General features: G+C 52.8%; 44 protein-coding genes and 1 pseudogene (2 of these 45 only partly in view). 32 read left to right on the top strand and 13 right to left on the bottom strand.

The features are described from left to right. On the bottom strand, nucleotides 1–170 hold the 5' portion of the coding sequence (locus tag HACJB3_RS17510; protein WP_148258282.1) for an ABC transporter substrate-binding protein. 1,012 nt of this gene lie to the left of the window's left edge; the window shows 170 of its 1,182 coding nt (coding positions 1–170); it begins with the start codon at nucleotides 168–170; its stop codon lies beyond the left edge, outside the window. 255 nt (nucleotides 171–425) lie between these two features. Between HACJB3_RS17510 and HACJB3_RS17515 the strand changes: the two genes are divergently transcribed. From HACJB3_RS17515 to HACJB3_RS17530, 4 genes are all read left to right on the top strand, one after another. Further along, a complete protein-coding gene (locus tag HACJB3_RS17515; protein ID WP_081461380.1) occupies nucleotides 426–1,538 on the top strand; it encodes an ABC transporter ATP-binding protein in 1,113 nt (370 codons plus the stop codon). A gap of 1 nt (nucleotide 1,539) precedes the next feature. After that, nucleotides 1,540–2,445: an ABC transporter permease gene (locus tag HACJB3_RS17520; RefSeq protein ID WP_238532924.1), complete on the top strand. Its 906-nt coding sequence runs from the start codon at nucleotides 1,540–1,542 to the stop codon at nucleotides 2,443–2,445. Between the two features lie 65 nt (nucleotides 2,446–2,510). Next, nucleotides 2,511–3,269, top strand: a complete 759-nt coding sequence (locus tag HACJB3_RS17525) for an ABC transporter permease (protein ID WP_238532925.1) — start codon at nucleotides 2,511–2,513, stop codon at nucleotides 3,267–3,269. Nucleotides 3,270–3,335: 66 nt separating this feature from the next. Further along, complete coding sequence (locus HACJB3_RS17530; protein WP_008415367.1) at nucleotides 3,336–4,637, top strand: ArgE/DapE family deacylase; 1,302 nt, start codon at nucleotides 3,336–3,338, stop codon at nucleotides 4,635–4,637. A 53-nt stretch (nucleotides 4,638–4,690) separates the two neighbouring features. Here HACJB3_RS17530 and HACJB3_RS19300 read toward each other — a convergent pair whose 3' ends face one another. Next, the gene (locus HACJB3_RS19300; protein WP_008415365.1) at nucleotides 4,691–6,046 is read right to left on the bottom strand and encodes an aspartate aminotransferase family protein; all 1,356 of its coding nucleotides are present in this window, start codon (nucleotides 6,044–6,046) and stop codon (nucleotides 4,691–4,693) included. Nucleotides 6,047–6,356: 310 nt separating this feature from the next. Here HACJB3_RS19300 and HACJB3_RS17545 point away from each other — a divergent pair, with 310 nt between their 5' ends. From HACJB3_RS17545 to HACJB3_RS21285, 4 genes are all read left to right on the top strand, one after another. Further along, a complete protein-coding gene (locus HACJB3_RS17545; RefSeq protein WP_008415364.1) occupies nucleotides 6,357–7,646 on the top strand; it encodes an ArgE/DapE family deacylase in 1,290 nt (429 codons plus the stop codon). Between the two features lie 190 nt (nucleotides 7,647–7,836). Further along, nucleotides 7,837–8,964 carry a histone deacetylase gene (locus HACJB3_RS17550; RefSeq protein WP_008415362.1) on the top strand — a complete coding sequence of 376 codons (1,128 nt, stop codon included), beginning with the start codon at nucleotides 7,837–7,839 and terminating at the stop codon, nucleotides 8,962–8,964. A gap of 314 nt (nucleotides 8,965–9,278) precedes the next feature. Beyond that, the gene (locus HACJB3_RS17555) at nucleotides 9,279–9,854 is read left to right on the top strand and encodes a pyridoxamine 5'-phosphate oxidase family protein (RefSeq protein ID WP_008415360.1); all 576 of its coding nucleotides are present in this window, start codon (nucleotides 9,279–9,281) and stop codon (nucleotides 9,852–9,854) included. Between the two features lie 109 nt (nucleotides 9,855–9,963). Beyond that, complete coding sequence (locus HACJB3_RS21285; RefSeq protein ID WP_081461381.1) at nucleotides 9,964–10,221, top strand: CocE/NonD family hydrolase C-terminal non-catalytic domain-containing protein; 258 nt, start codon at nucleotides 9,964–9,966, stop codon at nucleotides 10,219–10,221. 40 nt (nucleotides 10,222–10,261) lie between these two features. Here the strand turns inward: HACJB3_RS21285 and HACJB3_RS17560 are convergent, their stop codons facing one another. The 3 genes from HACJB3_RS17560 to HACJB3_RS17570 all read right to left on the bottom strand — a co-directional run bounded on the left by HACJB3_RS17560 (nucleotide 10,262) and on the right by HACJB3_RS17570 (nucleotide 14,951). Next, nucleotides 10,262–11,083, bottom strand: a complete 822-nt coding sequence (locus tag HACJB3_RS17560) for a creatininase family protein (protein WP_008415358.1) — start codon at nucleotides 11,081–11,083, stop codon at nucleotides 10,262–10,264. A gap of 371 nt (nucleotides 11,084–11,454) precedes the next feature. Next, nucleotides 11,455–12,777: a M20 family metallopeptidase gene (locus tag HACJB3_RS17565; RefSeq protein ID WP_238532926.1), complete on the bottom strand. Its 1,323-nt coding sequence runs from the start codon at nucleotides 12,775–12,777 to the stop codon at nucleotides 11,455–11,457. 134 nt (nucleotides 12,778–12,911) lie between these two features. Then, nucleotides 12,912–14,951, bottom strand: a complete 2,040-nt coding sequence (locus HACJB3_RS17570) for a primary-amine oxidase (RefSeq protein ID WP_013199664.1) — start codon at nucleotides 14,949–14,951, stop codon at nucleotides 12,912–12,914. A 655-nt stretch (nucleotides 14,952–15,606) separates the two neighbouring features. Between HACJB3_RS17570 and HACJB3_RS19995 the strand changes: the two genes are divergently transcribed. Genes HACJB3_RS19995 through HACJB3_RS17580 form a run of 3 tightly spaced genes read left to right on the top strand, consistent with a single transcriptional unit; the run spans nucleotide 15,607 to nucleotide 19,615 of the window. Continuing rightward, entirely contained in the window at nucleotides 15,607–15,756 is a 150-nt protein-coding gene (locus HACJB3_RS19995; RefSeq protein ID WP_158306598.1) for a hypothetical protein, read from the top strand. Beyond that, nucleotides 15,753–17,810, top strand: a complete 2,058-nt coding sequence (locus HACJB3_RS17575) for a hydantoinase/oxoprolinase family protein (protein ID WP_008415350.1) — start codon at nucleotides 15,753–15,755, stop codon at nucleotides 17,808–17,810. Before HACJB3_RS19995 ends, HACJB3_RS17575 begins: the two co-directional genes overlap by 4 nt. Next, entirely contained in the window at nucleotides 17,807–19,615 is a 1,809-nt protein-coding gene (locus HACJB3_RS17580) for a hydantoinase B/oxoprolinase family protein (protein WP_008415349.1), read from the top strand. The genes HACJB3_RS17575 and HACJB3_RS17580 overlap by 4 nt, the downstream gene beginning before the upstream one ends. Nucleotides 19,616–19,740: 125 nt before the next feature. Here HACJB3_RS17580 and HACJB3_RS19310 read toward each other — a convergent pair whose 3' ends face one another. The 3 genes from HACJB3_RS19310 to HACJB3_RS19315 all read right to left on the bottom strand — a co-directional run bounded on the left by HACJB3_RS19310 (nucleotide 19,741) and on the right by HACJB3_RS19315 (nucleotide 23,579). Beyond that, nucleotides 19,741–21,096 (bottom strand): polysaccharide deacetylase family protein, encoded by a 1,356-nt coding sequence (locus tag HACJB3_RS19310; protein ID WP_081461382.1) that lies wholly within the window; start codon nucleotides 21,094–21,096, stop codon nucleotides 19,741–19,743. A 642-nt stretch (nucleotides 21,097–21,738) separates the two neighbouring features. Then, the gene (locus HACJB3_RS17595) at nucleotides 21,739–22,356 is read right to left on the bottom strand and encodes an amidase family protein (protein ID WP_081461383.1); all 618 of its coding nucleotides are present in this window, start codon (nucleotides 22,354–22,356) and stop codon (nucleotides 21,739–21,741) included. 14 nt (nucleotides 22,357–22,370) lie between these two features. Then, on the bottom strand, nucleotides 22,371–23,579 hold the full coding sequence (locus HACJB3_RS19315; protein WP_081461384.1) for an AlbA family DNA-binding domain-containing protein: 1,209 nt from the start codon (nucleotides 23,577–23,579) through the stop codon (nucleotides 22,371–22,373). 515 nt (nucleotides 23,580–24,094) lie between these two features. Between HACJB3_RS19315 and HACJB3_RS19850 the strand changes: the two genes are divergently transcribed. The 8 genes and pseudogenes from HACJB3_RS19850 (at nucleotide 24,095) to HACJB3_RS17635 (ending at nucleotide 34,682) form a co-directional block, all read left to right on the top strand. Beyond that, the gene (locus HACJB3_RS19850) at nucleotides 24,095–24,301 is read left to right on the top strand and encodes a hypothetical protein (RefSeq protein ID WP_148258283.1); all 207 of its coding nucleotides are present in this window, start codon (nucleotides 24,095–24,097) and stop codon (nucleotides 24,299–24,301) included. Beyond that, the gene (locus tag HACJB3_RS17605) at nucleotides 24,295–25,050 is read left to right on the top strand and encodes a hypothetical protein (protein WP_008415343.1); all 756 of its coding nucleotides are present in this window, start codon (nucleotides 24,295–24,297) and stop codon (nucleotides 25,048–25,050) included. Before HACJB3_RS19850 ends, HACJB3_RS17605 begins: the two co-directional genes overlap by 7 nt. Nucleotides 25,051–25,226: 176 nt before the next feature. Continuing rightward, nucleotides 25,227–25,934 (top strand): hypothetical protein, encoded by a 708-nt coding sequence (locus HACJB3_RS19325; protein ID WP_013199665.1) that lies wholly within the window; start codon nucleotides 25,227–25,229, stop codon nucleotides 25,932–25,934. A gap of 1,736 nt (nucleotides 25,935–27,670) precedes the next feature. Then, nucleotides 27,671–27,898: a hypothetical protein gene (locus HACJB3_RS17615; RefSeq protein ID WP_008415340.1), complete on the top strand. Its 228-nt coding sequence runs from the start codon at nucleotides 27,671–27,673 to the stop codon at nucleotides 27,896–27,898. 229 nt (nucleotides 27,899–28,127) lie between these two features. Further along, nucleotides 28,128–30,719: a penicillin acylase family protein gene (locus HACJB3_RS17620; RefSeq protein WP_238532927.1), complete on the top strand. Its 2,592-nt coding sequence runs from the start codon at nucleotides 28,128–28,130 to the stop codon at nucleotides 30,717–30,719. Nucleotides 30,720–30,810: 91 nt separating this feature from the next. Then, nucleotides 30,811–32,029: pseudogene (locus HACJB3_RS17625) on the top strand (RNA-guided endonuclease TnpB family protein). Nucleotides 32,030–32,937: 908 nt separating this feature from the next. Beyond that, nucleotides 32,938–33,264, top strand: coding sequence for a hypothetical protein (locus HACJB3_RS17630; protein ID WP_008413767.1), 327 nt, complete (start codon nucleotides 32,938–32,940; stop codon nucleotides 33,262–33,264). Nucleotides 33,265–33,962: 698 nt separating this feature from the next. Next, nucleotides 33,963–34,682, top strand: a complete 720-nt coding sequence (locus tag HACJB3_RS17635; protein ID WP_008413766.1) for an SDR family NAD(P)-dependent oxidoreductase — start codon at nucleotides 33,963–33,965, stop codon at nucleotides 34,680–34,682. 46 nt (nucleotides 34,683–34,728) lie between these two features. On the opposite strand, the gene HACJB3_RS17640 is transcribed toward HACJB3_RS17635, so the two are convergent. The 3 genes from HACJB3_RS17640 to HACJB3_RS17650 all read right to left on the bottom strand — a co-directional run bounded on the left by HACJB3_RS17640 (nucleotide 34,729) and on the right by HACJB3_RS17650 (nucleotide 38,787). Next, nucleotides 34,729–36,114, bottom strand: coding sequence for an aldehyde dehydrogenase family protein (locus HACJB3_RS17640; protein WP_013199667.1), 1,386 nt, complete (start codon nucleotides 36,112–36,114; stop codon nucleotides 34,729–34,731). Between the two features lie 142 nt (nucleotides 36,115–36,256). Then, nucleotides 36,257–37,345, bottom strand: a complete 1,089-nt coding sequence (locus tag HACJB3_RS17645; protein WP_013199668.1) for a hypothetical protein — start codon at nucleotides 37,343–37,345, stop codon at nucleotides 36,257–36,259. A gap of 2 nt (nucleotides 37,346–37,347) precedes the next feature. Then, nucleotides 37,348–38,787, bottom strand: a complete 1,440-nt coding sequence (locus tag HACJB3_RS17650; RefSeq protein WP_008413757.1) for a sodium:solute symporter family protein — start codon at nucleotides 38,785–38,787, stop codon at nucleotides 37,348–37,350. Nucleotides 38,788–39,380: 593 nt separating this feature from the next. Between HACJB3_RS17650 and HACJB3_RS17660 the strand changes: the two genes are divergently transcribed. The 3 genes from HACJB3_RS17660 to HACJB3_RS17665 all read left to right on the top strand — a co-directional run bounded on the left by HACJB3_RS17660 (nucleotide 39,381) and on the right by HACJB3_RS17665 (nucleotide 42,344). Beyond that, nucleotides 39,381–40,463: an RNA-guided endonuclease InsQ/TnpB family protein gene (locus HACJB3_RS17660; protein ID WP_238532961.1), complete on the top strand. Its 1,083-nt coding sequence runs from the start codon at nucleotides 39,381–39,383 to the stop codon at nucleotides 40,461–40,463. Nucleotides 40,464–40,622: 159 nt separating this feature from the next. Then, nucleotides 40,623–41,390, top strand: a complete 768-nt coding sequence (locus HACJB3_RS19335) for an IclR family transcriptional regulator (RefSeq protein ID WP_008413754.1) — start codon at nucleotides 40,623–40,625, stop codon at nucleotides 41,388–41,390. A gap of 240 nt (nucleotides 41,391–41,630) precedes the next feature. Next, nucleotides 41,631–42,344: a haloacid dehalogenase type II gene (locus HACJB3_RS17665; RefSeq protein ID WP_008413753.1), complete on the top strand. Its 714-nt coding sequence runs from the start codon at nucleotides 41,631–41,633 to the stop codon at nucleotides 42,342–42,344. A 498-nt stretch (nucleotides 42,345–42,842) separates the two neighbouring features. Here the strand turns inward: HACJB3_RS17665 and HACJB3_RS17670 are convergent, their stop codons facing one another. Next, nucleotides 42,843–44,825 (bottom strand): primary-amine oxidase, encoded by a 1,983-nt coding sequence (locus tag HACJB3_RS17670; RefSeq protein WP_008413752.1) that lies wholly within the window; start codon nucleotides 44,823–44,825, stop codon nucleotides 42,843–42,845. Nucleotides 44,826–45,089: 264 nt separating this feature from the next. Between HACJB3_RS17670 and HACJB3_RS17675 the strand changes: the two genes are divergently transcribed. The 6 genes from HACJB3_RS17675 to HACJB3_RS17700 all read left to right on the top strand — a co-directional run bounded on the left by HACJB3_RS17675 (nucleotide 45,090) and on the right by HACJB3_RS17700 (nucleotide 50,503). Further along, complete coding sequence (locus HACJB3_RS17675; protein WP_238532928.1) at nucleotides 45,090–45,632, top strand: inner-membrane translocator; 543 nt, start codon at nucleotides 45,090–45,092, stop codon at nucleotides 45,630–45,632. An 18-nt stretch (nucleotides 45,633–45,650) separates the two neighbouring features. Then, nucleotides 45,651–47,963 carry a N,N-dimethylformamidase beta subunit family domain-containing protein gene (locus HACJB3_RS17680; RefSeq protein WP_238532929.1) on the top strand — a complete coding sequence of 771 codons (2,313 nt, stop codon included), beginning with the start codon at nucleotides 45,651–45,653 and terminating at the stop codon, nucleotides 47,961–47,963. A 60-nt stretch (nucleotides 47,964–48,023) separates the two neighbouring features. Further along, nucleotides 48,024–48,620, top strand: a complete 597-nt coding sequence (locus HACJB3_RS21290) for a DUF5134 domain-containing protein (RefSeq protein WP_368087137.1) — start codon at nucleotides 48,024–48,026, stop codon at nucleotides 48,618–48,620. Between the two features lie 116 nt (nucleotides 48,621–48,736). After that, nucleotides 48,737–49,243: a hypothetical protein gene (locus HACJB3_RS19860; protein WP_008413746.1), complete on the top strand. Its 507-nt coding sequence runs from the start codon at nucleotides 48,737–48,739 to the stop codon at nucleotides 49,241–49,243. 142 nt (nucleotides 49,244–49,385) lie between these two features. Further along, the gene (locus HACJB3_RS17695; protein ID WP_013199671.1) at nucleotides 49,386–49,970 is read left to right on the top strand and encodes a DUF7437 domain-containing protein; all 585 of its coding nucleotides are present in this window, start codon (nucleotides 49,386–49,388) and stop codon (nucleotides 49,968–49,970) included. A gap of 14 nt (nucleotides 49,971–49,984) precedes the next feature. After that, nucleotides 49,985–50,503 (top strand): hypothetical protein, encoded by a 519-nt coding sequence (locus HACJB3_RS17700; RefSeq protein WP_008413742.1) that lies wholly within the window; start codon nucleotides 49,985–49,987, stop codon nucleotides 50,501–50,503. Between the two features lie 662 nt (nucleotides 50,504–51,165). Here HACJB3_RS17700 and HACJB3_RS17710 read toward each other — a convergent pair. Beyond that, nucleotides 51,166–51,969: an alpha/beta fold hydrolase gene (locus tag HACJB3_RS17710; protein ID WP_008413740.1), complete on the bottom strand. Its 804-nt coding sequence runs from the start codon at nucleotides 51,967–51,969 to the stop codon at nucleotides 51,166–51,168. Between the two features lie 305 nt (nucleotides 51,970–52,274). On the opposite strand from HACJB3_RS17710, the gene HACJB3_RS19345 reads away from it, so the two are divergent. The 4 genes from HACJB3_RS19345 to HACJB3_RS17730 form a co-directional block, all read left to right on the top strand. Beyond that, nucleotides 52,275–52,979: a hypothetical protein gene (locus tag HACJB3_RS19345; RefSeq protein ID WP_013199673.1), complete on the top strand. Its 705-nt coding sequence runs from the start codon at nucleotides 52,275–52,277 to the stop codon at nucleotides 52,977–52,979. A gap of 266 nt (nucleotides 52,980–53,245) precedes the next feature. After that, on the top strand, nucleotides 53,246–55,624 hold the full coding sequence (locus HACJB3_RS17720; protein WP_008413738.1) for a xanthine dehydrogenase family protein molybdopterin-binding subunit: 2,379 nt from the start codon (nucleotides 53,246–53,248) through the stop codon (nucleotides 55,622–55,624). A 179-nt stretch (nucleotides 55,625–55,803) separates the two neighbouring features. Next, a complete protein-coding gene (locus HACJB3_RS17725; RefSeq protein WP_008413737.1) occupies nucleotides 55,804–56,037 on the top strand; it encodes a hypothetical protein in 234 nt (77 codons plus the stop codon). 888 nt (nucleotides 56,038–56,925) lie between these two features. Continuing rightward, nucleotides 56,926–57,671, top strand: partial view of an amidase gene (locus HACJB3_RS17730; RefSeq protein ID WP_238532930.1) — the 5' portion only. The gene runs 859 nt beyond the window's last position; only the first 746 of its 1,605 coding nucleotides appear in the window; it begins with the start codon at nucleotides 56,926–56,928; the stop codon falls past the right edge of the window.

Genomic DNA, 57,671 nt, shown 5'->3' on the forward strand with positions numbered 1-57,671 from the left:
TCGGTAGGAATTTCTTCAACATCCATGAGAACTGTTGATCCCTCTCCATTATTGTTTTCAGTTGGATCTCCGCCTAAGCAGCCCGCAAGAACGGTTACAGATCCGATACCGCCTGCTTTGAGAACAGATCGCCGATCAAAAGCAGTGCGGTTCGTGTTATCTTGACTCACATCATCTATCCTCTGTTACGCCTACTTATGCCTATTGGTATCTACAACATTACTAATCAAGAAGATTTCTCCCAAAACTCTTCAATTGCTATTATACTTGGATAATCAGACTACCGAGAGGACATCACATGATGTATGATATCTTGTCACAAATCGTCACCCTTATCACGAGCGATGCAGTCAGCCCGATTATGGACTGTACAACTAATCAATTACTTCGGATTGATGTTGGTAAACACAAGGGAGTGAGCGTAAATGTCCAGTGAGACATCAGTAGCAGTTGAAAATCTCCGAAAAGAGTACGGAGATTTGACTGCAGTTAAGGATGCGAATTTCGAGCTTGCGACAGGGGAATTCGTTTCGATTCTTGGACCAAGCGGGTCTGGAAAATCAACCATTCTTCGTATGATTGCTGGTTTTGAATCAGCGACGTCTGGAACAGTCACGGTTGCCGGATTTGATATTACCAATGATCCACCTTTTGAGCGGAATACTAATATGGTGTTTCAAGATCTTGCGCTATTCCCTCATCTCACTGTCGGTGAAAATATTGAATACGGACTCAAGCAACAAGGAATCAAAAAAGACGAACGAAAGCAATCAATTAAAGAGATGCTGACGATGGTACAGCTTGAAGGGTACGCAGATCGCGATATCAGCGAACTCAGTGGTGGTGAGCAACAGCGAGTCGCGCTTGCCCGGTCAATTGTCAACGAACCAGAGGTCGTCCTCTTCGACGAGCCACTCGCATCACTTGACCGGAAGCTTCGCCAACATATGCAGTTTGAATTGCAGCGAATCCAAGAAGAGACTGGGATTACATTTCTCTATGTAACTCATGATCAGGAAATCGCACTCTCAATCTCTGATAGAATGGTCATTCTAAACGATGGGCACATTGAACAGGTCGGGTCAGTTGAAGAACTCTATGAGACGCCTGCTACCCAATTCGTCGCCGACTTCCTTGGAGATATTAATGCGATTCAGGTTCATGTAACACAACTCTCTGACAACACTGTGACGTTTACTGCAGACAATCTTACACTCACGTGTGACCAAGGGGATGTGACATTGCCTGGAAACACAAACCTACAGGAAGGAGATCATGGGACGGTCGCAATCCGTCCGCATAATGTCCGTCTCTCGGCGGATCCATCAGAGGGGCTTATCTCTGGTAGAGTGCAAAACCGGATGTATCGCGGAAACGAAACCGCCTATATCGTTGCGACAGACTGGGACGAATTCCTCGTTATCGATGATACGCTCGGTACAACACTCGATATTGGTACAACTGTGTCCTTGGGGTGGGATATGAATGATGTATTCGTGTTTGTTACTTCAGAGGAAGTATCTAAGGAGGCCCGCTAGTATGCCACTCTCGACTGGATCTGAAACTGCATCAGGTATGCGAGGTGTCTACCTCCAACTTCGCAAGTATCGGTGGTTCCGCCTGCTGATTCTAATCGGACTGCCGATGTTTGTCTTGGCTGCGTTTTTTGTTGTTCCGCTATTCTTCATGGTTGGGCTCTCATTTCTCGATGGTCTCCCACCCGGAGCGGGCATAACACTTGACAACTATCTCGGGGTCGTTGATAGCGTTTATCTGAGTGTCCTTTGGCGAACATTTGTTTTGACAGCACAGACGACACTATTAGTGAGTGTGCTCGGCTATACGCTTGCCTATAGTATGGTTCGGTTCAGTAAGCATACAACTTTCTTCCTTCTCTTAGTCGTTCTGCCGTTCTGGACGAATTATATTGTCCGAATGTACGCATTGATTACAGTCTTTCAGAATGGTGGTGCATTGAGTTGGCTAATGAACGCTGTTGGTCTTGCTAACGGCGATTTCGGAATCTTGTATACAAACCATGCCGTGTTCCTCGGTTTATCCTATGTTTGGCTCCCACTTGCAACGCTGCCATTCTATGCGTCACTGACAAACCTTGATACGGATCTAATCGACGCTGCAAAAGATCTTGGAGCCGGACCAATCAAAGCGTTTGTCACTGTCACCCTCCCGATGACGTATACTGGAATTATGGCAGGTGTCGTGCTTGTTGCGATTCCAGCCTTTGGTTCGTTCGTGACGCCGGAGCTTCTCGGTGGGACTAATCAAGTGATGATCGGGAATATTATTGACCAACAGTTCAACCAAGCGTTTAACTGGCCCTTTGGCTCAGCACTCGGAATTATTGTTTCTGCGTTTATGGTATTAATCTTGGCAGTAAGTGCACTAGGTGGGAATAGTATATCGAGAACGGGTGATGTAGAATGAATCGTATCAGTGCTCCTATTGAACGGTTCATTCACAGCTACGGTAGTATTCTTGGGAGAGTAACGATGGTGCTCGTACTGATCGGTCTATGGGCACCTATCGCCCTTGTCGCATTTATGTCATTTGCTGAAGGTGGAGTCCTCACATTCCCTCCAGATGGTCTCACTACACACTGGTACCGTGATTTCCTTGGGAATGGTTCTGCGATTCAGTCAATCATTACGACCTTGCAAGTTAGTCTTATCGTGACACCGATAACGGTCTCACTTGCAACAGTATTCTCATACGGTATCAGTCGGTATGAGTTCCGTGGGAAGGGACTTACTCAAATAGCGATTTCCTTGCCACTAATCGTTCCTCTCGTCGTAACGGGGATCGCACTAACGCTATTCTTTGGCTTTCTTAATCTCGGTAGTGGTTACTTCGCTGTTGTCGTCTCACATGTTGTCCGAACGCTTCCATTCGCAGCGCTCATTATCCTTCCTACATTCCTGACGTTTGATACACGTCTCGAAGAAGCCTCGCAGGATCTTGGTGCGACTGAAATAGAGACATTTTTTAAAGTTACACTTCCTAACACATTCCCAGGACTTGTTGCCGGTGGTCTGCTTGCGTTTACAATCTCCTTCAACGAATTCGTCTATACCTACTTTGTTGCGGGAACTGGGACAGAGACCATGCCGCTGTATCTCTGGAACCAGATCCAGTTCTCAGCAACACCAGAGGTCAACGTTCTAAGTGTGATATTTCTGCTCGTTGCGATCGCGACTGTACTGATTGCCGTCCTCTTTACCAACGTCGAACGCATTACAACGCAGACCTGACCAACGGATTCAGCATCTTCCGCAACCCGCATCTTTACCAAGGGATGGTATGACTACACATACGAAATGAGCGAGTTAGATAAGACAATAATTGCACATATCCAAGAACGGGAAGATGAACTCCTTGACCTCGTCACCAACCTCGTTAGAGCGCGCAGCGACAAAGGGAACGAAAAAGGTGCCCAAGAGGTCGTCATTGATGAACTCGAGACTCTAGGAATAGAGCCGGATGTATGGGTGCCTGATGTTGAGCAGCTCCGCGACCACCCCGCATACTTTGATACCGCAACTTACGAAGACTACGGCTATGATGATCGACCAAACGTCGCCGGAACAATCGATGGGGAAGGGGACGGGCGCTCGCTTACGCTCTCTGGTCATGTTGATGTCGTCTCAGTCGACGATCTCGATAAGTGGACCTACGATCCATGGGATACAACGATTGAGGACGGGCGCATCTACGGACGCGGAACTACGGATATGAAAGGAGGCGTTGCAGCAAATATTTTCGCAGCAAAAACGCTTCACGACCTTGGCATCGAACTCAATGGCGACTTCACTATCCAAACGACGGTCGACGAGGAAGCTGGTGGTACCGGTGGCGTACTCTCGGCCTTAGAACGAGGCTATCAACCCGACGCTGCGATCATCACTGAACCATATCTCATCCCAAATATCGGTGTCGCAAGTGCCGGCGTTATGTATTTTCGTGTAACTGTAACTGGGAAGGCAGCACACGCTGCACGGGGATTCCAAGGAACGAACTCTGCAGTTAAAGCTGCTGCACTAATACAAGCGCTTGATGAACTCGATCAGCAGCGCAAAGCGGATATTTCGTTCGAACCAGCTGTCAAACAGTATCCGAACGCGGAAGGAAGCGTCACGAACCTCAACATCGGTGTCGTTGATGCTGGCGACTGGCCATCGACAGTTCCCTCGAAAACAGTTCTTGAATGTCGCATTGGATGGCCACCGGGCGAAACACGAGAAGAGGTACGCGAGCAGGTCGAATCCGTAATCGCTGATGTCACAGAAGACGACAGCTGGCTCAGCGAACACCCTCCTGAACTCGAATGGTACGGGTGGAGTGCCGAACCTCACGAAGTCGATTCAGACGAAGAGATCGTTCAACTCGCAAAAGAACACGCTGAAGCCATTACTGGGCAAACCGGCTCTTTCGTAGGAGGACTTGCAGGTCTTGATGAGCGCTTCTACAATCACTACTACGATATTCCGTGCCCAAGTGTCGGACCCCGCGGAGACAATATCCATGGTGCCGATGAGTACGCCGAAATTGACTCGCTTGTCCAGACTGCTCAAACCGTTGCCCTCGCTGCAGTCGACTGGTGTGGTGTCGCCGAGCAGTGAGGTAACCGTCCGTTCAACATGCCACGTGTGAAAATGAGACTGCAGCAAAAACTTTAGCGAGTCTTGAGAACGCTCTGAATTCCCTCGCAAACGATATCACTCCCGACTTCCGCTTGCTTTTTGGTCAGTACAAGTGGTGGGATAATCCGCAATACATTCCCGTATCGTCCAGCACTCCAGACCAATACACCGTTTTCGAAGCATTCCGTCTGGATCTCCTTGACTACGTTTGCATCCGGTTCGCCGCTTTCATCGACAAACTCCACACCAATAAACAGGCCCCGACCCCGAACATCAACAATTCGATCGGTTACTTCCGAAACCTCTCTAAACCGTCCTCGGAGATATTCGCCGACATCGGTCGCATGTGCTAAGAGATCGTGAGCCTCGATATACTCAATCGCTCGAAGTCCTCCAACCATCGCCGGTGTGTTCCCACGGAATGTTCCAATATGACCACCAGCATCCCATGTATCGAATTTCTCATGGTATACCATCGCTCCGATCGGAAGTCCAGATCCACCCAATGATTTCGCCATTGTTATTGCATCAGGAGTTACGTCAAAATGATCACTCCCAAACCACTCGCCCGTCCGTCCAAGCCCTGTTTGGATTTCATCGACAATCAGCAACGCATCATTGTCATCGGCAATTTTGCGAAGTCCTTTGAGGAACCCCTCTGGCGGAACAACAACACCACCTTCGCCTTGAATCGGTTCGACCCAGATCCCCGCTGGATCTTCAGTCCCTCCATACGGATCTTCGAATTTCTGGCGCACTGCTTTGAGAGCCTGATCACGTTCCTGTTCGGTTGGAACGGTCGGATACGGTGCGTGAACGACGTCCGAAAGGAGCGGTGTGTATCCCTTTTTGTACTTTTTTCCAGCAGTGAGACTCAATGCTCCCGATGTCGCTCCATGATATGCTCCTTCAAACGCAAGTAACCCATGGCGTCCAGTGTTGTGCTTAGCCAGTTTGATAGAGCCCTCAATTGCATCACTCCCACTAGGCCCACCGAATACGACATTGCTTGAGCCAGCAAGTCCACCTGGGGCGATCTCACGCAACTTCTCAATGAGATCGAGACGAGCTTCAGTCGGGAAATCAATTGTATGCGTGATCTTTCCCAACTGCTCACGCGTTCCCTCTAGAACATATGGATTTGAGTGGCCTACGTTCAACACACCGATTCCCGCAAAGAAATCGAGAAACGTATTACCGTCCACATCACGGATCGTTGCTCCTTTCGCTTCTTCGAGTGCAATGGGAATGCGCTTTGGATATGCTACCGCAGCACTGTCAATTTCGACTTGCTGATCCAGCAGTGAACGCGATTTTGGCCCTGGCACTGTATCCACATTTGGTTCTTCGCTAAAATGGAGCGTGTCAATATTTGGCATAGAAGCCATAATCTACTATCGAGAAGAAGGTGGCATAATAATTCGGGTCCCGGAACAACAGTGCTTTAGGTGTAGTACTAACAAGGAAACTATTGTTTCTATCTTTCATAAGAATTGATCCGTAAACTGTTTATTGTTATTCTTGAACCACAATTAGCAAATGTCCTGTCTTCTAAGTACGACCGGGAAATACATCTAATCTGTCATTCTGGCGAAAAGTGAATTTTGCTAGGTGCCTCTTCAATACTTCAGTAGCTACTTTATCGCCGTATATTTCCAAAGTGGATAAGACCCCCCACTGTATATGATAACGTGTTACATGAATCACGTGGACACGATCCAAGAAACAATTGAGGCGAAAGAAGACGAACTCATTGAGCTTGCAACAGATCTTGTCGAAGCGAAATCAGTTACTGGTAATGAAGTTCCAGCACAAAATGTTATTGTCGACCGACTCGAACACTTGGATCTCGAGCCTGACGTATGGGACCCCTCTGCGGACGATCTTGCCAGTCATGAAGGGTATTTCGAGACATCGTCATACGACGACGTTGGCTACGAAGGTCGGCCAAATGTCGCGGCTCGTATTAAGGGTGGTGACGGGCCGACCCTAACAGTTGGTGGGCATATCGACGTCGTTGACGTTACTGAATCGGAATGGAACCGCTCTCCTTGGACGGTTACACAGGAAGAAGACACTCTATACGGTCGTGGCGTCGCCGACATGAAAGGAGGTCTCGCCTCCGTGCTTATCGCGATTGAGGCGCTGGCTGAAAACGATATAGAACTGAATGGCGATCTACTGTTCCAGAGCACAATTGAGGAGGAAGACGGTGGTGTCGGGGGTGCTCTCTCAGTGCTTGAGCGTGGTTATGTTCCTGATGCAGCGGTCGTAGCGGAACCGTTCAATCTCCCGAACGTCGGTATTGCAAGTGCCGGAGTGATGTACTTCCGAGTAACTGTGCCCGGAAAGAGTGTACATGCTGCATGGGGTCATGAGGGCGTCAACGCAATCGGAAATGCTGCGCTAGTATATCAGGCACTTGAGGAACTCGACACCGAGCGAAAAGCACACATCGATTATGAACCGGCATATCGAGCCAATCCCGACCTCGAAGGAAACGTCACGAATCTCAATCTCGGTATGATTGAGGCTGGCGATTGGCCGTCAACGCTTCCCGCAGAAGCGATTATGAAAGGCCGTATCGGTTGGCCGCCGGGTGAAAGTCGCGCCGAGGTACGCGCTCAAATTGAAGACGCCGTTGCGGCGGTAGCCAAGGAAGACAGTTGGCTCTCTGAGTATCCCCCGGAAGTCGAGTGGTTTGGGTGGCAAGCTGAACCTCACGAGATTGATTCGACATGTGAGATCGCAACAATAGCGAAAGGCGTTGGAGAGGCAGTCACAGGACGCTCTGGAACATACGTAGGAGGAAATGCTGGACTTGACGAGCGATTCTACACACTTTATTACGGCGTTGATGCCGTGTCAGTTGGACCTGATGGGGCTAATTTGCACGGTGCAGATGAGCATACGACTGTCACTTCGCTAAAAGAAACGGCACTAACGACTGCGGTTATCGCGACTGAGTACTGTGGGGTATCTGCGTGACTGCTCAGAATCGCATCCCTTCAAATACGAATTTGAGATCGATCAGACCGAAAGATTACGGATTGATCTGACGTCACTTACTATAACACAGCATTAGACATCGTGTTTCACCACTGCTACAGATTGTACCGGGAAATATTGGACGGAGACCGATCCATAGCAATACACGAATTACAATAAAAACCCAACTATGACCGATAATATAACCGTATATTGGCACGACCGAATGCTCGACCACGAGCCACCGAAAGGAGCCTTCAAATACCCATCGACGCCCATCGTCGCACACGACGAAGTCCATCCAGACCGTCCTGAACGCGTCGAGAACATTTTAGCGATGATCAACCACTCGTTTCCTGAGCGCTCGCAAATCGTTGAGCCGGAGCGGGCAACTCGTGCGGAGATAGAACGTGTTCATAGTAGTGAGTATATTGACTGGATTGAGGAGTTCTGTGCTGATGGCGGTGGCCGTATCGAAGACACGACGACTGGACTAAATGAGGCGACGTTCGACACCGCCCGAGTCGCTGCCGGAGCAGCGATTGGGGCTGTTCACGATAGTATGGAGGGGTCACAGGACCTTCCGTACGCGCTTTGCCGACCAAGCGGCCATCATGCGCAGCCGACCTGCGCGGATGGCTTTTGCTTTCTAAATAACGCTGCAATTGCAGCGGAAGCCGCAATCGATATGAGCGCTGATCGAGTCGCGATTATTGATTGGGATGTCCACCATGGAAATGGAACGCAGGAAGCGTTCTACGACCGTGATGACGTTCTCTTCGTGAGCGCCCATCACGACCACGGATCATGGCATCCTGAATACCATCCGCAGGAAGGGTCACTTGAAGAGGTCGGTACTAATCGCGGTGAGGGCTACAACGTGAACGTGCCCCTCCCACCAGGAACGGGTGATCGCGGCTATAATCATCTGTTTGATCGTCTTGTCGACCCAATCGTGAGCGAATTTGATCCGACGGTTATTATCGTCAGTGCAGGACAGGACGCGGGCGCGGCCGATCCGAACGGACGAAACCTCGTGACACGTGGGGGATTCCGGCAGCTAGGTTCGCGTGTAAAAACGCTTGCAGATCAAACAGCGGATGGTCAATTAGCACTAATCCAAGAGGGGGGGTATCAACCGTCCCACCTCTCATTTGCGACTCTTGGTGTATTCGAGGGCATTCTGGATCGACGGGTGGATCTAGAGCATTTTGGGATGGACGACCCCTTCGAGTGGCTTGACGAGCCGACCGATCTGGTCGATTCATGGCTGGACAAAGCGGTTGATCATCACCGAAATCATTGGTCGATCGAGTAGTTCGAACGTAGTTATTTTCAGAATCGACGCAAATTTGTTTTTGTTGGAACCCTCAAGAGGTGATCGGCTTGGAGCTGTGCTAAATATAGGCGCATATTTTGCAAGCTCAAGTGTCTCGAACTCCTCATAACGAGCCTTCAATACCGGTACCAGCAAAAGTACGATCATTGAGGTAGGGCTGCCGTAGACTATTGAAGTCCCCAAAGAAGGCCAATTGGCGGGACCACCGCTGTTAACCAGTTCCTGAATAATATTCAGCTATTCTTATCAGCTGCCCCATAATATTTATCTACATCATTATCTTTCTACGTTGTATGGACAAGAGTGCTCCGGAGGACGTTTCTGATTCGATTCGCTATCAGGGAAAGGCGGTGAACGATTTGGAGTGGATACTTCAATTTCTTTCAGATCAAGAGACGGGTGTTCTCGGTCTTATCGACGATAATTCTCCCCACCTCGTAACACAACTCTTCGTCTATGATGACGACAAAGGGGTGATTTTCATGCACGGTGCACAGGATGGACGGGCGTACAGCCTCGTCGAAAACGGAGACCGGCTGCGAGCTTCCTTCACTACGAGCGAAAAGGGGCGGTATATCCCGGCTGACGAGCCAGTGAATTTCACTGTCGAGTACTCAAGCGTGGTCGCGTATGGAACCATTGACCTCCTCACTGGCGAGGCGGAGAAACAACGTGTTCTCGAACGATTCATGGCTAAATTCGCTCCCCAGTTGACCAAAGGAGAGGATTACAAGGAGATGACTGAAGAGTCAATCGGGCGAACGGCTGTCTATCGTCTTGATGTAGAATCTTGGAGTGGGAAAAAAGGGTGGAAAGACCCGGATACACCGGGTGCATACGATCTTGAGGAAGTCTCAAAGCCGGGGTGAGACTTTGCTTATCGTCGGCCGTATCGGGGATGTCGAAGCTGATCCACGAGATGTCCATACCTATTGGGAGGTCGATCTTCTAGATCCAGGCGCTGTCAATACCTAGCAGATTGCTGTATGGCCGACCGCACGTGTATTTGCAGCAGGCCACCGGATCCGAATTGACGTGACGAGCAGTGATTTGTCGTGGTATAACCGGAATCTCAACACCGGTGAGGGACTCACGGGTGAAAAGATGAAAACGGCTGAGCAGACGATCTATCACGATCACGAACGCCCATCCCATATCTGTCTCCCGATTGTGCCGGTAGATGTCCTAGAAAAACGGATCATCAATGGTCCCACCCCTGATGAGGACGAATTATGACCGTAGTCCGTCCTCGATAGGAGTCTCGTGGACGATCAACTTACCACTGCTCTTGTGCACGGTCTGGGCGTTGGCGCTGGTAGATTTCGTCGCGAACGTCTTGGAACGTGTTGATGAGTTCGGCGACAGCATGGGTAATCGTCTCGAAGTATTCTTCGCCGAGTTCTGCAGTTGCGTCACTTGGATCGCCCCAGACGCCAGTTTCACTAATCCGGTAGTACGCCCCCTTGCCAATGAGTAGATGGTCCAACAGTGCCGCAGGGTTTTCAATATCCATCGGCAGATCAGGAGCATCAAAGGCCGTCTCTTCGAGATCGACAAGATCCTCATCAATAGCCATTACTGCTGCCGTTTCACCGATATTTGCGTGCCAGCCAGCATCGAATGACAGGTACTCTTCCATGTCGTCACCGCTTAGTGCATCCCAATAGGGGAATGCATACACGTAGTTCTCTTCAGGCAAGTCGTGTGACGCTTGATTGGCCCCAACTTTCGCTGCCCAGTCATTAGTGAGATGGCCAGATAGAAATACGATATCAGTGAACCCGGCTTCGGCCAGCGAATATGCGATATCATGCACTACTGTTGCGAGGGTTCTGTACGTGAGATAGGTAATGCCCGCGTATCCAGCGTGCATGTCTGATGCGCCATAGTTTATCGGCGGGCCGACAAGCGCGTCAACGTCCTCTGCAATACGTTCGCAGATTTCTGTTGGAATGAATGCGTCGGTCCCCATTGCGAGGTGCTCGCCGTGCTGTTCGGTTGTTCCGACTGGAATCAACGCTGTTGGTGTCTCTGCGCGGTCTAAGTATGATTCGACCTGGGGATGTCGAAGCTCATCGAGCCTGTGAGTGTCTGGCATGATACTGTGTAGATCAAACTATTCGATAAATCATTCCTTCAATCCCATTTTACTGAACATGGGATATATTCATTCTACCAAGCCTCACTTCTCGCCAGAAGTGACTGTGTCCTTGTTCCAGAGATCCACAATGATGTCCGAGATGCGTGGTGATGATGAGCCCTACTCACTATAAAGGTTGAAATCCGGTTTGGTTCCGTCAGGATGTCGATATCGACACCACCACTCACTTGGAGAGTCATTTCGCTTCACGCGTGAGACGTGGACTGGCTGTACCTCATGCATACACTGCGTATCGCCCTACTCTATGTATATGAGTCTTCAATCAAACGGTACGTTATTGCGACGTAGATAGTCAACAACGCGAAGTATCAATTGCACCACTCGAGGATCATGGCTGCATACACCTTGGTAGCGTTCATCAACTGCTCTGTCGGAATATGTTCATCTGGCCCATGAGCGCCCATAGAAATGTCCCCCGGTCCCATACTAATTGTATCAACACCGCATTCATGCTGGATATACGAATTGTCGGCTACTGCTTTAAATCCAGAATACACCGGTTGTTCATCTAGTGTCGCCTCAATCGCAGTTCCAAGTGCCTTACATCCGGGATGATCTACTGGCACTTCATATGGCGGCCAGTCGAAAACACTCTTCCAGCTCATCCGTGGGGGATGCTCTTTCAACCAGTCGTTTGTTGCTGCAAGCGTCTCCACAACTTCCTGCATTTCGTCCCATAGCTCTCTATCGTCTACAAACGGCGGATAAAACACATGCCCCTCAATTTTGGCATGCCCAGGAATTGCGGCGATGTAATCTCCTGCCTCCATGATCGTACAATTGATACCAATTGGACCAACACCCTGCGTATCTGGAGTCTGGTACCCACCACTGCCGTAAATCTGATCTCGATATCGGAGGTTCCACTGGTGTTCTAGATCACGCAGCTCATACAGAATATCGGCCATGATCATCGCTGCATCGACACCCACGTCTTGCCCAACAGGAATCCCGTAGCGTTGTGGATAGCGTGTAAGATTCTTCTGAGATGTGTGAACTTCTTTGCCCTGTATCTCAATAGTGAAATCAAATGTTGCGGCACTCTTCGTATGAATCTCTAAGTTAGTTGGTTCTGTATTGATACAGATTGGAATCTCAATTCCTTCCTCGAGAAACGCATCCGTTGCTGCAATGGAGCCGTATTCTTGTTGGTTCAACTCTTCACCAACAACGATACTCATTAGTAAATCACCGCTCAGTTCAGTATCTGCTTCCATCACCGCTTTTGCTGCCCATATCATCGCGGTGTTCGGTCCCTTCATGTCGTTAGCACCGCGACCATAGAGATAACCGTCCTCTATAATAGGGTCCCAGGGATCTTTTGCCCAATTTTCCGCAGCTTCTTCCGAAACGTCGACAATATCTGAGTGGCCGTTAAATAACAGTGTACGCCCTTCTCCATCGCTCTTTCCACTCAATCTACCATTGATGTTTGGCCGGTCCTGCTCTTCCGAGACATCAACGATATCGATACTGTCCCATTCCATCTGATCGGTAAAGAATGGTTCAACGAATTCTCGCTGGACTTCTTGTTCCTGTTCGGTTGGCGAGCGATACGTGATATACTGTCTAAGGAAGTCAATTATTGCGTCTTCTTGGTCATCGATCCAAGCGTTGATTTCTGGGTCCATGTTGAAAGCCAACATACACCACTATTTCTTCTCACAAATATCTTCCCTATCAAGAGATTCCAATGGCTGGTACTACTGCTAAAATAGCGCTCTAATCGGAGAACTGTTAGATCAGGTGCTCGGCTTAGAGATAATCAACCATCGAAGTCCATCGACTCTTGATTTTCCGTCTTCCAGTGCTCAACGTTCTTGATTGCGTGTTCCGGCGGGACGTCGATCGATGGATTCTCTTCGAAGAACCCTGCCGGCTCTAACTTGAATGAGAGCATTTTCACAGGGAGAACTGGCCAATCTTCTGGGACTCCAACGTGTGTCTGGCACATATTGTACCAGACGACGATGTCCTCGTTCGCAATGGATCGATTTTCAGCAGTCCACGAAGGGAGGCCCTCCCCGCCAGGATTTTGATTTGGATATTCGCCTGCAGGGTAGATCTCATCGTCAGCGTGCTGTGTAACCCAGAGATGATTCATCGCAAACCCAGCTCGTTTCGCCATTGATGAACCCGGTTGCATTGCAAACGCCGTGTTCGTCCCTGATTTACCTCGTAATCGATATCCAACTGGACTGGCCGTTGCCTCGTTCAGCACATCCTCGTTGATGATTTCCCAGTAACGCCCGCTGTGTGTGTTCGTCATCCGTTGGGCATCCTTTTCACGTTCGAAACGCGTTCGCTCTACGTACGCGGCGTTGCCGTGTGGGTTCAGCCGCATTCGATCACTCTCTGCATGGGGTGTTGGGTCATATCCGTCCGGCCCATAATCCACAGATTTGAGGTTCACTTCACGGACTGTGTTTCTCCGGCCGTCAAGTTCGAAATCCAACCGGCAGTTGAACACGTGTTGGTGTAGCATTGACTTGTGACTAGGACCCACCATTTCCGCATACCCGGTTTCCTGTTGGTCTGTCTCGAGTAACCCAGTTGCGTTACACCCAGTGAGTCGTACCTGTCCCTCGATGCTCCCATCCTGATAGAAATACCAGTAAAACGCGAAATCGTAGTTCCCAATCGTTGAGATGAATGAAATTACTAACCGCCGGTTCCGACGGACTTCGTCGTCGTCAACACGCCAATCATGGTGTCGCCAGAGAGTCCCATAATCTTCCTCATGCAGACAGATCGCATTGGGAATCACTTGCGGCTCACCATCACCATCATTAAGGAGAGCATCCCAGTAGTGCATATAGCCGAGGCAGTCACACCCCTCCGTCAGCGAGTTTGCGAGACGACCAATCCCGTACTCGCCAACATCAAACGGTGCCTTCCAATCATGGTCCGGATCCGAATCGTTATATGCTGTAACGACCTCGGGCCATGACGCCCGTCGGAGGATCGATCGTTCCTCTCCGTCATCATCATATGCGACATTATAGAGAACGAGTCCTTCACGGTGATTGAATCCGACGCGGATGTGCCACTTTTGCCATTCGACGGTATTCCCATCGACCTCCCAACTTGGTCCCTCAGGTTGGACGACGTTGTAGGGCTTGAGATCGTCTCGGAGGTCTCGTTTGTCTTCTCGGTAGTAGTGAGTCTTCAAGTTGTTCACGACGTCCGTATTCTTCGGTCCGGTATCGACGATCTTGATTACTTCGCGATCGTCGAGATCAACCCACGCGTGAATGCCTGATAGCGGTCGGTTATATGCTTCTGCCCCTTCATCGTCATCGGTAGCATTTACCCATGCGATACCATGTGCGAGTCGCCGGCTTCGATCAATATCCTCGGGTACAAAATCGTAGCCGGCGGACCAAGCAGTAACAATCGCAAGATCTGGATCGGCACCTCGTTTCTGCACTGCCTCACGGAATTCCGCGTTGGACGTGACAGTCTCCTCGACTTCAACGAATTCTTCACCGATCATCCGGGGCTGTCCGCGTTCGATTTCGGTCCACTCGATAAGATCTCCGTCATCTAGCGAAGCGGTCCCCTCGTACGAACGTTGCGCGTCTTTATCGCGGACGATTACTCGTGCCTGCCGTACAGGGGAGGTGCCTGTTTGTTCGAATTCTCGTAATGCGTTCTTTGGTGGTTCCGCGAGAGTGATTTCAATGAACCGTGTCTCATCAGTCACCTCCGTACCCTGATCGACAATCTCTCGAGCCTGTTCGATTTCTGTTGGAGTCAGTGGGTCCAGGGGATGCTGATTCGGATAGGTGTCATCAGATGCCATTCTACAGTCGTGTTAACAGGAACCAATATAAGTTTACTGTACAGAGTAGAGTCGATCGAGGCGTGGGGGTAAGAGCGGATAATATCGTCATCAAGGTATATCGGTTTACGGTAGGCGTATGCGAGGGTAGTAAGGACGAGGATTCTTGGAGGCAGTGAATCTTGTGCAACAAATTGTTTCTCGGATAGGATGTTGCACAAGGTAGACTCTCTTGGAGAAGTAACCATTGTCTGTTTGTTCAACAGATACGCTCCCCCCAACGGCGGACATTGAGTATCGTTTGATACTGCTGGTAGGACGCCGTCCCGACAATTTGGAGATCGAATCTACCCGGATTCCGGTCATGGGGTACAGTGAGGAATCGTAGCAACAATCAAATCGCGAGATCGTCACTACAATGTTGTTCTCCAAGTGCTAATGGAGTTTCTTGAAATAGAACTCTCATCTGATCGCCGAGTTACCGACCACTGTAAATATGGCGTCAAAAACATTACTCCATTATTGTCTGGGATGATCTTGAGCGGTACTAACATATCTTCTAGGAATAATCGCTGTTCGACTAAATAGCCTTTATACTACTCTTGTCTTGTTTCTTATTAGATAAGTTTATACAGAGTGGACCTGAAACAGGTATTATCCGCTACAGTGGTATGATATGACTTACACAGACTACGCTGAGACCGGCACGAAATGCGCCCTCTGTGGGAAGAAGATGTTCGTTACCGACCACGAAATTGACGGTGTTACTGTGTGCTCGGAGTGGTGCGTCGAGGAGTACCGCCGTCGAGAAGGTGATTCCGAATGAACAATACAAAAACACCAGCTCGCTATCGCGTCGGAATCGATACTGGTGGGACATTCACCGACTTCGTCTCGATCGACGAAGAAAGCGGCACACTCACCATAACCAAGACGTCTTCAACACCGCAGAATCCAATCGACGGGGTTGTCAACAGTATTGACGAGTCAACGATCACAAATGAAACAGATGCGGTCTCGCAACTAATCCACGGAACAACGGTCACTACGAATGCGCTTATAGAACGGACAGGGGCTGAGATCGGCTACATCACGACTGACGGTTTCACCGACGTACCGTTCATCCAGCGGATCAACCGGAAGGATCACTACGATCTCCGGTGGGATAAGCCAGAACCGCTGGTCGAGCGGAAGAACTGTCATGGGATCACTGAGCGGGTGAACTACAAAGGTGAGGTTCTCGAACCGCTTGACGAGGCGGGGCTCCGAGAGACCGTCCGAGAACTCTCGGAACAGGGGATCGACACGTATGCGGTGATATTCCTGTTCTCATATGTAAATCCGGAGCACGAGCAGCGAACACAGGAGATTATTTTTGACGAGAATCCGGATGCGACGGTCTCGCTCTCCCACCAAGTCTATTCGAAGTGGCGAGAATACGAGCGCGCGAGTACGACACTCGCCGATTCGTATCTCAAGCCGGACATGCAATCGTACATCGATGAGTTTGAGCACCGAATGGACGACCGCGACATCACTAATACGGCGATAATGAAATCCAATGGGGGTGTGATGTTCCCGGATGCCGCGAGACAAAACCCCGTTCACACGATCACATCCGGGCCTGCCGGCGGAGTCGTCAGCGCACGTTACTTCGGATCGAGCTTTGGTTTTGATGACATGGTCAGCATCGACATGGGAGGGACTAGCTGCGATCTCTCGATACTGACCGATGGAGAACAGAACTATACCACTAACTTTGAGCTCGAGTTCGGCCTGCCGATCAACGTTCCCATGATCGATATTGCGACTATTGGGGCAGGGGGCGGGTCGATCGCCTGGATCGACGAGGGTGGGTTACTCAACGTCGGGCCGCGAAGCGCAGGCGCACAGCCCGGCCCAGCGTGTTACGGCCGCGGTGGGACTAACCCGGCCGTCACTGACGCACATCTGGTACTGGGCCGGCTCAACCCGGACTTCTTCCTCGGTGGTAAGCTTGATCTAGACGAGGAGGCTGCGTACAAGACGCTCGAGGAACTCGGCGACAAGATTGAAATGTCCGCTGAGGAAGCCGCCGCGAGCGTGCTGCAGATCACGAACAACAATATGTACAACGCGCTCTCGGCTGAGCTCGTCGAACGCGGACACGATCCACAGCAGTTCGCAATGGTGAGCTTCGGGGGTGCAGGGCCACTTCACGCCGCAGAACTCGCCCGGAAGTCCGGTATCTCAAATATCGTTGTCCCAGTTCATCCAGGTGTAGCGAGCGCGACGGGACTCGTGATGGCTGATGGTCGTGTCGACTACGAGCAGACCATGGCAATGCGGTCGGATCAGTACGACCTCGAACAGATCGAGAATTTATTCGAATCACTCACACGGCGTGCGATCACGGATCTTGAACAGGAAGGATTTGACGGCGAGACCGACGTGACGATGGCCATGGGGATGCGCTACCTCGGTCAGAACTACGAAATTGAGGTCCCAGTCGGATTCGATGAGGTGACCGAGCAGAATCTTACGGAACTCTTCGACTGGTTTCATCAACGGCACGAACACCTCTACGGGTTCCAGAACACAGACGAGGTTATCGAGATCATCTCGTTCAAGGCCACAGCACAGCAACCCCGTCAATCACCACCCCTCGAAGAGCTTCCTGAGAGGGACTCGACGGCCAAGGAGACACGAGAAGTTTATTTCGAGGAGACCGGAAACGTGGTGACCGACATCTACGACCGCGACGAGCTCGGGCAGAATGCAGTTGCTGACGGCCCCGCGATCATTGAAGACACGGACGCAACGACGGTCGTTCCACCGAGTGCAACGTTTGAGACGGACACCTATGGAAACATTCTCATCGAACTGGAGGACGACCGATGACAGACACAACTACCGAAAACGAGACGAACGAGATCACGACTGACCAGGTCACCCTCAACACGGTCTCGAAGAACCTAGTCTCCATCTGCCGTGAGATGGGGATCAATTTGAAGAACACGGCCTACTCACCGATCTTCAACGAGGGGCTAGACTTCTCGTGTGCTGTCTTCGACGCTGATGCAGAAATGATTGGTCAGGCAGAGTTCTGTCCCGCACAAATCGGGGCGATGCCATTCATCGTCGAATGGTGCGTTGAGGAACTGGGAGAGGATGCATTCACCCCAGGTGACGTAGTGTTGCACAACGATCCCTACCGAGGTGGTTGTCACATCCCAGAACACTTCGTAATGAAACCGGCCTTCGTCGACGGGGAGCTTGTCGGATTCGCGGCAAGTATTGGACACATGGCCGAGATAGGTGGGAAGACGCCGGGAGGATTCGCCGCCGACGCGACCGAAGTGTTCCAAGAAGGATATCGATTGCCTCCAGTGAAGATCATCGAGGGTGGTGAAGATGTCGAGAGTATCTGGAAGATCATCCTCAACAACGTCCGGACGCCGCGGGTCACTTATGGCGATTTGCGTGCGTTGATCAGCAGCGTCGACCTCGGCCAAGAGCGGCTTGAAGAGCTAGTCGGTCGGTACGGTGACGAGGAATTCACGGACATTATCGAAGATGTACAGACCTACTCTGAGCGGCGGATGCGGTCGTTCATCGAGTCCATTCCTAACGGTACCTATGAGGGAGTAGACTACATGGATGATGACGGGATCAACGATGGTCCATTCAAGCTCCACGTGAACATGGAGATCCGCGATGACGAGGTCATCGCTGACTGGAACGGCACGGACGACCAAACCGACGGTCCGATCAATGCCACCTTCGGCGTAACAAGTTCAGCCACTTGGAACGCTATTCTTCAGCTGTACGACGGCGAAGGGGATATGCCGGTGAACAAGGGGTCCTACGAGCCGATTCACGTCATCGCACCTCCTGGAACGATTGCGAACGTGGACTACCCAAAACCCGAGGTCGGTGGCAATACGGAAACGCATCCCCGAATGGTTGACACGATATACCGGGCGATGGCGGAGCCGCTTCCGAACAAGGTGGCCGCAGCTGATGGATCGACATGTATGAACTTCCTGTTTGGCGGCGAACACCCCGACACAGGCGAGCCCTACGTCAATTATCATCTCGAGGGAATGGGATGGGGCGGTCGCCCCTACGGCGACGGGAATGACTCGGTTATCGTTGTCAATGGTAACTGTCGGAACACACCAGTAGAGGTGTTTGAGACACGGTATCCATGGCTGACGAAGAAGTACGAGCTCAGACAGGATTCCGGCGGACCTGGCGAATACCGTGGTGGCCTTGGAATCGAGCGTATCGTCGAGGCTCGCGCTCCTCAAATTACGGTCTCGGCCCTGTTCGATAGGATGAAGAACGCCCCATGGGGACTCAAGGGCGGCGAGAAAGGCGGGAAGAGTTCGATCACCGTCGAGCGCTCCGATGACGACGAGTTCCGGACCTTTGACGAGGCGTTTGGCACGGATTCACCGAGCAAGTTTGCCGATGTGAAAGTCACGGAAGGAGACCGTGTGTGTATTCGGAGTCCGGGTGGAGGTGGCTATGGCGATCCAGAGGACCGCTCTCGGGCCATGGTCCAAGAGGACGTTGAAGAAGGCTTTGTCTCCCCACCTGCTGCGCGCGAACAGTATGGGGTTAACATGGCATCAGATGCGGACACGGCGGACATTACCACAGACGGAGGTGGGACGGCTGACGGATCGCGCTCTGAGTAGGCGTTGAACCGCTACAAGTATGTTTGTGGATTTGAGTGATGTATTTATAAATGATATTAACACTCTCTCTATTCACTCATCAACTAATCATATGCAAATCTGAGTAGAGAAGCAAACAGTATTATCTACACGTTGCTATGTAATTGATCTAGATTATTCCACCAGTTCGAATATGAGACGGTTGGAATACTACTTGGCCCCTTGTTGTAGAGATACTCTAAAACCTCTCGGAAATCACTAGAACTCATTTCGCCGCCCGGTTGCCAGCCATACTCATCCAATCCATGGAAATTGAGCACTGCTGTTTGATTGTGTTTCACGGCTAAATCGATGAGCTCCTTGGTACGTGAAATATTATCAGAATATACACTGTGCCCACTAATGTGGAGCGGATTTGTCAGAGTAGCACGATTCAAGGTATCATCAACGATCCGCCCCATCCCATAATATCCAGCGGTGATATCGAGAACTGTCTCGTCATGACTTCCATATGGATATGTTATAGCTGGCACGTTTCCGATAAATTCATTCTCGACCAACCATTGCTTTGAATCTCTTACTTCCTCACGAACCTCTTCCTCCGAGAGATCTGCAGTCTGGGAGTGAGTTTTCATCTCAGATCCGAACTCCCATCCCTGTCTCTGCAGTTCCCTCATTTGATCAACCGTCATGGGGTCTTGATCTGTCTCGGCTACGCCCGACATCATATCTAATTGGGCATCGTTCTCATGGTAATATGTCGGAAGGCTAGCGAAGCCACTAAATCCGAATTCTTGCATAATGGGATATGCTTTTTCGTAGTGGCTGATAGTGCTATCATCAAATGTCAGTACACACTGAGCACCATCTGGTTTTGGATGATAACGGAGATTGTCTACCCACCCCTCTATACCTTCATTTTCTGCGATGAACTGAACCTGAATTGTTTGTATATCGGTAATATCCACGTCTGATGTCTCGCTGGAAACACCCATATTCGACTGTAACCATCCGTCATTCGCCCGCAGCGGGCTTCGGTATACTACGTACTCTCCGTGACTATCACACAGACGGACCTCAATATCGGCGTTTGATTCCTTTAGTTTGGCAGCGATCGATACATCGTAGTTACTGAAGTTAGTTGAGGAAATTGATGTCTCAATCCGCACTTCTTTGCCGGATGTGGAGAGTTTCGCTGCTTGATCTCCAACATGTGATGTTGACGTATCCGCAGTCATTGATCCTGCCACTACATCCCACTCGGAGAGGTTCTCAAAGCTGTCCTTCATCCAACCAGCGTATTGCCACCGTGTGCGTGAATCAGACGGTCTCTTCAGGATTTGTGTGTCTCTATTACGCTTCGATTTTAGGTCGGAGAATAGACCAACGTTGGATTGTGTCCCAAACAGGAGGGTACCCGAACTCACACCAATTCCGCCAAGGAACGATCGTCGAGTAGTACCGTTGGAGTCTCTTTCTTCGGACTGATCAGTGTTGCTCATGTCAATTTCACCTCTCCACCGGTGAGTACTGAATTCTCAACCTCAGAGTATGCACGTGGCCCCAAGAACGAGATTGAACGCCGATATGGATACCTCGGAATGGTCTGCTGATCTCCGGTTATTTCGGTATTTACCGACTCAATGACTGTCGTAGCAATACCAGCGAGTGTTCCGATTGTTTCTGAGAACGTATTCCCTTCGACATATCTGCTGCTCGGATGTCGCTGATTATTTGTTGGGTTATCGTCGCTTGCTGTATCTCGACCCATGGAGTCACATCTTAATCCATGACAATAAAACTGAGTTTCTATAATATTAATTATTTATCAAATTCGGGATTGTTATAGTACGAATGAAGATTGGCTGTATTCGCTTTCCTCATCTATATAGTAATCATCTAACATATACAGATGATTGCCGAATTACGTCATCTACAGAATTATTCCGCTACCGGGCCGAACTCCTCCGGTGGCTGGCGATGCTGTGTTCCCTGCTCATACGCATATGCAACCTCCAGAAGCGTCGGTTCGTCGAATGGTCGGCAGAGGAACTCCATACCGATAGGCACCCCGCCTTCCGAAAATCCGCCCGGCACAGTGATTGAGGAGAAGCCCGTTCCTGAACTCAAGAACCCATTCCGACCTACTGATCGTCGCCGATCTCGGCAACAAGCTGTTTTTGATGCGGGAAGAAAAACGCATCCAGCTCATCTGCGGCCATAATGTCATACAATCGTTCTATGAACTGATTTCGGCGGTAGAGCCGTTTGAAATACTCCGGTTCATCCGTTGGCGATTCGATTTCTAATGCAGCCTGTAATCCGGATTCGAGCGACTCGTGATATTCGTCGGCCTCAACGAAGTCTTCGAACGTCTCGATTGGGGCTCCTGATCCAAGACTATCGAGATACTCGTTGAACCGCTCTTGTTGCTCGAAGTTCCCCACGTAGAACGAGTCAATCAGTTCATCGACATCGATCTCTGCATCGACCTCAATCGTTTTCGCGCCCAATGCTTTGAGGTCACCAATAGCCTCTTCAGCGACTTCAACGACTGGGTCGGATTCAGGGCCGCTACTGAAAACGGTTCGAAGAATACCGATCCGGGCACCGTCCAAGCCAGTCGGATTGAGATAATCCGTGTAGCTATCGGGAATATGTTCGACCCCTTTCGCGGTTGACGGATCTTCTGGATCATACCCAGCGATAACGTCGAGCATTCTTGCAGCATCAGTAACCGATTGAGTGATCGGTCCAACCATGTCCTGGGTGAGCGCTACCGGAATTGTCCCATACTGATATCATATTGCAAGATATCAATGATTTCAGGTTGTCTGAGATATTGGGAATCGCCTGCTATTGTAAGCATTTGTAAACCTCGACGTTGTTCATACACCTCGGGCCGCCTGTCTAGGCTTGTAAAGAACGATTGGTAGCCACTATCGTCAAATGGAATGTCAGTAAACACAAAACCACATTTTGTTTTTGAAAACTGGTCTCCTTGCCATTGGGTTTCGATCCAAAAGATACCTGCAGCACAACTCACATAGGCTACCGCAGTAGGAGATGGGTTACTAGAGACATCGGAGATGGGTTCTTCTCCGTGAGACGCTTCTAACAGCTCTATTGTATCAGCGATTTTTTCCAAGTCCTCAACGAACCAGCGATGCCCTCGACCTATCACTTGGCGGTCGCCCAGTTTAATTGCGTAGCCTACTCGTGAAGGAAGCAGGCTAATACCGGTGGTTTGTTCCAGCACATCAAATATTTCCGATATTTCCTCAGGAGATGATGCGTGAACTTGCTCCTCTACGTGATAGAGGACAGACTTTCCGAAGTCGTGAGAGAGGCCTGCTTCTCCAAAGACGACCATTGACGGCCCCTCCGATGTTGTAATCAACCAATTTGAAGGAGACTGAAGCGAGGGTACATCTTCTTGTAAATCGATATCGAGCTTGACGTTAACGCGATGTTCGATTTCAGAGGAGAACAAACTGTATTCCTCGCGTTCACGAGCTTGGAAGAATGCCAGAATCTGGTCGCTAGTCATTTCATCCATCCCATCTCCAACGCGAATCCAAGGAACATAATCCCCGTTTTCTTTGAATTGGACGGGTTTCTCTCGAGCTTTACCCACGTCAATACGAAGGAGACGTTTACCCGAATACTCAATAAAATTGATATCTAATAAGTTAGAGATAGGTGGAATTGTGTATTCGAGTGCGGAGTGGGTAATGTGTTGAACAACCTCTGAATCAACTGAGAACCCCTGAATAAGCAGGTTATTGTTCGATACTTTCCTAACGCCAATAACCACCATTCCTCCGTTTTGGTTAGCCATCGCTGAGAGCACCTTTACGAGTTTTTTTCTACCGTTCGAACTCTCAATTATCTCCTTCGATTTACAGTCGAATTCTTCGGATTCGATCCCTGGCTCTGAAGCAAATCGTTCTACTAATCGTTTCGTTTCTTGCTCAAGACGCATTTAATAGACAAGTTAACATCTACTCACAAGAGACTACCTACTACACGGACGTCAGAATCATCATCTTCTATCGACATTGAGAACGGCCGTGAAGCCGGTCATTACTGCTTTGAAGGAGTCAAGATCTCGGGTCTTCGGCGAGTTCGTATAATCCTTCATACAGCTTACGTACGTTTCCGTGCTCAACTAATCGACCGAGCCGATCCCGAACATATTGGAGGCTATATCCAGTTTCATCGGCTGCATACGGTGCAGTGACTCGACCCTCACTTAGCATATCGAGTAGCGCCTCATCCGCCGGCCCTAAATCATCATCGCTGAGCATTCGATCTCAGATAGGATTAATCTACCTGCACCTAAAGAGGCAATGGCTTAGTGTATAATCCTTGTTCTATATCCCATAGACCCTAAGGGTTAAGTAAGCATGATTCGTAGACACAACTGAGCACGGGATGCCTCAGAAATCTCTGAGGCCGGTGGTGATGACACCGACCTCTCGTGCTGGATAACCAGCAATGAGCACTAGCAACTCAACAGCAGAAAACAGTATCGCCTCCGAACAACCAAACCGAATCACCGGTCCCCACCACGAACCCCCGACAGTCGCCAACGCCACTACCTACTGGCGCTGCGAGGCCTGCAATCGCGAATCCATCCGCGAGCAGGATCTCCACCGCGAGACCTTCCACGCCGCCGAGTGTGAGGTGGCCGAGCGATGCTGACCGAAATCCCCACCAACAGTACCCAACTGTTCGCCGGCGCGCGCCTCTCCGACACCAACCCCGAGTGCACCGCCTGCAACCGAGTCCTTAGAGAAGGCGAACAGGTCACGATCTACGTCGCTCGCGAAGAAGACGCCCCCACGTTCGCCATCGAACGCTGCTACTGTCGTGAGTGCACCCCCGAGGAACTTACCAGCCCGACACTCGGCCTGAGCGAACACCTCCTCCAAACCCGGCTCACCCGAACGCTGGACGTTCGCACCCAAAGCGAGTTCCCGACACTCGGCGAAATCATAACACTCGACACAAGCGCCCCGAGCCAAGGTACTGCCGAAGCCCACAACGAAGACCCTCCGACAGCACTCCTCCGGGACACGCACATCCAGAACCCCGCCAGCGCCGTCTATCACATCGACGACGGGGAGGGTCAGCCGCTGTGTAACTGCACTAGCGACGCCCAGTACACGCCCGTTCCACTCGCGGAAGCCGAGGCAAGCACAGCCCGCCAATGCGGGAACTGCCAGATCGCCCGCGAGGGCGAACAGGCAACCCAGCCCTGTCCCCACTGCAACGTTCAGGTTGGGATGAGCGCGTGGCCCCAACACGTCCGGGCCTGTACGGGTGATCCCACTGACGCCGCCGAGGAGACTGATCCCGACGGCGACCCTGTAATCACCCAGACCCAGCGCGCCACCAGTCCGGCCACACGCACGGGCGCTCGCACACAGCTCCACCAAAGCCAGGAGTAACCCGCGCCAGCAATGGGCGGGCTCTCACACAGCGCCAGCGCTGCACGCCCATCGAGAGCCCTGCCTGTCCCAGTCCTTGTCTTGAGTGTAGGTACGGCCACGCAGCCACGCGTTCGGATCGTTCGCCAGCCACGAGACGGGTCCGATCGTCTCACTTGCGACACACCGCATTTCTAATGACTGAACCCACAACGAGTACCGAGAGCACCGCCACCGACCAGCCTGCGACGACCGAGGAACCAACGCTCGAGTCCATCTCCGAACAACTCGAAGCGCTCACCAATCGGGTCGAAGAACTCGAGGCCGAACTTAATCGCAAAGACGACCGGATTGAGGAGCTGGAAGCGGAGCTCACCGAGTACAAGCGTTTTGCCGGCTCGGAATTTGCTGACGTTCGCGGCCGGATCACCGACGTCGAAGACCAGATCCAAGAGTTAGAAACAACGCTCCAGGAGACGCCCACGGAGACCACCACCGTTGCCGCCGAGGAGACTGGCTCCCAGACCACGACTACGGAGACACCGTTAGAACGCATCTGTACGCTTCCCGAGCACGTCGCCAATCGCGAGCTCACGACCAATCAAAAACGTGCTCGCTTCATCGCACAGGACGTACAGGATTACGCCGAGAAGGCACCTGCTGGGCTCGTGCTCGATAGTCAGACGATCGCGAAGGTCATCACTGCCGCCGAAGGGTCGAAGCCTCACACCCAAACTGTGGCCCGTGTCATGAACTTCCTCGAGAAGCTGGGGAAAGACGACGTTGAGCAAACCAAGCGTCGCGGGAAGAAGCTCGTCGTCATCGATGAGGAGGCGGCCGACCGCTATCACGATCGTTGTGACCGGGATATTGAGCAACCCCCCGCAGAAGACGTGATGTCCTAACAACGGGACAACAACAGGGAGCATAGTTTGAACCAACCACCCCGGGTACGCCCTCCCGTCCTAGTTACAACTCCGAGCAGCCTCCTCCCGTTATAGTAGTAGTAAAGGGAGGAAAAACGGTTTCGTCGATTCTATCTTCGGAAGTATATCACACCACGGTGTGATCAGAACCGACCTTGTGCAACGATCTCTCTCAGAGGAGTCGTTTTGTTGCACAAGGTCAGAACTGCACTAGCAGCGCCGAGAGATACACAATCGAAAATCAGGTCATCACTATCGACCGCAGCGGGTAATTCGGAGCCCGGCACAACAATGGTCCGTCGACGGGCCAACCATCAACTAGTCTTGACATTGGGAACGTTGAACGTGAATGACGGATTTACGTCTGCCGATATTTCGGCCTGAACGGGAGTTCACGTCAAGTCCGGCGTTCACGCCAGGGTAGTTGAATCCTCACTAGTGTTCCTCTGTATTTTTCAACATGGTAGCTCTCAAACGAAGGTATCGAGATAGCTAAGATCGTGCACGGCAAGGGATTGTGTGGACGCCCCTACCCCTCCAGAATCGATGTATCTCGTGAAAATTCCACAATACAGTGGTGAGCAGCAGACGCTTTATCGGACACGAGATGCTGCCGAAACTGCACAAGCCTGGTTCGAAGAGCATGGCTACGGACCAATCCCAATTCATGAAGTCAGTGTGAATGCGGCATTCGATCCTCCAATAGACAAGTAACCTATCCACCCACTAGCAAACCACGGCGTCTCGTTGTATTCGTCCTAGCCGCTGGTTCGTACTCTTCGATACGTAGATTCCACCGCCTCGCTGTCGACCGGATTATCGCACGTGTAATAGTCCTTATGAACGAAGAGAAAACAGTTGTACGGCGTCGTTCGTTTGCTGTACGTGATCTCGAGTACCCAGAAGCAATCCTCTAGTTATACTATCATATGTGGTGTAATAACAGTTCTTATCGGACACTACAGACCCTCTGTGTAAAGATTAGTTAATGATTCAATCAGAAGACACTTATTTATCGCTGGCAGAATGGAGCCCGATGGACAATCGAGAGCACCCCACTATCCCAAACAAGATCCAACCATGATGTGGCAAGATCTTATTTTCATGATCGGCAGTAGTCTCTCGATCGTATTTCTTGCTCCAACACTTCGTGATTCGGACGCTCAAGTTCCACTCGCAACAAGTGCTCCGTCGATGCTTATTGGCGGAGTCTACGCGTTCACGTTTGCAACACTTGGTATGACGTTTTCCGCTGCCAGGGCGCTCGCAGCCTGTGTTATGTGGACGCTTATCAGCTTCTTTCGTGCGCCGCGATCCCCCTATAACCAGTCCCGGACAATTGGGAGTAGCAGCGAACGAGTAGCGTTGTTTCTCATTGATGCCAAATACTGGTGCAAACGGAAACGTCACCAAGACACCGTTCCACCGGAATCGTATGTCTCAGATGACATATCATTCACCCTTCACACTGGTTAAAAGTCCTATTGTTTTTGAGCAGCAGTGGGCCAACAACTCGTGAACACCATGGCCGGCATCGCTTGACGCCGAAGATACGGCCTCTGCCTTGAAGCTCGACGATGTCGATAGTCTCTGAAATGTTGGCTAATGAATCAGCGGCCTGCTTCCCGACTATTTCCGTCCAAAAAGGGTGATCTAGATACCACCCACTAACGTCAATTAATTAACTTTATCTCCAATCACAGATATACAATCCCATGGTCAACCACGATACTGATCCACACACACCTACCGAGGAAGCGATCCGGCAATTCGAAACAATTCGTCAGAGTGGAGAGGTCGATATGTTCGATAGGCAGGCCGTCCTCTCCGTTGCTGAACAAGAGGACATGGATGCACTCGCGGACGCTGCGAGCCGGCAAGACAGTTACGCAGCGATTCTTGACTACTATCGGGCCGGCGGTCGACCAGAAATCTCTGATTAGATGAACGGATACAGTCTAAATAATGAACTGGAAAAAGACGTGATCAAACAGATGGAATACTAGGACAGGAGGCTTGTGGCTATCGCTGAGAAGCGACTTTCTGAGAACTAACTCATACACATACATAATTGCAACTAACTAACAAGACGGATGTAATTATTACGGGTGCTTAATGAGCAGATGATACGAAAAATCTATTTGTAGTTAGCGTAAGATGTTTCACCTCCACATGGCAGATGATAACTCATCTCAACAGGGGAGAGAAGCAGATCAACTCGGCACATGGCCACTCTCACGCCGTGCATTCGGCGGACTTACTGCCGGTACGCTCGGAGCGATCCAGCTGGGGGGGTTGGCCGCTGCTGCCACCAAAAACACGCCAGAGAAGCACGACTCAATCTGTTACGAAGTCGAGGGATTAAAAGAATCCGCGGAGATTCTCGTCGATCAGTGGGGTGTGCCCCACATGTACGCCGAGGATGTCCAAGACGTCGCGTTCGTACAGGGATTCAACGCTGCGCGCGATCGCCTCTGGCAGATTGATCTTTGGCGCCGGCGTTCGTCAGGCGAACTGTCCGAGGTATTTGGTGAGGAATGGATCGAGCACGATCGTGGTGCGCACCTCTTCAGCTATCGCGGTGATATCGATGAGGAGTGGGACGCCTACGGGCCCGATGCAGAAACTATCGCCACCGGGTTTGCCAACGGCGTTAACGCGTTCATCGATCAAACCGAAGAGAATTCTGATCTGCTGCCAGTCGAGTTCAAGGCACTCGATTACGAACCACGACGCTGGGAACCAGAAGACATCGTTCGGATGCGTGTCCATGCGATTACGCTCAACGTCTCAAGTGAGGTCCAACGAGCGATCACGCTCCGGGAGTTCGGCGAGGATGTCGAACGGGTCCGCCAGTGGCTCAACCCCGAAGATTGGGAAATCGAAATCCCGGATGGACTCGATCTCGATCTCATTCCTGAAGATGTTCTCGATGTTTTTGAGGCGGCGACCATGTCCCATACGAGTGTTTCATTCGACGAGGACGACATTCGGAATCCCGAGGTACTTGACGATCTCTCGGTCCTCACGAACAGTGGCGGTTCGACTGGTACGGATCCGTCTGGCAAATCGGATCAGATGAACGAGAAAGAGGAGATCCCATCTGCAAGTAACAACTGGGTGGTCGGACCCGAACTCACTGAAACAGGGCGGCCGATTCTCGCGAACGACCCGCACCGCGCTCACAACGTTCCCTCACTGCGATATATCGCGCATATCAGCTCCCCTGAATTTGACGTCATTGGAGCGGGCGAGCCGGGGCTTCCGGGGATTTCGATCGGTCACAACGGGAATACAGCGTTCGGACTCACGATCTTCTATATCGACCAGCAAGATCTGTATGTCTATGAGACGAACCCAGATGATCCAAACGAGTACCGCTACGAGGACGACTGGGAGTCCATGGACGTGGAAACGGAAACGTTCGAGATCAGAGACGGCGAGGATCAAGAAGTCGAACTGAAGTTCACTCAACATGGGCCGGTGATTTACGAGGATCCCGACGAGAATATCGCATTCGCGGTCCGAACTGTCTGGACAGATCCCGGCACGACGGCCTACTTCGGTGGGATTGGATATATGCGTGCTGAGAATATTGATGAGTTCCAAGACGCAATGGAGGGCGAACTCACACCAGGCATGCAGGGATGGGGCGCGCCGCCGGAGAATCAAGTTGCTGCCGACACGGATGGAAATATCGGATGGTTCCCAGGCGGGAGAACACCCGTTCGGCCCAACTGGGATGGGTTGCTACCAGTCCCTGGGGACGGCCGCTATGAGTGGGATGGCTACCAACATCAGTCCAATCTACCACGAGAGGTCAATCCTGATCGAGGTTGGATTGCGACCGCTAACCACTTCAATCTCCCTGACGACTATCCGGTAGACGATCCGCCAATCGGCTTTGAGTGGGTAGCGCCATATCGGTACCAGCGAATCGCAGAAGTTCTCAGCGAATTTGACGAGGAGAATACGCACTCGCTTGAGGATTCGACTGACCTTCAGACGGATTTCCTCTCAATTCCCATTCGGATCATTACCGAAGCGCTTGCTGAAACCGACCCGAATGAAGATCGGTTGGTCGAAGCTCGCGACTGGCTTACAGCGTGGGATGCTGTTCTTGATGCTGATTCGGGCGAGGCAGCCTTGGCAGAAGTCTGGTTCGAGAAGCACCTCCAAGAAGCAGTGACCATTGAACTCATCGGGAAAGAGGCGTTTGATCACATTGGGACGGGTGATGTCCGCGTCCTTCTTGAGGCAGTTGAGGAGCCCGAGCAACGCTTCGGCAATGATCCAGTTGCCACTCGTGATGAGCTGTTACTTTCGACACTTGCTGATGCACTTGATGAGGTTGAGGAGTTACTTGGCGAGAATCGAGATGAGTGGGCATGGGGTGACTTGAAGAAGGCGTTCTTCGAGCATGCAATGTCGTCTGGTGTCGATGAAGAGGCTGCCGAATCGCTAAACGTTGGACCAGAGCCAATGGGAGGAAGCGGGTACACCGTATGGAACGCCAACTACAACGATGACTTCCAATTGACCTCTGGCGCATCGTGGCGGATGGTTATCGATGTTGGCGGATGGGATAATTCACTGGCAATGAGTGTGCCTGGTCAATCTGGTGATCCTGAAAGCCCGTTCTACGACAACCTACTCGAAATGTTCGTCAACGGTGAGTACTTCCCACTACTCTATACCCGTGAGGCTATTCAAGACGCTTGTACGAAGAAAATCGAACTCGCCCCACAAGCCACGGATGATTAAAAGAGAGTAGCGAAGGGTAGAACATAGATTTTCTTTTCATAATATTAAACTTGAATACAAACACTTTGTCAACTCCGAGTTCGCCAACGATGTGACGACCTCGCGGAAAACCACTGCCACGAAAACGCTCGAAGCTACCCTTGCTCCGCCCACTACGGGCAAAGAGCAACGACTTCAGCGAACCGTGGCGACGTACCGCCGCGCTCTCTCCGAAGCGTTTGAGAGTGGCGCGGATACGCAATCGGCAGTCAACGATGTCGTTACCGGCTACGATCTCACGTCCTACGCGAAGGACGCGCTCAAGAACTACGTCCCGAATCTTCGGCGGACGCACAACGCCCGCGAGATTCAGGATGATCACCCTGTTCGCTTCACGAATCGTGGATGGTCGTTTGACCACTCCAAGGAGCGCGAACACGAGTTCTGCTGGCGCGTTCCACAAGCCGGTCGTGGGAACGCCTTCTGGATTCCGCTTTGTATCAATCCTAAACAACGCGAGTTGTAGGGTGATTTGTTCGCCGGGAACGTGACGGTCGGTGAGTTCCGGCTGCAAGAGCACCGAACGAACTGGGTGCTCCACGTCACTGTCGATTACACCGTCGCGGAGCCAGAGCAGTCGGACGACCCGACACCTGTCGGGTTCGACATCGGCGAATCCAAGCTCCTGACGGGCTGTGCCTGTCAGGACGGGACTCCAACCCAACCGTACCCTCGGAAAGGAAATGCATACGACGCTGAAACGCCTTCAAGAGCGTGACGCCGAACAATGGCGAGTAGACGAGCGTTTCGACCACTATCAAAACACGCTCACGGACATCGTGGAGACGGCGTCCAGAGAAGCCGTCGAATACGCCCGCCGGTTCGACTCGCCGGTTATCGTTCTCGAAGATCTCTCGTATATCCGCGAACATCTCGATTACGGCAAGTGGATGAATCGCCGCTTCCACAATTGGGCGTTCGCACGCCTCACCGACCGAATCGAGGACAAGGCGGTCGACGCCGGTATCCCAGTTCAATTCGTGAACCCGGCGTACACGTCGAAAATGTGTCACGCTTGCGGTCACATCGGTCGGCGCGGATCGCAAGCCGAGTTCCGCTGTACGTATAGTGATTGTTGGGTTTCGGAGTACCAAGCGGACATCAACGCGGCGGCGAACATCGCCGGTCGCGTCAACCCGTGGGGAGAGAGCCTGCCTTGGAAATCGGTAGGCGATGACTCGCCTCAGGATGGGAGCACCCTTGACAGTGCCACAGCCCGCCCCGAGCCGAGTGCGAAACCCGCACAGACGACGCTCAGAGAGTGGGGCTGAAACCTCTCCAGTAGCAGGCTGGATTCCCCATGCTGGGGATTCCACGCCCTTTAGGGCGTGCGAGGATGTCAATCGACAGTACTAGGCTGGTCAGAAAGAACTGGCCAGTTGACTTGATAGGATACCATTCAATAGAAGTCTACCATTGGTCGAGATGAGAATTGAACACTGCCCTCACGCATCCGATTCAGGATCGGGATTTGGCGTCCTGAAGCCGTCTCGGTAGCAGGGCCAACAGGAGAGATCATTGAACGTCGGGAGACACTCACAGTCCGCCGGGCGAGGATCTGCTTGTTGCTCCCACCGCGGTACGCGCTCAAGTGATGTTAGCTCGGACGGCATTTTTTCTGAGCTCATGAACTCACCCCCAAATAGAGTTGGCGGCAGGAGCGACAGAGCGGGGATGGTTCGCCAAACGCCTGCACGAGCTGCACGTCTTCACAGCTAAAGCAGTTCGGGGCACGACAGACCCGCTGGTCATGGTCGTGATCGCGCCTCTGTTCTCTGTACGATGGTGATTTGGCGTTCGTGCTCATCTCTGGATAGTGAAACCGTTCGTGACGCCCAGCGATAGCAACTACCGTCTACCTCTTGTCCCGATGTGCTGGACAAGTTCGTCCGCGCTCGGTAACGTTCACTCTGGATCGCTATTCGTAGACTGGGCTGTTCAGGCGCCCTCTAGGACTATTTGGCGTTAGCAGTGAAGGGTATGGAGCGTGTGACAGGCTCCAATTAACTGAAGGTCTCCTATGGTCAAAAACACGCGCCAACCGCGGTGAAAGTGAACAGTGCGGAGCTCACCAAATGGGTTCTAAGAGGGGCTCCGGGAGTGATGGGGACACTTTCAGAAACATTCTCACTGACCGTTCAACCGTTTCTCTTTAGACGGTCTGGCACTCGTCGAGGAAATGAGACAGTGCAGTTCATTCGTCGGCAATCTCGTTGGGGTGCGTCCCAATTCAGTCACAGCGAGCGTCAAGCACACGCCTGCTGGGCTCGTGCTCGATAGTCAGACGATCGCGAAGGTCATCACCGCCGCTGAAGGCTCGAAGCCCCACACCCAAACTGTGGCCCGCGTTATGGATTTCCTTGAGAAGCTCGGGAAAGACGACGTCGAACAGACGAAGCGTCGCGGGAAGAAGCTCGTTGTCGTCGACGAAGAGGCGGCCGAGCGATATCACGATCGTTGTGATCGGGATAGTGAGCACGCCCCTACGGAGAGCGTGATGTCCTAACAACGGGACAACAACAAGGAGCAAAGTCGAAGACGACCACCCCGGGTAAGCCCTCCTCTCCTAGTCACAACTCCGAACACCCTCTTCCCGTTATAGTAGTAGTAGAGGGAGGAGAAACGATTTCTCTGGTTCTGCCTTCGGAACCATATCACACCACGGTGTGATTGGGTTGGTTATCTCAATCAGACTCTTCATACAGTACCTTGTTCAACACTATCTGAGCTTTTCATTAAGAATGAGATCGCCACCATTTCGAAACAGATCGAAACGTCGGCGTGAATTGTCGGTCCGTTGTGCGTGTCTCATTGGTGGCTGTAAAGCTCAAATTCTTTGCCCATTCCGTATGTTGAACAAGGTTTTGGAGCAGGCGCTACAATCCGAGAATCACTACAGTACTCCTCGAAAGGCCGTCAAGCGAACTTCCCGACAAGCTACTGGCGAACGACAACGGCCGGTTGGTTCGTGACCGTGTCTCTGACGATGAATCGACGGGTAGCCCACTTCTCAGAAGTAAGCAGGCGGATACGCGTAGTTGGCTTTCATCTCTTTATTTACCATCTTCCGTAAACATATACGATAAATATCGCGATGAAAAGCGTCTAAAGTCATTTCGACGGAGTCCCAGAAATCGACGGGATTAATCCGAGAGGTGCCGACTTTGGCAACTGTCTATCATGCCCAACGGTGATACAGCTCTTGTGACCGGTGGCTCGGGTGCGATCGGGCGTGCGGTTGCTCCGACGCTCGCCCGGGTGGGGTTCGATGTCACTGTCGCATACCATCGAGACGAAGCGGGAGCGAAAGCGGCTGCCGAAGCGGTCCGAGAGCACGGTCAGCGAGCGACGATCGTCCAGGCCGATATCCGCGATACCGAAGAGGCGGCTGCACTCGTCGAACAAGCAGCCACCTTAGGGCCGGTCGCCGTCGTGGTCAACGGCGCGGGGGCCGTCAATCCCGGGCCGGTTGAGGAGGCACCCGATAGCATCGGGAACGTGCTCGCAGTTAACGTGGAGGGCGCGATCAACGTCACGACACCGGCGATCAAATTGCTTCGAGAGAACGATGGAAGCGTGGTCAACATCAGCAGTGTCGCGGCGGTCCACGGTACCGTCGATACGACCTACGCGACCGCGAAAGCGGGCCTGCTAGGATTTACGAGATCGCTCGCGCGGGAAGTCGGCCCAGATGGCGTCCGCGTCAACGCCGTCGCACCCGGACCGGTAGACACCCCGATGAACGACACGATCACCGATTCGCTCGAGGACCGTCGGTTTCGTGGCCACCACACCGTTGATACGCTCCTCGATCGGTATGAGGCGACGCCGGAGGAGGTCGCATCCGCAGTGCGGTTTCTCGCGACCCACGAGTTCATCACCGGCGAAATATTGCATGTCGACGGCGGGATGTCGCTCAGTTGAGCACGGGCCGCCACCAATCGAACCCTACGGGCGGCTCGGGACTCGATCAGCTCGGATCGTAGGTTGTCGTCCGATAGAGGAACGAGGTGAGATATGTCTCGTGTGTTTCCCGGAGATCGACGGACGCGGGGTACCGCCCGCCGTACACGTTCGCGATCGCTGGCGAGCGGACCAGCGTTCGTTCGAGGTCGTCGCTCCCGACCACGACCGCAAGGTAGGCGCCATCGGGGGGCACGACGGCGTCGGACTCGCGGTCGGTAACGCCGGCGAATTGGAATGGGAGTTCGGGGACCAGCGTATCCGTTCGAAAGACAGTCGGACGCAACCGGGCGATACCGTCTCGTTCGACGAGGTGCTGCTCGCAGTACGCAGCGGTGACGTCCTGTCCCGGAATACGCCTTATAGCGTTAGTTACCTGTTCAGCCGTATCCGGGGCGAATCCCGGAACGGTGGCCTGCTCGTCGATTAATGATCCGTATGTCGGTCCGCTCAGTTCCGTGACCCGACGGGCGAGCCGCTTGGCCAGCACGTCGCCGTTACACTCGCCCGTCGCGACGATCCGAGTGAGACAGTAGCATGCCCGTCCGGCCGAACGGAGCACGCCACGGGCGAGGGAATCTAGCTCTTGCTCCGTCGGCTCACGGGCGAGGACGGCGATGCTCTGTCCCGGCCCGTACGTCTCGACGCTCGGCTCAGTCCGAAACGACCCTACCGCGTCTTCGGTGCCGAACGCTATCGCGTGGTCGGTCTCGCGACACACGGTCTTACCGATCGACCGATCGCCTGGGAGCACGTGGACCGCCGATTCGGGGACGCCGGCACCCCGGAGAGCGCGGGCCAGTCGAATCGCCGTCAGGGGATCACGGTCAGATGGTCGGAGGACGATCGGTATCTTCATCGCAAGCGCGAGAGCCGGCCAAGCGTACACTGCGGGATCGTTCGATGGCATCATCCCACCGAGGACCCGCACACGAGGTGTGAACGCCAACCCGACGTCGCTTTCCCGGGTGTAGGCCGGGTCGTCGTACACATCGAGGGCGCCAGTGGGCGACTGGGCACGCAGCGACTCGGCGGCGTGTCTGAGACCGAACGCAAGCCAGTGAGCGCTCGTCCGTACCCAGCCCGCTGGCAGCCCCGTCGCCTTGACGACGCTTCGCTGGTATCGGTCGAACGGGACACAAGAGGTAGTGGAACTTGCCGCCGGCGCGCCCTCGTCGACGAACAGCTGTCCGGCGGTCGCGATCCGATCAAGCAGGGTCCCTACCGGTAGCGCCTGCAACGCGTCGAAGCCGTCCTCGCGTGCCGTCAAGACGGCGTCGTGGACGGTGACGTGGGGCGTTCGCGCCACCTCGTAGAGCGGTTCCCCACCGATCGCCTCGAAAAGCATGGTGCGAGCCGTTTCGGTCTCGCCACTGGAGACGACGGGGAGCATCAGTGCCCGTTCACCGATCTGCGGATCCGGAATTGGGGCTGAGGGGATTTTACTGCGGCCGCGGCCGTGGTCGCGGGCGGAGCGAGACGTTTTCCCGCGGGATCAAGCCCGTATCGGTGACCAGTCGCCGGCAACGGCACCATCAGTACACCCCCTCTACCGCGTTCTGTTCGGCGTCTTCTCCCGTTGCGGGCGTCCGTACCCAGTCCCAGGGGAATGGATCCGTTCCGCGGATTCGCGTGGCGACGTCACGCTCCTCGAATAGGGGGAGGAAAAATTCCTTGTTGAGCACCGTCAGTCGAACAGTCCCTCGCTCGCCGTAGTCAACGAGGCCGCCGTCATCGTCGACGATTTCGGGAACAAACTGCGGGTAACACGGGACGTAGTCCAGATGGTATCCGCGGTCCTCAGGGGCACTGATCGTGGGCGGTACCTCCGGTGCCACACCCATGAGAGTGTTACCGTACTCGCCGACGAGCGTCTGATCGGCGTACCACTTCTCCCGAAAGACGCGGTACGTGTCCCTATCGAGGGACGTTCCGCCGTGGATGATTCCGTCGATCCCCGAATTAGCTACCAGATCCCGGACCGCGGGTCGCTCGAGCAGGCGGGCCGTAGTAAACATAACGTCGATCGACTGGGAACCGAGGACGCGCTCGGCCTGTTCGAGCAGGTGATCGACGTACTCGTCGAACTCCTCGCGGGACGGACGCTCGGAGAGGCGTTTCGCCCAGCGTGGATCCATTGTGACGTGGAAGGGGAGACTACCCCATTCATGCGCGAGATGCTGGACGAAGGTCCCGGCATTGTTCGCACCGCCCGGCGGTGCGACCCCGAGGACGTTGCCCGTCGGGAACTCCCAGTGATCAAGGACCCGTGCCATCCAGCGCGCCTGCTGGCGCCAGTAATCCCGCATGAGAACCCGTTTCGGGGCGCCGGTCGTTCCGCCGGTCTCGTAAACGCGCCGCTCCCCATTGAGCGAGCGTGGTACGAACTGCTCGACGGGCAGCGTCCGGAGAACGTCCTCGTCGAACGGCTCGAAGATATCGGTGAGGTCGTCGAACCCGGTGACGCGGGCGCGAACGTCGATCCCTTGCGCCTCCTGCCAATCGAGCCAAAACGGCGTCCCGGTGTCGGGGTCAAAGTGTGTTTCGATCACCCGTCGCGTCCACTTATTGAGGGTCGTATCTACCGGTCCGTACGGGTTCATCCACGAGGTGGTTCCGGTCATAGTCATGATTCGAGGAGGGCGGTGAACTCTGTCGGCTCCGGTTCTGGGGAGAGAAGCGATCCGAGAACGAGACCGCTACATGCAAGCACGAGTGCTGGGAGGAACGGCATGAATATAAACGAGGGTGCAGAGCCGAATGTAGCCGCGAGGAAATACCCCTGGCCGAGCACGACTGACGCGATCGCGCCGGTTGCAGTCACTCTCGACCAGTACAGCGGGGCGATGTACGCCGGTAGGAGGAGAGCGTTCCCCTGAATGAAGTATATCGCGAGGTCGATGATCGTTCCTTGCTGGGGCAGGGCAAGTGCGAGCCCCCCAATTAGCAAGCCGACGGCCGTAAGACGGCCGACCCAGGTCTCACGACGATCGCTCGCGGCCGGGGCGAGATGGGCCCGGTACAGATCATGAGATACCAATGAAGAGAGCGTCAGTACGAGGCTATCGGCGGTACTCATCATTGCAGCTAGCGCCCCACCCATGATGATACCGAAGATCCACACCGGGGTGTACTCCGCGAGCAACGCCGGGAGGATCGTATCGGGAGAGTCCAGTCCAGGCATCGTCACGACACCCCACACCCCCAGCAGGACCGGGACTAGTGCGGCCACGATGACCATCACTGGCCACCAGATCAACAGCGATCGGAATGCCCGTTCGCCGTCGGCCGCCAGAAATCGCTGAAACATCTGTGGGTACGCGATGATCGCCATCGTATTCATCAGCAGAAACGAAACCCAGACGCCGGGCGTGAAGAATCCGAGATCGCCGCTGGGTTCGAGGTGGTTCGAGGTTTCGGCGAGCATCGCGGTCGTCCCCGCGGGCTCCAGCGTCGGAAACAAATAGAGGAAGGCGGCGACGAGCAGGACGACCATCGCAATACCTTGAAGGACGTCTGACCAGGCGACGCTTCTGAGCCCACCCAGACCCAAATAAATAGTCGTGACAAGCGTTAGGAGGATAGCTCCCTGGGTGAACGTGATTGCTCCCTCTGTGATTGTTTCGAACAGGAGCCCTCCTCCCATCGCCTGAATGGAGAGATACGGAATCGCCCAGACAAACTGCACTCCCAAGATCAGGAGCTTCACTGTCGTGCTGTCGTACGCGTCCCCGACATATTCGGTCGGGGTGAGATACCCTCGTTGGCGGCCGATGCGCCAGACTTTCAACCCGACGAGTGCAAGCGGAATCCCGGCAAGTGCCTCAACACCTAACAGAGCGAACCACGCCATCCCGTGCTGATAGCCCCAGCCGGCACTCCCGAGGAAAATGAAGGCGCTCATGAGTGTTGCGAACATCGTGAGAGGAAACACCACGACCCCCAACGTGTTGCCCGCGAGGAAGTACTCCGTGGGCGTCGATCCGGTGCGGACGTAGCCAGCCCAGCCGATCGTTAGCGTCACGAGGAGATAGACGGCGATGATGCCGATGACGACGGTATTCACCGTTTCTCATCCTCTACTGGTCGCCTGAGAGGCCATTCGTAGCGGACACCGGCTATCGCCGCAATGAAGGCTGCGGTAATCATGAATAGTAGTGTTGCAGCGGCCCAGAGCGGGAGCCCCCAAACGATTGGTTCGACCGGAAGCCACACGGCTAGACTCATCAAGACGAACAGGATTCCAAACAACCACCACAGTCCGGTCTCGGAATCAACCGATATCATTTCCGCAGTCATAATCGGATAGTATTATCTGGTTATAGCGGGTTTGATTAATCTATCGAATCGGCTGTCCAGCTCTGGTATCCCCATCGGTAGGGCTGATCGTCCTGATGATGTTTTTCCTCACACCGTAGGTGACGATGGAAAACCGTACAGTCGGTGACTTCGGAGCTGCTGCGTTCACGTCTCTGCTAGGCTAACTTTCCCCCTCGGAATCCGCGTTGCAACTGGTGAGATACCCAACCTACGTGCTTTATGGGTTGAGGGAAAGATTCCGTTTTATGGCGCAACTTACCGATACCAACCGGCATCGTAGCGGTCGCAGTCCCTAGGGCGTCGATTCGGCCCGCCTCATGCCCAATTCAAAAAATTGCGCTGAAGAATGTTCTTCTCGAGCTCACATCGAACCTCTGCGTTCGCGCCTACTCGAAAGCTGTCGAAGCTCTCAAATCGACGGTCGCCGAGTGGAAGAAGGGTAACAGCCGTCCGCTCCCCCGATTCTCGGATCCGTCCGCCGTCTACGACAAACGAACGCTAACCATCAAGGACCGTTCTGCGACCCTCTCGACGGTTAACGGACGGGTCGCCGTCGAATACGTCCTCGGTGACTACCAGCGGTCGTACCTCGATGACGACAACTACGAGAAGCGGATGGGGACGCTCCACTACCGCGAGGACGAAGGCGCGTTCTACCTTCATATCGTCCTCCTGAAAGAGGTCGAACAGCGGGAGGGCAACCGCGTGATGGGCGTCGATTTGAACTTGAAGAACGTCGCCGTAACCAGTACAGGCGCGTTCTTCGATGGTGGCGAACTGTTGTGGGGTCAGAACCACTACTTCCGAGTCCGCCGGAGCCTCCAAGCCAAAGGCACTCGGTCCGCAACGCAGGCGCTTGCGCGACTGTCGGGACGAGAAAACCGCTTCGTCTTGGACCGCCTGCATACCATTTCTCGGCGACTCGTAGAAGAAGCCGACGCCCACGACTGTTCGTATATCGCCGTCGAACGGCTAACCCACATCCGTGAGAACATGGATAACGGGAACGACCGCATCAAGCGTCAGATGCACAATTGGGCGTTCCGCGAGTTACAGGAAATGCTCGAATGGAAAGCCGCCGAGTACGGTATCTCGGTCGAACCCATCCCGCCCGCGTTTACGTCGCAGACGTGTTCGCGGTGCGGCCACCAATCGTCTACAAATCGCGGTTCGGATGGGTGGTTTTCGTGCAACGAGTGTGGGCAAGAGTACGACGGCGACTACAACGCGGCGAAGAATATCGGGATGAAGTTGCTAACTGTACCCGAGGGCAAACGCCCCTCGGGGTTGAGCCACGGTCAACTGGCTCTGAAGTCCGGGACGTTGAACCTGAGTGACGACAGTTCGTCCGCCGAATTTCGGCCAGAGGAGGAGTCCCACGGACAAGCCCTGTCCTCAAACGCGAGCGTCAGCGAGCGTTAGGGCGGGGCAGTTGACTGCCTTCTTCGTCCACTACTAGAATACACAACGGCCGAATCAAGCATTGGATGAGCGTACACCTGCCAGGGAAGTAAGAAACCGATAACTAGACGCTGCCTATAACAGATGTGGCTTATCTATTGTCGTGTACTAGGGTGAGGCATGCACGCGAAGGACAGCAAGACGATCAAGTCTCTTGAACGGTCGTTCTCCATACTAGAATATATTGTAACGAACGGTGCCAAGGGAGTAAACGAACTCGCAGAGGAACTCGATTATTCACCGAGTACAGTTCACGCCCATCTAACGACCCTCCACCAACTCGGGTATCTCATTATGGTTGACGGGAAATATGATCTCTCGAATCGATTTCTATATTTTGCGAGACATGGACAGAAGAGAGTAGAGGGCCTTGATCGTATCAAGACAAACGTTAGGCGATTAGCTGAGGAGACGAATGAGCGTGTCCAGTTCATGGTCGAGGAACAGGGGCGTGGAATCTACATCGATAAAGCGGAAGGCGTCCATGGAGCGCCGAACAATACGTCCCTTGGAAAACCTCGATACCTCCATATATGCGCTTCAGGGAAAGCGATATTAGCCCATCTTCCAGAAGAGCGTCGAACCGAGATTATTGATCACTGGGGCCTCCCACAGCAGACGGAGAATACCATTACAGACGAAAAAACACTCGCATCAGAATTGGAAACGATACGAGAAGATGGGATTGCAACGAATAACGGTGAAACCGTAGCCGGATTAATAGCTGTCGGTGCACCAATTCTATCGGTCGATGATCAAGTAATCGGGGCTATTAGTATCTCTGGGCCAGCTCATAGAATCGCGACTGATGGTGAGGTAAACGAGGAATATCGTGACAAATTACTGGGGGCGATCGAAGATATTGCACTCAATCTCAAATATACGTGATCTCTATTCGCTAGTGTAATTCGGTGATAGAGAACAGCAGTAATTGGTGGCAAATCGGCGGCTCTCTAGTTACCACGAGTGCAACGGCATATTTGCTGCAATAACTGTGCCGAAGGTGTATTCGGTATTAGTGAATGCGGTAGTGAATTTGCTGGCAGTATTCGCTATTGCTACACTTATTTCAATAGTTCATACAATACATACCATTATTACCCATAGATTCGTATATTCACTCGTCAAATGTCCAAGATTGCTGCGGAGACAATCCAAGAAGAAGCGAGCGTTCTCGCCTTCGATCTGTGGGATACGCTGCTCGATCGTGAATCGACACTAATCCCTGCATTAGATGGATTGCTGACTGATCATGACTGCGATTATGATCCAGAAATCTTACTGCGACGCTATCTGGCGATGCACTTCCGAGACTCGATGATTGACTCACTGATTCCCGGGCCTCATACTCCGTTCAAGGAGATTAGCCGTCGAGCGCTCAGTTACCGGTTAGAGCAACTCGGTCTCGATGTCCCTGACGAGGAAATCCGCCGAGTCATCCGACAGTGGAAGACCCTACAACCCTATCCGGACGTAGACTCAGCTCTGGACCGCTTAGGTGACGAGTACAAATTGGTCGGGCTTTCGAATGGTGATCCGGATATGCTCAATGCGGTACGTCCAAACTTCGAGACAGAGCTCGACGGCGTTGTATCGGTCGCTGATGCTGGCGCGTACAAACCACACCGAGCGTCGTATGATCTGTGCTGTGACGAATTCGATGTCGCACCTCACGAGGTAGTATTTGTAACTTCTCATACATTCGACCTCGTTGGTGCAAAAGCGGTCGGAATGCGCGGGGCATTCCTTAACAGGCATGAGAACCCGTATGGCGGCTGGATACACCGTCCGGATCTTATCGTTGCTGATACCGGAGAACTGGCTGATGTGCTAACTTCTTAGGAGGAGCCGGGACTGCTTCATCTTTACCGAAGTAACTGTCTGAAGGCACTGATCGAGGTTAGCACCGCTTCAACTCCAGACAATAGATGACTCTACCGAGTGCCGACACTGTGTTTAAAGCGCGTAGTCCGGCCTACACTGGAGTGAACCATTCTTTGTAGTCATCAGTCCGACCTGCAATGATGTCGAAGAACCGAGACTGGGTGTGATTAGTCAGACAACACCTTGTGCAACATCAACCCCTTCTCGACAAATGTGTTGCACAAGCCTCGGTTTCTGAAACACTCTCGGCATACGATATACCCGCCTGATCATCGGTTCCACAATCACGAATCGGGCTCAAAGCGATTCGGGGCTCTGTGGAGATCCTCTACAGATGAACTGGGAGGACCTCCCAGCGCTCCATACAGAGGATTCAGATATCACCTTATAAAACAAATACTATATTTAGAGAGATGATTCGCCTATCATAATCGTGTTCATATTAGTTCTGGATATTCAGTCATCATCTGCACTCGTCGACTCTGATCCACAAGCATCGGGTTCTGGTGGAACGTGGACCGACGGATTCTCATCAAAGAACCCTTCGGGAGCGATCTCGAAGCTGGCAATCTCAACCGGTAGGACAGGCCAATCTTCGGGCCGTGTGCGGTGATTGACCCCTAGTGTGTACCAGGCGACGAGATCCTCTTGTTCGATATTGCGATCCGCCTTCGTCCATTCTCGGAGACCGTGAGGATTGTCGTTTTGATTCGGGTAGTCCCCATCCGCGAACATCTCATCTTCATTGTAGGGAGTTACCCAGAAATTGTTCTCGAGAAAGCCAGCGCGTCTTTGGGCGGGTGATCCTGACTGCATTGGTGAGGCGACGTTGGTGGCCGGATGGAGTGTGTATCCGGTATTATAGCCATACGAGTTCGTCTCATTTGGATTGACGATCTTCCAATATCGATCCCGCAATGGATCGATATCCATCCGTGCTTCCTGCTCGGTTTCCAGCAACGTTTCGTCAGCATACCAGCCTTGGCCTCCCGTATTGTCCGATTCTTCGTGGGTCCAAGCAATATCGTCGACGGGCTCATTATGGATTTCGAACGCTGAATTCGTTTCACCGTCGACGTCGAAATCAAGCCGGAAATTGAAGTGATGTTGGTGGATCGAAGTCTTGACTTGCGGGGCAACCACCTCATAGAATCCATCTGTGTCATCCGCCGTCGTTCCTTGGGGCACGACTCCATTCGAGTCGATTCCAGTGAGGCGCATTTCGGCCTCTATACGTCCATCTTGATAGAAGTACCAGTAGAACGCATAGTCGTAGTTATAGACAGTAGCGATTTGTGAGACAACAAGTCGCCGCCGCCGGCGCACTTCTGTCTGGTCTTCTTGACGCCACTCCGTATGCTTCCACAGCAACCCATCATCTTCTTCGTGCATGCAGATCGCGTTGGGAATCTCTAAGACATTCCCGTCCCGATCATTCGTAACTGCATCGAAGTAATACATCTCACCTAGACAATCACAGCCTTCGGTGAGCGAGTTCACCATTCGGCCGACATTGAACTCACTGATGTCAAAGGCGTTTTTCCAGTTGTGATTGGGATCAACATCGCCATACGGAACCGCCATGGCCGATGTAGACGCACGATGGAGGATTTTTCGCGTATCCCCGTCGTCATCGAACCTGATGTTGTGCAGGACAAGCCCTTCACGATCAGTCCAGCCGACACGGAATTTCCATCCTTGCCACTCGACTTCTCGGCCGTCAACTTCCCAGCTTGTTCCCTCCGGTTGAATCACATCGAGGTGCTCCCGATCGTCTCGCGTGTCGATTAGGTCTGGTTTGTAGTTTGCGTCCTCGGGCGGCAGCGGGCTGTCCTCGTCGACCACACCATTGTCGACGACTTCGACGACTTCCATTTCATCAAGGTCAACGAAGGCGTGGACTCCTTCAATAGGTCGTGCGTACGCGTTATCCTCTTTACTTTCCGCGATCCAGGAGAGGCCACGTGCAAGGCGTCGGCCCTCGAGACCGTCAGGAACGAATTCACTGCTGTTGATCGGCCACGGATCAACGATTGCAAGATCGAAGTTTTCAACGCCACGTTTTTTCGCCGCCTCTTGCCACTCTTCGCTTTGTCTAACCGCCTCTTCAGCTTCGAAGATGTCTTCGCCAGGAATATGCGGCTGAGCATCTGGGAGACGTTCCCAAGACGTTACCTCACTGTCAGGGAGTGAAACGGTTGCTTCATACGTTGTCTTTTCCTGAAAATCCCGAAGTGCGACTAAAACGTCTCTATCAACTGAACCACCATCCCAGGCTTCAACTTCTTCTTTCGAAGGCTCGACCGGTTGATAGCTATAGAATCCGAAGGTACTACCGATCTTTTGGCTTTCTTGGAGAATTTCGGTCGTGGAGTTGATCTCTGCTTCGGTCAGTGGGTCAAGTGGATGCTCGACCGTGGGAGTTTCTACTTGTGCCATAAGACATCGTGTAACACGATGTCATGGAAGATTGTTAAATTTTTGCCGTGATAGGAGAGCAGAATGAGCGTCGGGTTCCCCGGTAAGCGAGTCCCCGTTGTTCTTCTTCGCCCGTGTTGCAAATGTGCTTGAGCGTTCAGTGCTTGATGGTTTAGCTCTGGTATGTCACTATTTATCGTCTTAGAAATGTTCTTATTAAAGATTTCAAGAGTCACCCAAACAATTATACATGTGGGTCTTCACCATGGATGGTAGTATCAAGCAATGTCAGAGCTTGAAGGAGTATCAGACAGAGCCAAGTATTATGAGACAGTTGGGCAGACATTAGCGGATCGAGCTGGGATCGATCCAGACCGATACGGAGCCACATATGAGGATATCGGTCGTCAGCTTATGACCATGAGCGGTGGGCCGCTGTCCGCCCCCGCTGAGCAGGCGTACAGCGAACTTGACGAAGGGATTGCCAAGCGGGAGATCCTCCCACGGATTAACACAGAACTGATCAAAGAGCACAAAGAACACCCAATTGGTCGACATAGTGATGATTTAGAGCGGGTTCTAAATTATTTCAGACGACAGCCTATGGAAGGCAAATATGTTATTCTCGAAACCGAGAAATTTGAAGAATTTTACATCGGCGAACTACCCGGGGTGCGGGGAGAACCGCCGGAAAAGTTAGATAATCCACTTGCCGGGATTGACGAGGCCAAGGATCTCCCCTATCCGTTGAAGTCGGTAGAACAGGCCGAACATGCCGTTTTCCTGAGGCGCATCAAAGACTTGCAGAATAAATTCGACGATTCATAACATAACACAGATAACACAATGGCCATCAATGAATTCCCAACAAAAGAACTGACTGGATATACTGACCAGTGGAGTTTTCAACCAGGTGATACCGTGCCGTTCATGGTTAACTGTGACGGTCCAGATGAGTACGAGGCCGAGATTGTTCAAGTTATTTGTGGGGACCTGAACCCGGATGGTCCCGGAGTGAAAGAAGAGGTAATTAACGCCTCAGTGAATGATACGTACGAGGGGCGACCACAGGAAATTCATGCCGGATCATATGCAAAGGTCTCAGACAGCCATCATCTCAGTGTTAGCGGTGGATTGACTGTACAGGCGATGGTTCAGCCTACCCTTCCAGATGCAGGGGAGCAGGCGTTGCTCACTAAGTTCGCAGACAACACAGGATATGGTCTCTATATTAGTCAAAGTGGTGACCTCTGTCTACGACTCGCCGGATCTAACGGTGAGATCGTTGAAGTGAACTCTGGACTCGTTTTTGAAGGCGGTAAACGGCAAGGAGCGACGTGGTACTTTGTTGGAGCTACTTTTGACCCCGATGATGGAACCGTCACCCTCTATCAGGAACCTCACCCAGAGAACCAGCGGAAGATCCTCCATCCTATTGATGAGTACGAAGCGATGGTTGAGGAGTCGGTCGACATCAACGGAATTGCGACGAATGATAGCCCTCTCGTCATTGGGGGAGAACCGATGGAAACGGGCAACGGTGTGGTTGCGAAAAGCTGTTACAATGGCAAACTAGAACGACCCCAGGTGTTTAGTGAGGCACTTGACCTAGCTGACATGCGCTCAGCTATTGCTGACGAACCGCCGACTGACGTGGCGAGTTCATTGGTGGGTGCTTGGGATTTTTCTGAAGGCATCACTTCAGACGGCATTCCGGAGTACACAACGGTCGTAGACATCTCGCCCCACGAAAATCACGGTAAATTGGTGAACACACCTGCTCGAGGGATGATTGGTTACAACTGGAGCGAAGATGAGTACAACTTCACAAACGCGCCGGAGGAGTATGGCGCGATCCACTTCCATCATGATGACCTAACGGATGCGGATTGGGAGGTGGATTTTGAGTATACACTTCCCGAAGGAATGGACAGCGCGGTGTACGCGGCCCGATTAACTACTGAGAACGACGAGACCTACATCCCCTTTTTCGTCCGTCCAGAGAAACCTGAGGATACAGCGGACATCGCTTTTCTTGCCCCCACTGCGAGCTACCTTGCTTACTCAAATGACCATCTGACGACGGACGGGGTAATCACCGAACCACTCTCAGGTCAGGTGTCGGTTATGCGGCAAGAGGACCTCTATCTAAGCGAGCACCGCGAGTACGGTCTTTCGTGCTATGACAGTCACGCAGACGGTAGCGGCGTTTTCTATTCATCACGGAAGCGTCCTATCCTGAATATGGTGCCAAAGTATAAGCACTGGCTGTCATCAGTGCCCAGCACACTATGGCAATTCAACGCAGACCTCCATATTGTTGATTGGTTGGAGGAGAAAGGATATGATTTCGATGTGATCACTGATGAGGATCTCTACGAGGAAGGTGCTGACTTGCTTGAACCGTACAACGTAGTTCTCACAGGGAGCCATCCAGAGTACTACTCCTCAGAGATGTGGGACGGTGTATTATCCTACCAGCAGCAGGGTGGTCGGTTTATGTATATGGGTGCCAACGGCTTCTACTGGTCTATCGCATTCCACCCTGAAGACTCCCAGACCATTGAGGTCCGGCGGGGAATCACTGGATCGGGCGCCTGGTTTAACAACCCGGGCGAGCTGCGACACAGTTTCACTGGAGAAATGGGTGGGATCTGGCGCGACCGCAATAAACCACCTCAGAAACTCGCTGGTGTCGGATGGATTGCCGAGGGGTTCGACAAATCCTCATATTACCGACGTAAACCAGACAGCTACGAATCCGAAACTGAGTTTATCTTTGAGGGGATTGAGAGCGAGGTCCTTGGCGACTTCGGCCTTATTGGTCACGGTGCCGCGGGCCTTGAACTCGATATCTACAACGAAGACTTAGGAACGCCCGAACACACATACCTCCTCGCCTCTTCGGAGGATCACACGCCGAACTACCTCCGCGTTGTTGAGGAAATATTCTTTGACCTTCCCTCTTATGAAGGAGGGCAGGATCCCGAAGCACGTGGCGACATCGTTTACTATAAATTACCCAACGATGGCGCGGTCTTCTCAACTAGTTCCATCGGTTTCCACGGAAGCCTCTCTCACGATAGCTACGAGAACAATATTTCGAAAATGATCGAAAACGTCTTGGATGCGTTCAAAGAGGACGGGACGCTCCCATAGCTTATAACCGGCATTGTCGCTCGAAACCACCGTACTAATCTCATGCTTCCTATTGTCTGGATGAGCAATATTGGACTTCTGAGTGAGTGGCTACGATGGCCATGGATAGTGGTGTACGCAGTCGTTACGGTCGTTCATCTATCGCACGCGATTGATACTGATTGCCGGCAGGTGTGGCATTCCAATCACGTTGTAATGGCTGTCGGGATGGGATACATGTTTCTCCCTACACGCCTGAAGGCGGTATCTGATGAGGTGTGGCAGATAACGTTCATTATAATCGCAGCAACCATCGTTGTGTGGGTACTGCATTTGTGGGCCACTCAGCGGACGATTGACTTCCTCTGGATGATCTCACTATTCGATGTAGTAGCAATGATCTATATGTTCGCGTTTCCAGAGGCAGCGATTGCGCCACTCACTTATCTCCTCGTCATTTATTTCATCTTAGAAACAATAGTATGGATGGGCGGAGTGTTTGATCATACTAGACAATGGGGTAGATTGCTACCGGTACTAATCCATTCTCGCTTGTACTCTCGACTCATCTTTCATGAGCCGCTGGTTGGTAGTAGTTCAGGCAGAGAGCGTATGACACTCAGTGCGATGGCAGCCGGGATGGCGTATATGTTCATTATCATGCAGAGTGGCATGTAATATGGTCTCAGATACTTAGATAGGAATCTGTCCATCACGATCTCTCCGGTAGTGTCGTCGGTACGGATGTCGCCAGAGAGGATCCCAATCTGCCGTTTATTATCATCGCTATCCTCATGCAACTCGAGGCCGAACTCAACCGCAAGGATAAGCGCGTCGAGGAACTGGAAGCACAGCTCACCGAGTACAAGCGCTTTGCCGGCTCGGAGTTCGCGGACGTTCGCGGGCGAATCACCGACGTCGAAGATCGGGCCGACGAACTCGAAACGACGCTCCAGGAGACGCCTACGGAGACCACCACCGTCGACGTCGAGGAGACCGACTCCCAGACCACGACCACGGAGACACCATTAGAACGCATCTGTACGCTCCCAGAGCACGTCGCCGACCGGGAGCTCACGACCAACCAGCAACGAGCACGCTTCATCGCACAGGACGTTCGCGATTACGCCGAGAAAGCGCCTGCGGGGCTCGTGCTCGATAGCCAGACGATCGCGAAGGTCATCACTGCCGCCGAAGGATCGAAGCCTCACACCAGACTGTGGCCCGCGTCATGGATTTCCTTGAGAAACTGGGGAAAAACGACGTCGAGCAGACGAAACGACGCGGGAAGAAGCTCGTAGTCGTTGACGAAGAGGCAGCCGACCGATAATGCATCCCGGTGTACAAGGCCTCTGTAGTATTGCATCGTCTGCTTCCGCTACGGCGGCCAGACCGTATTCCCTGCAACAAGAGTTATTACTCAATACACGAATCATGAGTTGTATGTCACAGGCTATCGGCTCCTCGGAACGAGCGGTCAATGGGCTCCTCTCAGTGGCTCATGTACTCGAAGAGCCACGCCTTGCCCGCCTCTATACGTATATCCTTCGCGAGGGCGAGGTGACGGTCGATACAATCACCGCTGACCTAGAGACACCACGCACGACAGCATACGCTGATACAGGCACTCTGGTTGAACTAGGACTGCTCACGCGTGATGAATCCAAGAAAACCCACACCTACACGGCAACGCCAATTAAACTGACTACGAATCTTGACGGGGATACGTATACGATCACTCCTACACTTATCGAAGCTGTTGGTCAGACATCGAACGACCAAGACCTCGCGTTTGTCGTTGAGAGATACGGCCTTGGCAAACTCGCTGCTGCGGTAACGTACGCCGTTCCATATGTAGACGGTGAAATGACCGAACGGGTTGCTGCTCGTGAGCTCGATCTCCAACCGGCGGTTGGAATCGCCGTCTTGCATGCACTCCAAGAGGTCATTCAGGAGATGCACACGCACGACCCATATTTCGACCAGATTCGAAATGCCCGGACTGAAGCAGTTAATCACGATTCCTAGATGAGCCTGCCTCTATGACTCCTCGTTCCGATAGTACCGCCTGGGTTGCTGATTCAGGGTTGTTCATCGCGTGTGGCCGCCAAGAGAATACCAAATACACTGCTCTCGAACGGTTTGCAACGCAAAATCACATTACGCTCATCATCCCACAACACGTCTATGAGGAGCTCACCGGTGCACCAGCACAAAGCACACCGGGACAGATCCCGATCGACAGTGCAATTACGAGTGGCTGGGTGACCGTTGCTGAGGAACTCGACTATACAAACAGCACGATAGCGACGGTGATGGATAGGACACGGAGCTATATCGCCAATTCGTCCAATCGGCCTGAAGACCAGATCGAGCGGGCAGATACCGCACTTGCAGGCATCGCAGTCCAACTCCTTCTCCAGGGATCGGCACCATCAGTATGTCTTGTAACGACGGACACCGATGCTGGTCAGGGGATCGTTACGGCCGTTGAAGCAGCAGGATTCACTGATCAGATCACGTTCAAAGACGGTTTTGAGCTGATTGAATCGATTACGTGAGCGTATCGGCATGGGGGCTAAGAGATATGTGGTACTGTAGCCGACTTCAAGGGAGAGACCTAGCGTTGTCCTTGCTTGCTGTGTGATCTGACGACGACTCAAGACGCTCTTAGAGCGTTCAACGCGAGAGAAGCCGGTAATTCGGCGTCTCACTCTCCTCTTCTAGCGGTCTATTACTAGCGAATCCGTTTCAGTTTCGTCGTGTTTCGTATGGAATTCCACGGGAAACGACTGGTTCACCCGTCACAACACTGTGACTGCTGAGCGAGAGTCTCGAGTCAGCACAAGGAAACAGAGTGTCTTGTCCTCTCCCGGACGAGGAGGGGTCTATCTCGATACCCTCGTCACCCAGTTGCACAAGTTGAGGCATCAGACGACGAGACGGACGCGGACTCAGTCGAGACGTATTGAGGGTGTCATAGAAAAGGTCACATACGAGCTGCTACACGTGCTCGCTGTTGGCTCCTTGGGCTACTATATCTTGGTGCAGATTTACATCACGACACTGCTCGACTGGAGAGTGTCGGGTATCACGTACGGGAAATTCCAGACGCAGCTGGAGACCACGCTGATCACACTCGTCCCACTCATGGTGCTCACGCCGCTCGGTATCACCACACTCATCCGTCAGTTCTTGGATTTTAGAGACATGAGAAAGAGAGCTATCGGGCGAATTCGACCAACTTCTCGTTGAGTTTCTCCCGTTCCTCATAGAAGAGTGCATGTTCGCTTTCCTCAAAGCGAACGAGCTCTGCATTCTCAATCCCCTCATGGAGTTTTTCTGCCGTCAACTCGAATGGGCAGGCCTGATCGTGGACACTATGACAGATGAGTGTCGGAACAGAGATGGCTTCTAAGTCAGAGCGAAGATCCATCTCACCGACCGCTTCGATCGAGTCAGCCATGGCTTGCGGCGACGATTCCATGCTCATGGTCTGAAGCCAACCTTTCAGTTCTGGACTCGGTTCGGAATGAAACATCGAACTGGCGAAGTCACTGCTTACCTTCGCCCGGTCCTCATAGCATCCTTTCGCAAGGTCCATAAACGCGTCTTCATCGACGCCTTCCGGGAAGTCGGATTTCTTGGCTAGAACGGGGCTCGCAGCACCAATCATCACTACTTTTCCCACATGGTCGCCGTTGTGCCGGCCCATATATCGTGTGACAACTCCCCCACCCATCGAAAAGCCCGCGAGTACTACATCCTCAAGATCGAGTTCATCGAGAACGTTCTTGAGATCGTCAGCGAACATGTCGAAGTCGTATTCACTCCACGGCTTGCTCGACTGTCCATACCCACGGAGATCGATGCCAATACACTGGATACCCTCTCTCGGCAATTGGATGTACTGGTATTCAAACATCCTGTGACTGAGCGGCCAGCCGTGGACGAACACGATAGGAGTACCCGATCCCCATTTCTGAACGAACAGTTCTACACCGTCTTCCACTTCTATTCGGGTCATATTGACCAAAGGCCGGTACAACAAACAGATGTATAGTCATTTTGGCTATAAATGTGGCTATTTGAACTATTCGTATGAAAGTAGTTTGCAAAATGTGATTTTCACCTCTATCTATGTAAGAACGTCATGATTAGAGGTACGAGAGCGTACTCGGACACAGCTCCACCAGCGCTAGCCGTTCGCCTATCGAGAGCCCCGCCTGTACCACCCCCTATCTCGAGTGTAGATACGCCACTGAGCCACGCGTTCGGATCGCTCGCCAGCCACGGGACGGGCCCGATCGTCTCACCATCATCCTGTTTCCAATGAGCGACACTACAACGACCAAGAGCACCGCCACTGACCAGCCTACGACGACCGACGAGCCAACGCTTAAGTCGGTCTGGGAACAGCTCGAAACACTCACCGACCGTGTCGAGGAGCTTGAAGCCGAAATCGAGTGCAAGGACGATCGAATCGACGAGCTTGAAGCACAGCTCACCGAGTACAAGCGCTTTGCCGGTTCGGAGTTCGCGGACGTTCGCGGGCGGATCACCGACGTCGAAGACCAGACCGACGAGCTCGAAACCACGCTTCAGGAGACGCCCACGGAGACCACCACCGTTGCCGCCGAGGAGACTGGCTCCCAGACCACGACTACGGAGACACCGTTAGAACGCATCTGTACGCTTCCCGAGCACGTCACTGATCGCGAACTCACGACCAACCAGCAACGCGCTCGCTTTATCGCACAGGACGTACAGAATTACGCCGAGAAGGCACCTGCTGGGCTCGTGCTCGATAGTCAGACGATCGCGAAGGTCATCACTGCCGCCGAAGGGTCGAAGCCTCACACCCAAACTGTGGCCCGTGTCATGAACTTCCTCGAGAAGCTGGGGAAAGACGACGTTGAGCAAACCAAGCGTCGCGGGAAGAAACTCGTCGTCATCGAGAAGGAGGCGGCCGACCGCTATCACGATCGTTGTGACCGGGATATTGAGCAACCCCCCGCAGAAGACGTGATATCCTAACAACGAGATAACAACAAGACGCATAGCTGACGACAACTACTCCGGGGAAGCCGTCTCGTCCTAGTTACAACTCCGAGCAGCCTCTTCCCAGTATAGTAGTAGAGAAGGTGGTAAAAACGGTTTCGTCGGTTCTACTTTCGTGAGCATATCATACCACGGTGTGATTAGTCAGACACCATCTATCCTCCAATGAGTAATGAGTAAAGAGTTCGTAGCAACTACCGAGGTACCTTTTTGCCAGAATAGATCAACAGATATGATGGCAGATGACATTCGAGACAATTGACGCGAGAAATATACCGCCAAGCGAACTCATCGGCTCGGCGATCCAACGTCGGGAGGACCCCCACCTCCTGACGGGGGAGTCAGAGTACACCGACGATATCCAGTATGATGGAGAGGTTCACCTCGGACTTCTGGGAAGTCGGTACGGTCATGCTCGCATTGAAAGCATTACTACAACCGACGCAGCGATGATGGATGGCGTGCTCGGTGTGTATACCTGGAAGGACATACAGAAATCTGACGCACCAGGCTATATGCGAGTTGATAACCCTACAGAAGGATCGGCTGAGTCGGATACTGACACCGGGGCGGTCGCACCAGAGCACCCACTATTAGCCGACACTAAAGTCACCTATCAGGGACAGCCCGTCGCCGCCGTCGTCGCAGAAGATCGATATACGGTCCGCGATGCACTCGAGAGTATCGCCGTCGACTACGAGCGGTTGGACGCTATCATCGATCCCCGGGATGCGCTATCCGAAGATGTCCCCCAGATACACGAGACGAACGGTGAAAACCTCGCCTTCGAGTGGGAGACAGGTGATGAGGACGCCGCGGAAGCCACACTCGCTACAGCCGACAACGTCGTAACCGTGGATTTCGAGATCAACCGCGTGATTCCAACGGCGATGGAGCCCCGAACCGCCGTCGCACAATATCATTCTTCGGATGACGAACTCGCTGTCGAGCTGTCGACACAGAACCCACACCAAGTTCGAGCGGACCTATCGGCAACACTCGGTACCCCCGAGAAGCAAATCAGGGTTCGGCCACCCGACGTTGGCGGTGGGTTTGGCGCGAAGCTGTTTCCCTATACCGGCCACCTCCTCGCGGGTTGGTGTGCGAGGCGACTCGAACGCCCGGTGAAGTGGGTCGCGCCCCGTACCGAGGACTTTCAGTCGATGATTCACTCACGTCACCACATCGTTCACGCACAGGCTGCCGTCGACGACGACGGAACGATCCGTGGATTTCAGGCGGATACGACAGTTCCAGTGGGTGGATTTCTCGTTCCGAACGGGTCAGGTGTTCCGACGAATCTAGGAGTGATGGCGAACGGTCAGTACGACATCCCTGCGGCATACGTCCAAACGAGAGGAGCATTTACAAATACCGCTCCGCTTTCGGCGTATCGGGGAGCCGGCCGTCCAGAGGCAACGTACTTCATCGAACGGCTTGTGGAGACGGTTGCCCGAAAAATCGACGTGGACCCTGCCGACCTCCGTCGAAAGAATTTCATCCCTCCGGAGGCCTTTCCCTTCGAGACAGGACTCGGACGGACGTACGATTCGGGGGAGTACGACGAAACGCTGACCACGGCACTTGGAACGGTCGACTACGAGACGTTTCGCGAGCGCCAGCAACGAGACCGTGAGGAGGGTCGATACCGGGGCATTGGTCTATCGTGTTACGTCGAGGCGTGTGGCGCCGCGCCCGGATTGCACGAGTCGGGTGCCGTTCACGTCGAGCCGTCGGGACGTGTCGTCGTCAAAACGGGGACCGCTGAAATCGGGACCGGTCATCGAACCGGATACACACAGATCGTTGCCGACGAATTGGGAGTTCTCTTCAATGACGTCGAGATTATCGAAGGAGACACCGCAGAAATCGCAGAGGGGAACGGAACCGCTGGTAGCAGGGCTATGCCCGTCGGTGGTAGTGCTCTCAAGCAGAGCGCCGAGGAAATCGTCGAGAAGGGACGTGAGATCGTAGCGAATCAACTGGAGGCATCAAAAGCAGACATCGAGTTTGCGGATGGCGAGTTCTTCATTAGTGGCATTCCAACTCGGACACTGACCATCCAAGAAGTCGCGGAGATCGCTCATGACGAGTCCGGCACTCTCCCGGACGGAATGGACCCTGGACTCGCCGCAACGACCGATTTCGACCCACCGAACTACACGTTTCCGTTCGGGACCCACGTCGCAGTCGTGGAAGTCGATCCGGACTCGGGGGAGATCGATCTCGAACGATACGTGGCAGTCGACGACGTCGGCACGCAGATCAATCCGAAGATTATCGAAGGACAAATCCATGGTGGGGTGGCTCAGGGGATCGGGCAGGCACTCTACGAGGAAGCCATCTACGACGACAACGGCAATCTTCTGACTGGCTCAATGCAAGACTACGCGATACCCAAGGCCGAACACCTTCCAGATATCGAGTGGTACTCAACAGTAACACCCAGTCCGTACAATCCACTTGGAGTGAAAGGGGTCGGGGAGGCCGGTGCCATCGCGGCACCACCGGCAATCGTTAATGCCGTTATCGACGCGATTGAGCCGTTCGACGTCGATACGATCGATATGCCGCTCACACCCGAAACGATCTGGACGGCGATCCAGAGAGAGTGCGAGTAGGATCCACCACTGTTTCCCTACTGACCTACCCGCTCGGTGAGTGCGTCAGTCGTAGCCTCAGGGTGATCGGAACACGCGTCGAGATCATCGCCCAACCGTGGTTCCCCGTCCCTTCGATCAGGAGTAGTCCGGACTGTACTTCAATTGCGGTTTCGCCGTCCCGAACGAGGGGGTCTGCAATGTCCGCGTGGAGGTACGCCGTCCACTCACGAGCGGTTCCATCAATTGAGAAGGCCCGTAATCACCTCCGCCGCACCGTTCGTGACGAGGACTCGCTTTTCGTCTTCTACACCCGCTTGCTTCGCGTCGTTCTCGTGGAGTCGAAGCCGATGGTCGATTCGATCCTTTACGGCGAACCCGCCGGCGCGGTTACCGACTATAAGAACGAGTTCGTCCGACGCGGTGTTAGGTAAGCTTGTATCCCAAGCAGCCTCTTTCCGATGTAGTAGTGTCGGTAGTAGAAACGATTCGTCGGTTCTCCCTTTGGAAGGATCTCACACCACGGTGTGATCAGTTGGGTCTTCCCTTGTGAGATAATATCATCCCAATCCTCAATTTCTCAGCTTCTATTCAGTTACTCTTCGTTTATTTGGATATCTTTCGTGGAGAGAGAATTGGTTTTTGACATTCTGACAGCTGTACAGAGTGTTTATCAGGCCTCGGAAGCTATCCGTTATCATGGGTATAGTTAGCACAATGAAGGGGCTCGTAACTCACCATCCCCAGCGACGGCCGAGGCATGGTACATACCACTGCCAAGCCTGCGCGCGATTTTTCAAAGCGCAGCAGAAGCTCTGTCCATTATGCGCAGGGAGGTTTACACGCGCGGAGACGAATCAGTGTCGTTACTGTGGTGTAACAGGAGTAGATCAGCGGACACAACCATGTCCCTCCTGTCGGTCGACGGATACGGACTTAGTCGAGAGATGAGTGACGATTGCACTCAAACTGTATTAGAAGCGGATGTACGAAGGAAGCTTAGTTAGCTAGTCCACATCGGATGGGAGTTCCGACGCAAAAACAGGACATTTCGACCGCAATGAAGGTGCAAAGTACCAGAGTAGGTCGGAATAATTCACCGACTCCGATTCGTTTCAGTGTTACTTTCCATACTTCTGATATCTACTTATTGGGTGAACACCAAGAAACGTCTTTTGGCAACTAATATAGGATCTTGCGCGGCGGTATTCAGGTCAATCATACATATCTAAATCCTACATAAGATCTTTGTGAAGAGACAACATACCAAATTCTGTTGTGAGATCAATTAATCGGATTACGGATAAAATTGAGGTAATCAGATGAATGACGAACCGACATCGGAAAGACGAACTGTTCTAAAAGGTCTTGGTGCTGTAGGTTTCGGCACGTTCACTGCAGGTACTGCAGGAGCGCGAACCGCTACAGATGATACCAATCATTTCGAAGTTATTGAAACGACCGTTGCCGAGTTTCACTCAGCGGTCGAATCTGGATCAATTAACGCCGAGGGGATTACTAAACGGTATCTAGCGCGAATCAAAGCGTATGATGATGAACTCAATTCGTTAATTACGATAAATACCAACGCCGTCAACCGCGCGCAACACTTAGATAGAGAATACGAAGATTCTGGGACAGTTGGCCCTCTGCATGGCGTTCCTGTCGTTCTCAAAGATAACCACGATACACGTGACATGCCGACGACGGCGGGGTCAGTTGCCTTGGCCGACTCCCTTCCTCCAGAAGACGCGTTTGTGGTTCAACAACTGCGCGAAGCAGGCGCAATCATCCTCGCCAAAGCGAACCTCCAAGAATTCGCCTACGGCGTCGATACAGTCAGTTCGCTCGGTGGAGAGACGAGTAATGCATACGACCTCAACCGACGGCCGTCGGGATCAAGTGGCGGTACTGCAGCTGCTATCGCCGCAAATCTCGGATTACTCGGAACAGGGTCGGACACCTGTTCGTCGAATCGATCTCCTCCAGCATTCAACAATTTGGTCGGGATTCGGCCCACGATCGGACTACTGAGTCGGTCAGGAATTATCCCATTAAGTGAGACCCA

It is taken from the genome of Halalkalicoccus jeotgali B3 (genome assembly GCF_000196895.1).
Lineage (GTDB): Archaea > Halobacteriota > Halobacteria > Halobacteriales > Halalkalicoccaceae > Halalkalicoccus > Halalkalicoccus jeotgali.

Coding starts and splice junctions, on each gene's coding strand:
- HACJB3_RS17515 (WP_081461380.1), top strand. CDS start 426: ATGTCCAGTGAGACATCAGTAGCAGTTGAAAATCTCCGAAAAGAGTAC.
- HACJB3_RS17520 (WP_238532924.1), top strand. CDS start 1,540: ATGCCACTCTCGACTGGATCTGAAACTGCATCAGGTATGCGAGGTGTC.
- HACJB3_RS17525 (WP_238532925.1), top strand. CDS start 2,511: ATGGTGCTCGTACTGATCGGTCTATGGGCACCTATCGCCCTTGTCGCA.
- HACJB3_RS17530 (WP_008415367.1), top strand. CDS start 3,336: ATGAGCGAGTTAGATAAGACAATAATTGCACATATCCAAGAACGGGAA.
- HACJB3_RS19300 (WP_008415365.1), bottom strand. CDS start 6,046: ATGGCTTCTATGCCAAATATTGACACGCTCCATTTTAGCGAAGAACCA.
- HACJB3_RS17545 (WP_008415364.1), top strand. CDS start 6,357: ATGAATCACGTGGACACGATCCAAGAAACAATTGAGGCGAAAGAAGAC.
- HACJB3_RS17550 (WP_008415362.1), top strand. CDS start 7,837: ATGACCGATAATATAACCGTATATTGGCACGACCGAATGCTCGACCAC.
- HACJB3_RS17555 (WP_008415360.1), top strand. CDS start 9,279: ATGGACAAGAGTGCTCCGGAGGACGTTTCTGATTCGATTCGCTATCAG.
- HACJB3_RS17560 (WP_008415358.1), bottom strand. CDS start 11,083: ATGCCAGACACTCACAGGCTCGATGAGCTTCGACATCCCCAGGTCGAA.
- HACJB3_RS17565 (WP_238532926.1), bottom strand. CDS start 12,777: ATGGACCCAGAAATCAACGCTTGGATCGATGACCAAGAAGACGCAATA.
- HACJB3_RS17570 (WP_013199664.1), bottom strand. CDS start 14,951: ATGGCATCTGATGACACCTATCCGAATCAGCATCCCCTGGACCCACTG.
- HACJB3_RS19995 (WP_158306598.1), top strand. CDS start 15,607: ATGACTTACACAGACTACGCTGAGACCGGCACGAAATGCGCCCTCTGT.
- HACJB3_RS17575 (WP_008415350.1), top strand. CDS start 15,753: ATGAACAATACAAAAACACCAGCTCGCTATCGCGTCGGAATCGATACT.
- HACJB3_RS17580 (WP_008415349.1), top strand. CDS start 17,807: ATGACAGACACAACTACCGAAAACGAGACGAACGAGATCACGACTGAC.
- HACJB3_RS19310 (WP_081461382.1), bottom strand. CDS start 21,096: ATGAGCAACACTGATCAGTCCGAAGAAAGAGACTCCAACGGTACTACT.
- HACJB3_RS17595 (WP_081461383.1), bottom strand. CDS start 22,356: ATGGTTGGACCGATCACTCAATCGGTTACTGATGCTGCAAGAATGCTC.
- HACJB3_RS19315 (WP_081461384.1), bottom strand. CDS start 23,579: ATGCGTCTTGAGCAAGAAACGAAACGATTAGTAGAACGATTTGCTTCA.
- HACJB3_RS19850 (WP_148258283.1), top strand. CDS start 24,095: ATGAGCACTAGCAACTCAACAGCAGAAAACAGTATCGCCTCCGAACAA.
- HACJB3_RS17605 (WP_008415343.1), top strand. CDS start 24,295: ATGCTGACCGAAATCCCCACCAACAGTACCCAACTGTTCGCCGGCGCG.
- HACJB3_RS19325 (WP_013199665.1), top strand. CDS start 25,227: ATGACTGAACCCACAACGAGTACCGAGAGCACCGCCACCGACCAGCCT.
- HACJB3_RS17615 (WP_008415340.1), top strand. CDS start 27,671: ATGGTCAACCACGATACTGATCCACACACACCTACCGAGGAAGCGATC.
- HACJB3_RS17620 (WP_238532927.1), top strand. CDS start 28,128: ATGGCAGATGATAACTCATCTCAACAGGGGAGAGAAGCAGATCAACTC.
- HACJB3_RS17630 (WP_008413767.1), top strand. CDS start 32,938: ATGAGACAGTGCAGTTCATTCGTCGGCAATCTCGTTGGGGTGCGTCCC.
- HACJB3_RS17640 (WP_013199667.1), bottom strand. CDS start 36,114: ATGCTCCCCGTCGTCTCCAGTGGCGAGACCGAAACGGCTCGCACCATG.
- HACJB3_RS17645 (WP_013199668.1), bottom strand. CDS start 37,345: ATGACCGGAACCACCTCGTGGATGAACCCGTACGGACCGGTAGATACG.
- HACJB3_RS19335 (WP_008413754.1), top strand. CDS start 40,623: ATGCACGCGAAGGACAGCAAGACGATCAAGTCTCTTGAACGGTCGTTC.
- HACJB3_RS17665 (WP_008413753.1), top strand. CDS start 41,631: ATGTCCAAGATTGCTGCGGAGACAATCCAAGAAGAAGCGAGCGTTCTC.
- HACJB3_RS17670 (WP_008413752.1), bottom strand. CDS start 44,825: ATGGCACAAGTAGAAACTCCCACGGTCGAGCATCCACTTGACCCACTG.
- HACJB3_RS17675 (WP_238532928.1), top strand. CDS start 45,090: ATGTCAGAGCTTGAAGGAGTATCAGACAGAGCCAAGTATTATGAGACA.
- HACJB3_RS17680 (WP_238532929.1), top strand. CDS start 45,651: ATGGCCATCAATGAATTCCCAACAAAAGAACTGACTGGATATACTGAC.
- HACJB3_RS21290 (WP_368087137.1), top strand. CDS start 48,024: ATGAGCAATATTGGACTTCTGAGTGAGTGGCTACGATGGCCATGGATA.
- HACJB3_RS19860 (WP_008413746.1), top strand. CDS start 48,737: ATGCAACTCGAGGCCGAACTCAACCGCAAGGATAAGCGCGTCGAGGAA.
- HACJB3_RS17695 (WP_013199671.1), top strand. CDS start 49,386: ATGTCACAGGCTATCGGCTCCTCGGAACGAGCGGTCAATGGGCTCCTC.
- HACJB3_RS17700 (WP_008413742.1), top strand. CDS start 49,985: ATGACTCCTCGTTCCGATAGTACCGCCTGGGTTGCTGATTCAGGGTTG.
- HACJB3_RS17710 (WP_008413740.1), bottom strand. CDS start 51,969: ATGACCCGAATAGAAGTGGAAGACGGTGTAGAACTGTTCGTTCAGAAA.
- HACJB3_RS19345 (WP_013199673.1), top strand. CDS start 52,275: ATGAGCGACACTACAACGACCAAGAGCACCGCCACTGACCAGCCTACG.
- HACJB3_RS17720 (WP_008413738.1), top strand. CDS start 53,246: ATGACATTCGAGACAATTGACGCGAGAAATATACCGCCAAGCGAACTC.
- HACJB3_RS17725 (WP_008413737.1), top strand. CDS start 55,804: ATGTCCGCGTGGAGGTACGCCGTCCACTCACGAGCGGTTCCATCAATT.